We start from the raw sequence: 53,829 nt of genomic DNA on the forward strand, positions 1-53,829 counted from the left end.
GCACCCGCGCGCTGGTCGCCGAGCGGCTGGGGTTCGAAAATTGGGAGGCGGCGGTTGCGGCGCACGATGCGGCGCGGCAGAACATCGCCGACTATTGGAAAGAGGTGCGCGATGCTCAAGCCGGGTGACAAGGCTCCCGTGATCAAGGTGACGACGGGGACGGGCGAGGTGATCGACCTGGCCGCCCCCGGGGGCAAGCTGGTGGTCTATTTCTACCCCAAGGACAATACGCCGGGCTGCACCAAGCAGGCGATCGCCTTCTCCGAGCAGCTCGACGCCTTCGCGGCGGCGGGGGCGCGGGTGATCGGCGTGTCGCGCGACCCGGTGGCGAGCCACGAGCGCTTCACCGCCAAGCACGACCTCACGGTGCCGCTGGTCGCCGACGAGGACGGCGCGATCTCGGACGCCTTCGGGACGTGGGGCGAGAAGAAGAATTACGGGCGCACCTACATGGGGATGATCCGCTCGACCTTCCTGATCGGCGCCGACGGCACGATCCTCGAGGCGTGGCCCAACGTGCGCGTGAAGGGGCATGTCGAGAAGGTGCTCGAGGCGGTCGAGGCCGCCTGACCGGGGGCGCGACCCGCGCGCACCGCGCCCGCCCTATCCGAGTTGTTTAATTCGTGTTAACCATGAGGTCGCTCGGGGGGCGGTGGGCGTTCCACCAGTCGACATCTCGTCCTTTCGAACCTGTTGGCGTCAACCGCGACCGCTCGCGGTGGAGGGGCGGCGCGCGACAAGGGAGACAGGACGATGAGGATCGCAACGATGATGATTGCCGCCACGATGCTGGCGGGGGGCGCCGTGCCGGCAATGGCGCAGGACAGGGCAGCCGACAAAAAGGCGGTGATGGAGGCGGCGCGCGCGCAGTGGCAGGCGGGCATCCAGCAGGCGCCGATGGCCGAGCAATATGCCACCGTCGCCGACGACTATACCGAGTTCAACGCCACCAGCCCGGCGCTCATCCGCGGCAAGCCGCGGGCGATGGCGCTGACGAGCGCCTACGACCAGGGCGGCGGCGCGACGCTGTTCGGCGACATGGAGAATGCGCATGTCCAGCTCTATGGCGACACCGCGATCCTGTCCTACAATTATGTCGGGGTGCAGCGCGACCGCGAGGGTAACGTGGAGCCGCAGAACGCCAAGTCGACCCGCGTCTACGTGAAGATGGATGGCGAGTGGAAGCTGGTTCACGCCAACTTCCAGCCCGCACCGATCATGGAGTAAGGCCGGGGCGGCGGGCGGGGCGGCCGCGCGCCTCCCCGCCCGTCGGCCGCGATGTCCGCCAAAAGCCTGTCTTGGCAGGGCGGGCGGGCTCGTGCTAGCGGGCCTTCCAACTGCTAGTTGAAGGACAAGTGTCGTGGCGGAATTTCGTCTTCCCAAGAACAGCCGTGTGCAGAAGGGCAAGGCCCATCCCGCGCAGGAGGGCGCGAACCTCAAGACGGTGAAAATCTACCGCTACGACCCCGAGACGGGCGAGAACCCGCGCTACGACACTTACGAGATCGACCTCGACAAGTGCGGGCCGATGGTCCTCGACGCGATCATCAAGATCAAGAACGAGATCGACCCCACGCTGACCTTCCGCCGCTCGTGCCGCGAGGGCATCTGCGGGTCGTGCGCGATGAACATGGACGGCAAGAACGGGCTCGCCTGCACCTCGGCGATCGAGGATTACAAGGGCACGCTGACGATCCACCCGCTGCCGCACATGGAAGTGGTCAAAGACCTCGTCGGCGACTTCACCCACTTCTACGCGCAATATGCCTCGATCCAGCCGTGGCTCAAGTCGGAGAGCCCCGAGCCCTCGGGCAAGGAGCGCGAGCAGGCCCCCGAGGACCGCGCCAAGCTCGACGGCCTCTACGAGTGCATCCTGTGCGCCTGCTGCTCGACCAGCTGCCCGAGCTACTGGTGGAACTCGGACCGCTTCCTCGGCCCCGCGATCCTGCTGCAGGCCTATCGCTGGATCGCCGACAGCCGCGATGAAGCCACCGGCGAGCGGCTCGACCAGCTCGAGGACCCCTACCGGCTCTATCGCTGCCACACGATCATGAACTGCGCCAACGCCTGCCCCAAGGGCTTGAACCCGGCTAAGGCGATCGCCGAGACCAAGAAGCTGATCGCCGAGCGCGCGGCTTGACGCTGCGCGCCCGCGCGGCCTAGCGCGGCGGGCATGACAAGCAAGCAAGCACCGCGCGCGCCCGAGATCGAGGAGCATCCCGACCATCCCGGCTGGTACTGGTGGGGCGGGTGGAAGAAGCCCGACAGCTTCGCCGCGCAGGTCGGGCTGATGCTGTTCAAGCAGGGTGACGAGCCCGGCACCGGAATCGTGCGCATGTTCCCCGAGGAACGCCACCTCAACCCCGGCGGGTCGGTGCATGGCGGCTGCGTCATGACCTTCATCGACATGGCGATGTTCGCGGGCGGGTTCGCGGCCGGGATGGAGCGCGCGCATTATGTCACGCTCGACTGCCACACGCGCTTCATGGACCGCGCGCGCGCGGGCAAGCCGCTCGACTGCCTCGTGCGGATCGAGCGCGCGACCCCCGGCGGGATCGTCTTCCTGTCGGGCATCGTGACGCAGGAAGGGCGCCCCTGCTATTCGTACAACGGGACCGCCAAGAAGGTGCGCGACCCGCGCAAGAAGGCCGATGACGAGCGCTGAGGGCCCCGTCGGCCACGCCTATCGCGCGCTGGTCGAGGCGGGCGAGCTGCGCGCCGACGCCGACCAGGCCCGCGCGGTCGCGGCGCTCGACAAGTTCGCCGCCGATCTCGGCAAGACGCGCCGCGGTTTCCTGTCGCGCATGTTCGGGCGCGAGACCCCCGCGCCCTGCGGGGTCTACATGTGGGGCGGGGTGGGGCGCGGCAAGTCGATGCTGATGGACCTCGCCTTCGAGAGCATCGCGATCGAGCGCAAGAAGCGCTCGCATTTCGCGCCCTTCATGCTCGGCGTGCACCAGCGGCTGCGGCGAAAGCGCGAGGCGGGGGTCGAGGACGCGCTGATCCGCGTCGCCGAGGATATCGCCGAGGAGGCGCGCTTCCTCGCCTTCGACGAGATGATGGTCACCAATTCGGCCGACGCGATGATCATGAGCCGGCTGTTCACCGCGCTGATCGAGCGCGGGGTGGGGGTGGTGACCACCTCCAACCGGCCGCCCTCGGACCTCTACAAGGACGGGTTGAACCGCGAGCTCTTCCTGCCCTTCATCGAACTGATCGAGCGCCAGATGCGCGTGGTGCCGCTGAACGGGCCGACCGACTATCGGATCGGGCGGATGAAGGGGATGCGGCTGTGGCACGCCCCGCTCGGCGATGCGACGACGAAGGCGGTGCAGGCGGCGTTTCGCGAGCTGACCGGGCATGACGATGCGGAAGCGCAGAACGTGCCCTCGATGGACCTCGACGTCGGCGGCGGGCGCAGCCTGCATGTCCCCAAGGCGCTCGGCGGGGTCGGGGTGTTCAGCTTCAAGCGCTTGTGCGGCGAGCCGCGCGGGAGCGCCGACTATCTCGCCATCGCGCGCGCCTTCCACACCGTGATCCTCGTCGGGGTGCCGGTGATGGGCCCCGAGATGCGCAACGAGGCGGCGCGCTTCGTCCAATTGATCGACGCGCTCTACGAACATGGGGTGAAGCTGATCGCGGCGGCGGCGGCGGCGCCCGAGGTGCTCTACCCGGCGGGCGATGGCAGCTTCGAATTCGAGCGCACGGTGAGCCGCCTCGAGGAGATGCGCAGCGCCGACTATCTCGAGGAAGGGCACCGCCCCGAGGGGCGCGAAGCCTGACAAGAAAAAGGGGAGCGCGATGGCTCCCCTTCCTCGTTCGATGGCGATTTCGATCAGATCAGGCTGGCGGCGGGTTCGGCCTTGTGCGCGGTCGCCAGCGCGACCCAGCCGATCGGCTGGATCGCGTAGCGGGTACCGTGGGTGACCGGGCTCTCGACCGCCTTGGCGAGCCCCGCCTCGACCATGTCGTCGAGCTTCTCGGTGACCTTGAAGCGCGGCATCTCGAGGTCGGCGGCCACCCCGGCGGCGGTGCGATAGTCGCGCGCCGTGAGCGCCTTGAGGATCGCCTGGTCGTCGCGGCCGAGCGACTGGACGAACAGCTGCTGCGCCTCCGACAGGTCGTTGGCGGCCTTCTTGTGCGCCTCGGCCTGCTTCTTGGCGGCGGCGCCCTTGGCCTCCGAGCGGGGAGCGGCGGCGCGGTCGTCGACATATTCGGCCAGCGCGCGGTTGGTCGCCTGCGCTTCCTTGAGCTGGCCGCGCATCGCGTCGACATCATCGACGATGCGGCGCGAGGAGCTTTCGACGAAGAAGCGGCTGGCATAGCTGGCGACGAGGCCGAGCCCGAACAGGATGACGAGGTTCTCGTAGATCTCGCCCCAGCTGGCGTCGAAGACGTTGGCGACGAGGTCCGAGCGCACGAGGCTCAGCAGCAGCGGGACCGCGCCGGCGGCGACGATGCCGACCATCACGTAGGTGGCGAGCCCGTAGCGGCGCGCGTTGCGGCGCCCGGTGCTGCCCATTTCGTGCCCCGCCGGATGACCCATGAGCCAGGCGGCCACGCTGCCGATCAGCGCGGCACCCAGGATGATGCCGGCAACGGCAATGACCTTATCCATGTTAGTTTTCCCCAATCCCCGGAATTTTCAGTGCCTTAACGCGAAGGCGGCGGGTCGACCGATTCCAAATCGAGCGCGCGGAGTCAAATGCGGCGCGGCCCGTGGGGGGCCGCGCCGCATCGCACGGTTAACCGCGTCGCGACGCCGCGCTAGAGGATGGCGCGGAGCACCTCGCGCACGATCAGCGTGGTCGGATCGACGCGATAGATATAGTTGTCGTCGTAGATATAGCGGCTGCGCGGGTCGAGGTCGTAGCGGTTGCGCAGCTCGTAGGGGATGCGATCGTAGGGGGTGTAGCCCGAGAAGGCGCGGTCGAAACGATAGCCGGTTTCGTAGCGCTTCTTGGCCTGACCCGGGGGCAGACAGCCGTTGCGCTTCTTGGCCAGCCCCGGGGGGCAGGCGGGCTGCGCGTGCATGGCCCCATGCGCGGCATGCTTGCCGCCGCCGGCGTGGGCGGGCGGCTGCGCGAGGGCCGGGGTGGCGACGAGGGCGGCGGTGCCAGCAAGGGCGATGAGCATCTTGTTCATGCGCAACAATATAGGCGAAATCGGCTGAATTACAGCTGACGGAAAGCGCGCTTTTCCGGGGTTCGCGGCGGATCGTCGCCCGCCAGCCACGGTTCGGCGTAAATCGCCCACGCGGGGCCGCGACGCGCCGCGGCGGCGGCGGCGAGGCGCGGTTCGGCGCGCCGGCGTGCACTTTGCCACGCGCGGGGTGTTGAACGGCGCCGCTTGGCGGGCTAGTGCGCGGGCGACCACGAGTCCGCTTGCCGCGGGCGCGACGCATGACATTCGAAAGGACCCCCATGGCTCGCAAGAAGATCGCCCTTATCGGTGCCGGCATGATCGGCGGCACGCTCGCCCATCTCGCCGCGATGAAGGAAATGGGGGACGTCGTCCTGTTCGACATCGCCGAGGGCATGCCCGCAGGCAAGGCCTTGGACCTCGCGCAGGCGGGTCCGGTCGAGGGCTATGATGCCGACCTCAAGGGCACCAACGACTATGCCGACATCGAGGGCGCCGACGTGTGCATCGTCACCGCCGGCGTGCCGCGCAAGCCCGGCATGAGCCGCGACGACCTGCTCGGCATCAACCTGAAGGTGATGAAGGCGGTCGGCGAGGGCATCGCCAAATATGCCCCCGACGCCTTCGTCATCTGCATCACCAACCCGCTCGACGCGATGGTCTGGGCGCTGCGCGAATTCTCGGGCCTCCCGCACGAGAAGGTCGTCGGCATGGCGGGCGTGCTCGACAGCGCGCGCTTCCGTCACTTCCTCGCCGAGGAATTCGACGTGTCGATGGAAGACGTCACCGCCTTCGTGCTCGGCGGGCATGGCGACACGATGGTGCCCGTGCTCGAATATTCGACCGTCGCGGGCATCCCCGTTCCCGACCTCATCAAGATGGGCTGGTCGACGCAGGAAAAGATGGACGCGATCGTGGCGCGCACCCGTTCGGGCGGCGGCGAGATCGTCAAGCTGCTCGGCAACGGCTCGGCCTATTACGCCCCCGCGACCAGCGCGATCCAGATGGCCGAGGCCTATCTGAAGGACAAGCGCCGCGTGCTGCCCGCCGCCGCGCACCTCACCGGCCAGTATGGGGTCAAGGACATGTATGTCGGCGTCCCCGTCGTGATCGGCGCGGGCGGCGTCGAGAAGATCGTCGAGATCGAATTGAACGACGAAGCCAAGCAGAATTTCCAGGTCAGCGTCGACGCCGTCGAAGAGCTGGTCGCCGCCTGCAAGGGCATGGACGAAACCCTCGCCTAAGGAACAGCGACACCATGAGCATTCTCGTCGACAAGAATACCAAGGTCATCACGCAGGGGATGACCGGCGATACCGGCACCTTCCATACCCAGCAGGCGATGGACTACGGCACCAACATGGTCGCCGGCGTCACCCCGGGCAAGGGCGGGATGACCCATCTCGGGCTGCCCGTCTTCGACACCGTGCGCGAGGCCAAGGAACAGACCGGCGCCGACGCCTCGGTCATCTACGTCCCGCCCCCCTTCGCGGCGGATTCGATCCTCGAGGCGATCGCCGCCGAGATCCCGCTGATCGTCGCCATCACCGAGGGCATCCCGGTGCTCGACATGGTCAAGGTGAAGCGCGCATTGGACGGCTCGAAGTCGCGCCTCATCGGCCCCAACTGCCCGGGCGTGCTGACGCCGGGCGAGTGTAAGATCGGCATCATGCCGGGCAAGATCTTCTCGAAGGGCTCGGTCGGCGTCGTCAGCCGCTCGGGCACGCTCACCTACGAAGCGGTGTTCCAGACCACCAACGAGGGCCTTGGGCAGACCACCGCGGTCGGGATCGGCGGCGACCCCGTCAACGGCACCAACTTCATCGACGTGCTCGAGCTGTTCCTCGCCGACGATGCCACCGAGAGCATCATCATGATCGGCGAGATCGGCGGTAGCGCCGAGGAAGAAGCCGCGCAGTTCCTCGCCGACGAGGCCAAGAAGGGCCGGGCCAAGCCGACCGTCGGCTTCATCGCCGGGCGCACCGCGCCGCCGGGACGCCGCATGGGCCATGCCGGGGCGATCGTCTCGGGCGGGCAGGGCGGCGCCGAGGACAAGATCGCGGCGATGGAAGCGGCGGGCATCACCGTCTCGCCCTCGCCCAGCGAACTGGGCACCACGCTCAAGCGGGTGCTGCAGGGCTGAACGAGCGCGCGGGCGGGGCCGAATGTCCCGCCCGCGAACCTTTTTGGCGGGGGCATCGGTTGGTGGGGGAATGGGGCCCCCGAATGCCGGGGGCGCGAAGGGTGACATGATGGACGCGATGAGCGTGGATGCCGAACGAGGGCCGAGCTGGGCCCGGGCCAACTGGCCGATCAGCGAACTCGACGATGCCAATCTCGGGCTCGACCCGGTCGAGGCCAATTATGTCGAGCAGGCGGTCGAGAAGGCCCGCGCGTCGGGGGTGACCGACGCCGCCGCGCTGCGCGCGGTCGCCGACAGCTCGAACCGCGCGATGATGCTGATCCGCACCTATCGCGTGCGCGGCCACCTCGCCGCGCGGCTCGACCCGCTGGGGCTGAGCCACCACGAATTCCCGCGCGAACTGGCCCCCGACTATCACGGGTTCGAGAGCCTCGAGGAAGAGGTCTGGCTGTGCGGCGCGCTGGGGTTCGAGAAGGCGACGATCGGGCAGATCGTCGGGGTGCTCCAGTCGAACTACTGCGGCACCGTCGGCGTCGAATATATGCACATCAACGACCTCGAGGAACGGCGCTTCATCCAGGACCGGGTCGAGGGCAAGAACGCCGAGATCCATTTCACCCCCGAGGGCAAGACCGCGATCCTCGACAAGGTGCTCGAGGGCGAGCAGTGGGAGAAGTTCCTCGCCCGCAAATATGTCGGCACCAAGCGCTTCGGGCTCGACGGCGGCGAGAGCATGATCCCCGCGCTCGAGGCGATCATCAAATATGGCGGCCACATGGGCGTCACCGAGATGACCATCGGCATGGCCCACCGCGGGCGCTTGAACGTGCTCGCCAACGTGATGGGCAAGCCCTATCGCGCGATCTTCCACGAATTCGCGGGCGGCGCGACCAACCCCGAGGACGTCGGCGGGTCGGGCGACGTCAAATATCATCTCGGCACCTCGAGCGATCGCAGCTTCGATGGCAACGAGGTGCATCTGAGCCTCGTCCCCAACCCCTCGCACCTCGAGGCGGTCGACCCGGTCGTGCTCGGCAAGAGCCGCGCGGTGATGACCATCCGCGGCGACCGCCACGGCAAGACCGTGCTCCCCATCCTGCTCCACGGCGATGCCGCCTTCGCGGGGCAGGGGGTGGTCGCCGAGTGCCTGATGATGAGCGGGCTGCCCGGCTATGGCACCGGGGGCACGATCCATTTCGTCATCAACAACCAGGTCGGCTTCACCACCAGCCCGCAGTTCGCGCGCTCCTCGCCCTATCCGTCCGACATCGCCAAGGCGATCCAGGCGCCAATCCTCCACGTCAACGGCGATGACCCCGAGGCGGTGACCTGGGCGTGCAAGGTGGCGATCGAGTTCCGCCAGACCTTCGGGCGCGACGTCGTCATCGACATGTGGTGCTATCGCCGCTTCGGGCACAACGAGGGCGACGAGCCGAGCTTCACCCAGCCGCTGATGTACGCCGAGATCCGCAAGCATCCGCCGATCAGCGAGATCTACGCGCAGCGGCTGGTCGAGGAAGGCGTGATCGAGGACGGCTGGGTCGAGGGCAAGGTGGCCGAGTTCACCCGCCACCTCGAGACCGAGTTTGCCGCGGGCGATGCCTATGAGCCGACCAAGGCCGACTGGTTCGGCGGGCGCTGGAAGGGGCTGCACATCCCCGAGGAGGGCGTGCTCGGGCGGCGCAACGTCGATACCGCGATCGCCCCCGAGGCGTTCGACAAGCTGACCGACGTCCTGACCCACGTTCCCGCCGACCTCGACGTGCACAAGACGCTCGGGCGCATCCTCAAGGCCAAGGAGAAGACGCTGCGCGAGGGCGCGGGGATCGATTGGGCGACGGGCGAGGCGCTGGCCTTCGGCAGCCTCATCCTCGACGGCTACGGGGTGCGACTGTCGGGGCAGGATTCGGGGCGCGGCACCTTTTCGCAGCGGCACGCGGTGTGGGTCGACCAGAAGACCGGCGAGAAGTTCATCCCGCTGCGCGAGATGCGCACCGACGGCGGGCCGCGCTTCGAGGTGCGTGACAGCCCGCTCTCCGAATATGGCGTGCTCGGCTTCGAATATGGCTATTCGCTCGCCGACCCGATGACGCTGACGCTGTGGGAGGCGCAGTTCGGCGACTTCGTCAACGGCGCGCAGATCATGATCGACCAGTTCATCTCCTCGGGCGAGGCAAAGTGGCTGCGCGCCTCGGGGCTCGTGATGCTGCTGCCGCATGGCTACGAAGGGCAGGGGCCCGAGCATAGCTCGGCGCGTCCCGAGCGCTTCCTCCAGCTGTGCGCCGAGGACAATATGCAGATTTGCAACATCACCATGCCGGCGAACTATTTCCACGTCCTGCGGCGGCAGATGAAGCGCGATTTCCGCAAGCCGCTGGTGATCATGACCCCCAAGAGCCTGCTGCGCCACAAGCGCGCGCAGTCGACCCGCGAGGATTTCGTCGGCGAGGGGCACTTCTTCCGCATCCTGTCGGACCCCGACGGGGCGCCCTCGGAGACGGTGAAGAAGGTCGTGCTGTGCACCGGCAAGGTCGCCTTCGACCTGATGGACAAGCGCGACGAGGCGGGGATCGAGGACACGCAGATCATCCGCATCGAGCAGCTCTATCCCTTCCCCTCCGAGCCGCTGGTCAAGCGGCTCGCGGCGATGCCCAACCTCGAAGGCCTGACCTGGTGCCAGGAGGAGCCCAAGAACCAGGGCTACTGGTTCTTCGTGCGCGAGATCATCGACGACTGCCTCGCGCAGGCGGGCAAGGATTTGTCCACCCGCTATGCCGGGCGCGACCCCTCGGCCTCGCCCGCGACCGGGCTGGCCAAGCGGCACGCCAAGCAGCAGGCCGCCTTGATTGACGATGCGCTGGGGCTCTAAAGGCCTTTCACAGACGAGCTAGAGAAGAGAGAGACACACTCCATGGCGACCGACGTCACCGTCCCCACGCTGGGCGAATCGATCACCGAAGCCACCGTCGGCGAATGGCTCAAGCAGCCGGGCGATCCGGTCGAACAGGACGAGCCGATCGTCAGCCTCGAGACCGACAAGGTCTCGGTCGACGTGCCGAGCCCCGTCGCGGGGGTGCTCGAGGAGCATCTGTTCGGTGCCGGCGACACGGTCGAGGTCGGGCAGGTCATCGCCAAGGTGGGCGAGGGTAGCGGGGTGGTCGCCGACCAGCCCAAGCCCGCGCGCAAGGAGCAGGCGCCGGGCGAGGGCCCCGACGGCGCGCAGGAGAACAACGATGTGGTCGCGCAGGGCGAGGCCGACGAGCCCGCGCTGTCGAGCGACCTCACCTTGTCGCCCGCGGTGCGCCGCGCGGTGCTCGAACATGGGGTCGACCCTTCCAAGATCACCGGCACCGGCAAGGACGGGCGGATCACCAAGGACGACGTGATCGCCGCCGCCAAGGCCAAGGACAGCGAACCCGCCGCCAAGGCCGCCGCCGCGAGTGGCGGGCAGGCCTCGGCGCCGACCAACGTGACCGTCTCGGGCGAGCGCCGCGAGGAGCGGGTCAAGATGAGCCGGCTCCGGCAGACCATCGCCAAGCGGTTGAAGGACGCGCAGAACAGCGCCGCGCTGCTCACCACCTTCAACGACGTCGACATGTCGGCGGTGATGGACGCGCGCAACCGCTACAAGGAGCTGTTCGCCAAGAAGCACGGCATCCGCCTCGGCTTCATGAGCTTCTTCGTGAAGGCGGTCGCGCTGGCGGCCAAGGACGTGCCCGCGGTCAACGCGCGCATCGAGGGCGACGAGATCGTCTATCACGACTATCTCGACGTCTCGGTCGCGGTGTCGGCGCCCAAGGGCCTCGTCGTCCCCGTCATCCGCTCGGCCGACCGCATGAGCTTCGCCCAGATCGAGCAGGCGATCGCCGATTACGGCAAGCGCGCCAAGGAAGGCACGCTCGGCATGGAAGACATGGCGGGGGGCACCTTCACCATCTCCAACGGCGGGGTGTTCGGCTCGCTCCTGTCGACCCCGATCATCAACCCGCCGCAGTCGGCGGTGCTCGGGATGCACCGGATCGAGGAGCGCCCGGTCGCGGTGAACGGCGAAGTCGTCATCAAGCCGATGATGTATCTCGCGCTCTCCTACGACCACCGGCTGATCGACGGGCGCGAGGCGGTCACCTTCCTCGTACGCATCAAGGAAGCGCTCGAGGATCCGACCCGCCTGCTGATCGACCTCTAGGGGCGTCGCGCCAGGACAGCAAAGGGGTTCCGCGGCCGTGCCACGGGGCCCCTTTTTGTCATGGCCGCAGCCGCTTCAGGCGGCGAGCCGCGTCCCCCCTTGCGCCGCGCGCACCGCCATCAGCGCGGCGCCGCCCGAGAGCACGGCTTCCGATTGCGACATCGACCAGACCGGTACCTGCAGGAGCAGGCGCTGGAACTGGCGGCGCTTGGTGAAGGCGCCCTCGAAGGCGATCTTGGCCGAGCCGGTGGTGAGCTGCGCGGCGCGCGGGCCCGCCAGCATCACGCCGTTCCACGCGCCCTGCGCATGGACGAGGTTGGCGAGGAAGCGCCCGAACCATTCGCCGAGCATGCGGTCGCGTTCCAGCTCGCGCATCTCGGGGAAGGCGCCCCAGCATTCGTCGTTCCGCTCGGTGGTCAGCATGGCTTCCCAGCTGGTCTGCGAGAAGCTGCCGCGGCGCGCCTCGGCGAGTTTCAGTTCGCGCTCGCTCTGGGGGGCGAAGTCCATGTGGCCGATCTCGGTCTCCATGACGCGCTGATAGCCCTCGCGGTCGATGTCGATGATCGCGGCGCCGACCCCGCCGCCGACATAGACCATCGCCATGCGCCCGGGCGAGGTGAAGTCGGGCGCGGGCTTGGTACCGCGCACGAGGGCGGCGCGGCTAGTCGAATTGGTCGCCGCCCAGCCCATCGCCACGACATCGTTGATGATCCGCACCCGGGTGCCGAACAGGCTGGCGAGGCCCGCGCGGGTGATGGTCCAGTTGGAGCGGGTGAGGCTGATCATCTCGCCCGAGGCGGCGCCGGCGATGACGAGCAGCGGGTCGAGCTTGCCAAGGTCGCGGCCGGTTTCGCGCGCATAGGCCTGGAGGACGTCGGTGAAGGTCGGCTTGCCCTCGGGCGATACCGTGTGGACCGGCCCGAGGACCGGGCGGCTCGACGGCACGACCTCGCTGAAGCGAATACCCGCGGCGGCGCTGGTATCGATCACCAACCAGTTGCGCTGATCCATTCGATCACCCCTCGCTATGTCGATCCGGCCAACTCGCTATAGGGCGCCAAGGGTTAAGAGATGGCTCACGGGGCGGCGCGAGACGTCCTCGCGAGGCGCGGGTCGGTTGCGTTAGCGGGCGAAAGCCTTATGTGGGCGCAATCCGAATTTTAGACACGAGCAGGTTTCTCATGGCTGACTTTGATTATGACGTCCTCGTGATTGGCGCCGGCCCCGGCGGTTACGTGGCGGCGATCCGCGCCGCGCAGCTCGGGCTCAAGACGGCATGCGCGGAAAGCCGCGAGACGCTGGGCGGGACCTGCCTCAACGTCGGCTGCATCCCCTCCAAGGCGCTGCTCCATGCCTCCGAACTCTACGAGGAAGCGACCGCGGGGCACCTCGCGAAGTTCGGCATCGAGCTCGACGGCGCCAGGCTCAACCTCGAGCAGATGATGGCCGAGAAGTCGAAGGCGGTGGGCGAGCTCACCGGCGGGATCGAATTCCTGTTCAAGAAGAACAAGGTCGACTGGCTCAAGGGGCACGCCCGCTTCACCGGGCAGCATAGCGTCGAGGTCGGCGGCAAGACGGTCACCGCCAAGGACATCGTCATCGCCACCGGGTCGAGCGTGATGCCGCTGCCCGGGGTCGAGGTCGACAATGACAAGGGGATCGTGGTCGACTCGACCGGGGCATTGAAGCTGCCCAAGGTGCCCGGGAAGATGGTCGTCATCGGCGGCGGGGTGATCGGGCTCGAACTCGGCAGCGTGTGGCGCCGCCTCGGCGCCGAGGTCACGGTGGTCGAATATCTCCCGCAGATCCTGCCCGGGATGGACGAGGAAATCCGCAAGGAGGCCAACAAGGTCTTCAAGAAGCAGGGCTTCAAGTACAAGCTCGGCACCAAGGTCACCGGCTGCGAGGTCAAGGGCGACAAGGCGATCCTGTCGATGGAGCCCGCCAAGGGCGGCGAGACCGAGACGATGGAAGTCGACGCGGTCCTCGTCTCGATCGGGCGCAAGGCCAATACCGACGGGCTCGGGCTCGAGGCGATCGGGCTGGCGACCAACGAACGCGGCCAGATCGAGACCGACCACGACTTCGCCACCGGGGTCGAGGGCGTCTGGGCGATCGGCGACGTGGTGCCCGGGCCGATGCTCGCGCACAAGGCCGAGGACGAGGGCATCGCGGTGGCCGAGAATATCGCGGGCGAAGTGGGGATCGTGAACCACGACCTCATCCCCAGCGTCGTCTACACCATGCCCGAGATCGCGGGCGTCGGGCTGACCGAGGAGCAGGCCAAGGAAGCGGGCCACGAGGTCAAGGTCGGCAAGTTCCCCTTCATGGCCAACAGCCGCGCCAAGACCAACCGCGACACCGACGGGCTGGTCAAGGTCATCGCCGACGCCAAGAGCGACCGCGTGCTGGGGGTGTGGATGATCTCCTCGCTGGCGGGCACGATGATCGCGCAGGTCACGCAGGCGATGGAATTCGGCGCGACGAGCGAGGACATCGCCTACACCTGCCACGCCCACCCCACCCACAGCGAGGCGGTCAAGGAAGCGGCGATGGCGGTGCAGGGCAAGCCCATCCACATCTAGCCGGCGCGCCGCCTGCCACGTTGCAAATGACGCCGTCCCGGCTATGGCTGGGGCGGCGTCGTCGTGAAGGGCGCAGGCCGGGCGGGGAGAGAAGAGCAACATGCGGAAGACGTTGCGCAAATGGCACCTGTGGCTGGGCTGGCTGGTCGGGGTGCCGCTGCTGTTCTGGACGCTGTCGGGCTTCTTCATGGTCCTCAAGCCAATCGAGGAAGTGCGCGGCGAGCATCTGCTGAAGGCGCCCGCGCCGATCGCGCTGGCGGCACCGCCGCGGCTGCCCGCCGGGCTCGACGCCGCGCCGCTCGAGGCGGTCCGGCTCGAACCGCGCGCGCGCGGCCCCGTGTGGGTCGTCGACCTTGGCGAACGCACGCGGATCGCCGATGCGGCGACGGGTGAATGGCTCGCCCCTTATGGCGCCAACGATGCCGCCGCCGAGGTCGCCGCGCGCTACCGCGGCAGCGCCGCGCTCGACGGCGTGCGCGCGATCGACCCCGCCGACCCGCCGACCGACTGGCGTCGCCCCGTGCCCGCCTGGCAGGTGGCGATGGACGACGGCACGCGCTTCTACGTCGAGGCCGAGAGCGGGCGGATCGCGGCGACGCGGACCGGCTGGTGGCGCGCCTTCGACTGGATGTGGGGGCTGCACATCATGGACCTCGAGACCCGCGAGGACTTCAACAACAACTGGCTGCGGATCTTCGCCGCGCTGGCGATGCTCGCCACGCTGATGGCGCTGGTGCTGCTGCCGCTGGCCACCCGTCGAAAGAAACGCGCGCGGGGCTAGCGCTGCGCGCCGCGATGGTCTAGCTGTGTTATGAAAATAACACAGTGGAGTCCCTGCATGCGTTCGCGTCCCTTCCTGCTCGCCGCCACCGCCATCACCGCCGCCGCCGCGCTCGGCGGCTGCGTGGCCCCCGCCGTCGAGGCCGCGCGCGCGCCGGCCCCGCCGCCGGTTGCCGACGCGGCCCCCGCCGCGGTGACCGCGCGGCTCGCGGCGATCGCGGCGCAGCCCGAGGTGGGGGCGATCGGGCTGGCGCGGATCGAGGGCGGGCGGGTCGCGTGGACCGCCTATGCGGGCGCGCGCGCGCCCGGGGTGGCGGCCGACGACGCGACCTGGTTCAACGCCGCCTCGGTCGCCAAGACGGTGCTCGCCGAGACCGTGCTCCGGCTCGTCGCGGCGGGCCGGCTCGGGCTCGACGACCCGCTCGTCGACCATCACGTCCACCCCGACCTTGCCGACGATCCGCGCGCCGCGCTGCTGACCCCGCGCCGCGTGCTGTCGCACCAGTCGGGGCTGCGCAACTGGGCCTCGGACTATCCCGACGGCAAGCTGGCGTTCGTCGCGACCCCGGGCGACGGGCGCATCCGCTATTCGGGCGCCGCGATCGAGATGCTGCGCGCCTATCTCGAGGCGCGCTTCGGCGAGCCCTATCCGGCGCTGGTCGAGCGCTACCTGTTCGCCCCGCTCGGGGTCGAGGAGGTCGAGGTGGTGCGCGCGCCGCATGTCGCGCCGATGGCGCAGGGGGTCGATGCCACGGGCGGGTGGCTCCCCGCCTTCCTGCGTTACGAGGGCGGCGACATCATCGCCCCGGGCGAGGTGTCGGCCGCCGACAATCTCTACGCCACCGTCCCCGGCTACGCCAAGCTCCTCGCCGGGATCGGCGCGGGGACGGGGCTCGACCCCGCGCTGGTGGCGGCGCGCATGCGGCTGGCGGCGCGCGACGACACCCCGGGGTCAGGCTATGCCTGCGAGGTGGCCGACTGTCCCGACCCGCTCGGCTTCGGGCTCGGCTGGGCGCTGTTCGGGAGCGACACGCGCACCATCGTCCACCACAGCGGCAACGACGTGGCCGAACATGCGCAGGTCTGGTTCGAACCCGAGACCGGTGACGGGGTGGTGCTGTTCATGACCGGGCAGGCGCTGTTCGACGATGCCATCGCCATCCTGCGCACGGTCGATCCCGAGGCGCCGCTGGTCACCTATTACGACCAGATGTTCGCCAAATATTTCCCCTAGTCGGCGAGCCGCGCGAGCCAGCGCTCGCGCGCCGCCGCCGCTGCCCGCGGGGCGGGGGCGGTGGGGGGCACGCATTCGAGGCAGCGCGCCTGCAGGCTCGGCCCGGCGAGCAGTTCCTCGAGCGTGACGAGCGCGCGCACCAGCAGCGCGTCGGGGTGCCCCGCGAGCCGGGCGAACGCATCGGTCCTGCTCGGCTCGGGGGCCTCGGCGCCCAGCAGTTCGGCGAGCCGGGCGGCGACCCCGCGCTCGCGCTCGATCCAGTGGAGGCTGGGCTCGCCCTCGATCCCCGCGGCCTCGGCGGCGAGCGCGATGGCGGTATCGAGCCCCCCGAACCGGTCGACCAGCCCGAGCTGGCGCGCGGTGCCGCCGTCCCAGACGCGCCCCTCGGCGATCTGCGCGACGCGCTCGACCGGCAGCTCGCGCGAAGCGGCGACCAGCGCGAGGAAGCGCGCATAGGTGCTCTCGACCCCGGCCTGGAACAGCGCGTCGGCCGCCGCGGAGGGGCCCGCGAGCAGGTCGGGCTCGCCCGACAGCGGGGTGGTGCGCACCCCGTCGACCCCGACCCCGACCTTGTCGAGCGTGCCCTCGAAGCTGGGCAGCACCGCGAACACGCCGATCGACCCGGTCAGCGTGGCGGTGGGGGCGACGATCTCGTCGGCGGCGGTGGCGATCCAATAGCCGCCGCTCGCCGCGTAGGTGCCGAAGCTGGCGATGACCGGGATGTCCTTCTCGGCCTTGAGCTCCTCGAGCGCGACGCGGATGCGTTCTGAGGCGAGCGCCGAGCCCCCGGGGCTGTCGATCCGCACGACCAGCGCCGAAAGATCGCGCTTGTCCGCCGCCTCGATCGCCTTGACGAGGCTCTCGCCCGCGGCGGTGCCGGGGGCGGCGGTGCCGTCGACGATATTGCCCGCCACGGTGACGATGCCGATCTCGCCGCCCCGCTCGCGCGGGGTCTCGAGCGCGATATAGTCGGCCAGCTCGATGCGCGCGAAGCCGCCCGTCGCGTCCTCGTCCTCGCCCCCCAGCTCGGCGAGCCGCGCGTGCCACGCGGCGCGGCTCGAGAGCGTGTCGACGAGCCCCAGTTCGCGCGCGCGTTCGGCAAGGTCGGTCGAGCCCCCGAAGGCGGCGACCGGATCGTCGAGCGCGAGATCGATCTGCGCGGCGGGACGCGCGGCGCGCACATCGTCGCGCCATTGCTCGCCGAGGGTCTCGACCAGCGCGCGCATGTTCTCGCGCGCCTCGTCCGACATCGAGGAGCGGGTGAAGGGTTCGATCGCGGCCTTGTAGGTGCCGACGCGGTAGATGTTGGCGGTCACCCCGAGGCGGTCGAGCAGGTCGGCGAAATAGAGCTGGCTGCCGCCCGGGCCGGCGAGCCCGACCGCGCCGAGCGGGTTGAGGTGGATCTCGCTGGCGTGCGCGGCGAGCTGGTAGCTGTCGCCGACATAGCCGGTGGCGAAGGCGCTGACGGGCTTGCCCGCCGCCTCGAGCGCGGCGATCGCCTCGCCCAGCTCCTCCATCGCCGGCTGGCCGCCGCCGAGGAACCCGTCGAGGTCGAGCGCGACCGCGGCGACGCGGTCGTCGTCCTTGGCCGCCGCGAGCGCGGCGAGCAGGTCGGGCAGCGCCCATTCGCGCAGCACCGGCTGCCCGGTGAGCGTGGCGAAGGGGGCGGCGGGGGCGGCTTCCTCGACCACGATCCCGTCGAGGTCGACCACCAGCACGCCCTCGCCGAGCACCGGGTCGGGGGTCCCGCGCAGCGCGGCGTAGAGCAGCGCGAAGAACAGGAGCAGGAGCAGGAGCGCCAGCGCGTCCTTGATCCCGACCAGCAGCTTCCACAGGGCGCGGGCGAAACTCACGATCTTCTCTCCTCGACGGGGGTTCGCCGCCACCTTAGGCAGGCGCGCCGCGCGGCTCCACCCTTATTCGCTGGACGCACGCGCGGCGGGTGGCTAGCGGCGTTGGCCATGCGCGCCGCGGCCATCCCTCAAGTCCATCCCTGGCGAAACGAACTGCGCGCCACGCTGCGGCTCGCCTGGCCGCTCATCCTGTCGAACCTGACGATGGCCTCGATCAACGCGACCGACGTGTGGCTGATGGGCAAGGTCGGGCCGACCGCGATCGCCGGGGTGGCGCTGGCGGTGAACCTCTATTTCGCCTTCTCGCTGATCGCGCTCGGGCTGGTCACCGCGGCCTCGCCGATGATGGCGAGCGCGCTCGGGCGCAAGCTGCGCAGCGTCACCGACGTGCGGCGCAGCTTCCGCCAGTCGGTGTGGATGGTGATCACCTACGTCGTCCCCTTCTGGGCGGTCACCTGGCATGCCCGGCCGATCATCGTCGCGCTCGGGCAGGAGCCCGAACTGGCGGGCATCGCGCAGACCTTCCTGCGCGGCTACATGTGGTCGCTGCTTCCCTTCCTCTTCTTCCAGACGCTGCGCAATTTCGTCGCCGCGCTCGAGCGCCCGGGCTGGGTGCTGGTGATGAGCGTGCTCGGGGTCGGGCTCAACGCCTTCTTCGGCTACGGGCTGATCTTCGGCGCCTTCGGGCTGCCCGAGCTGGGGGTGTTCGGGGGCGGGCTGGCGGGGACCATCACCTGGACGATCCTCGCCGCGCTGCTCAGCCTCGTCGTCGCGCGCGACCGGCAGTTCCGCCGCTTCCACCTGTTCGGGCGCTTCTGGCGCCCCGACTGGCCGCGCTATCGCGAGATGTGGCGGCTCGGGCTGCCGATCGGGCTGGCGCTCGGGTTCGAGGGCGGGGTGTTCTCGGCCGCCGCCTACCTCATGGGGCTGATCGGCGAGGCCGAGCTGGCGGCGCATTCGGTCGCGCTCCAGATCGCGGCGCTCTCGTTCATGGTGCCGTGGGGGATCAGCCAGGCGGCGACGGTGCGCGTGGGCATCATGTACGGGCGGCAGGACCATGCGGGGATCGGGCGCGCGGGCTGGACCGGCTGGGCGCTGGCGGTCGGGTTCATGGCGGTGATGGCGGTGGTGATGCTCACCTTCCCGCGCGCGCTCATCACCATCTTCCTCGAGGACACCGCCGAGAATGCGGCGGTGATCGCGCTCGGGGTGACCTATCTCGGGGTGGCGGCGATCTTCCAGCTGGTCGACGGCGCGCAGGTCGCCGGCGCGGGCGCGCTGCGCGGCATCCACGACACCAAGGTGCCGATGATCTTCACCTTCGTCGGTTACTGGCTGATCGGCATCGGCGTCGGCGTCTGGCTCGCCTTCGCGCAGGGCTGGGACGGGGTCGGCATCTGGTCGGGGCTCGCGATCGGGCTGGCGATCGTGGCGGTGCTGATGGCGGGGCGCTGGAGCCGGCGCGAGCGGCTCGGGCTGACGGTCGCGCGCGCGGCCTAGCCGGCGCCTCCCCCGGCGGGGCAAAAAAACTGCCGGGCCAGCGGTTGACTCGTTGCCGGGCGCATCCCAAATGCGCTGCCAGCGCTGGCACTCTCCGCGCGAGAGTGCCAGTCGTCGAGCCAAGAGTTCAACAACTGAGAAAGCAGAGGAAACCATGGGTTTCAAACCGCTTCATGACCGTGTCCTCGTCCGCCGTGTCGAGGCCGACGAGAAGACCGCCGGGGGGATCATCATCCCCGACAGCGCCAAGGAAAAGCCGCAGGAAGGCGAAGTCGTCGCCGTCGGCTCGGGGGCCAAGGCCGAGGACGGCAAGGTGACCCCGCTCGACGTCAAGGCCGGTGACAAGATCCTGTTCGGCAAATGGTCGGGCACCGAAGTCAAGATCGACGGCGAAGACCTGATCATCATGAAGGAAAGCGACATCCTCGGCATCGTCAGCTGAGCCGACCGCTTTCCCCTCTGAGTATTCCAGACCAAGAGAAAGGCAATCCACCATGGCTGCCAAGGAAGTGAAATTCGGGCGGGACGCCCGCGAACGCGTGCTGAAGGGCGTCGACATCCTCGCCGATGCCGTCAAGGTCACGCTCGGCCCCAAGGGGCGCAACGTCGTCATCGAGAAGAGCTTCGGCGCGCCGCGCATCACCAAGGACGGTGTCAGCGTCGCCAAGGAAATCGAGCTCAAGGACAAGTTCGAGAACATGGGCGCGCAGATGCTGCGCGAAGTGGCCTCGAAGACCAACGACATCGCCGGTGACGGCACCACCACCGCGACCGTGCTGGCGCAGTCGATCGTGCGCGAGGGCATGAAGTCGGTCGCCGCGGGCATGAACCCGATGGATCTGAAGCGCGGTATCGACCTCGCCGTCACCAAGGTGGTCGAGGACCTCAAGAACCGCTCCAAGCCGGTCGCGGGGTCGGACGAAGTCGCGCAGGTCGGCATCATCTCGGCCAACGGCGACCGCGAGGTCGGCGAGAAGATCGCCGAGGCGATGGACAAGGTCGGCAAGGAAGGCGTCATCACCGTCGAGGAGGCCAAGGGGCTCGAGTTCGAACTCGACGTCGTCGAGGGCATGCAGTTCGACCGCGGCTACCTCTCGCCCTACTTCATCACCGATCCGGAAAAGATGCTGGTCGAACTCAACGACCCCTATATCCTGATCCACGAGAAGAAGCTGTCGAACCTGCAGGCTATGCTCCCGATCCTCGAGAGCGTCGTCCAGTCGGGTCGCCCGCTGCTGATCATCGCCGAGGACATCGAGGGCGAGGCGCTCGCCACGCTGGTCGTCAACAAGCTGCGCGGCGGCCTCAAGGTCGCGGCGGTCAAGGCGCCGGGCTTCGGCGATCGTCGCAAGGCGATGCTCGAGGACATCGCCATCCTGACCGGCGGCGAGATGGTCTCCGAGGATCTCGGCATCAAGCTCGAGAATGTGAACCTCAACATGCTCGGCACCGCCAAGCGCGTCAGCATCGACAAGGACAACACGACCATCGTCGACGGCGCGGGTGCCAAGGACGCGATCGAGGCGCGCACCGCCGCGATCCGCCAGCAGATCGAGAACACCAGCTCGGACTATGACCGCGAGAAGCTGCAGGAACGGCTCGCCAAGCTGGCCGGCGGCGTCGCCGTGATCAAGGTCGGCGGGGCCACCGAGGTCGAGGTGAAGGAACGCAAGGACCGCGTCGACGACGCGCTCCACGCCACCCGCGCCGCGGTCGAGGAAGGCATCGTCCCGGGCGGCGGTACCGCGCTGCTCTATGCCACCAAGTCGCTCGACGGGCTGTCGGGCGAGAACGAGGACCAGACCCGCGGCATCGACATCGTGCGCCGCGCGCTGCAGGCGCCGGTGCGCCAGATTGCCTCGAACGCCGGGTTCGACGGCGCGGTGGTCGCGGGCAAGCTGATCGACGGCAACGACGAGACGCTGGGCTTCAACGCCGCCAACGACACCTACGAGAACCTCGTCTCGGCGGGCGTCGTCGACCCGACCAAGGTCGTGCGCACCGCGCTGCAGGACGCGGCCTCGGTCGCCGGGCTGCTCATCACCACCGAAGCCACGGTGGCCGAGCTGCCGAGCGACGACAAGGCCGGTGCCGGCGGCATGCCCGGTGGCATGGGCGGCATGGGCGGCATGGGCGGCATGGACTTCTAAGTCTTACCGCCGACTGCTCAGTCGGAAGAAAGGGGGTCGGGCACTGCGGTGTCCGGCCCTTTTTCTTGTGCCTCGCGCGGCGGCGCGGGGTCGGCCGCCTCGGCAGCATCGAGTCGCGCCTCGATCGAGGCCAGACGCTCGCTCGCCGCGGCGTCGGGGCGCGGCGGCGGATCGGGCTCGCGCGCGCAGGCGGCGAGCGCAATGGCGGGGATCAAGAGGAGCGCGCGACTCATGCGCGCGATCCTAGCGCAGCTTGCCGCGCAAAAGAAAAGGGCCGCCCGGCGAACCGGACGACCCTGATCTCACCCGAAGGTGGAAGGCAGCCAGTTAGTCGGCAGCGGCTTCCGTTTCGGTTTCGCCTTCGACGGCAGCTTCGACGTCGGTCGCAGCTTCGTCCATCTCGGCGATGGCTTCTTCGGCTTCGCCTTCGACGGCTTCGCCAGCGGCTTCAGCGTCCGCTTCCATGGCTTCACCGGTTTCTTCGATGTTGGTTTCGACGGTTTCGTCGGTCTGGGCTTCGCAAGCCGCGAGGCCGAGGGCCAGGACGGCAGCAGTCAGAGCAACCTTCTTCATAATGTATTCCATTCCTTGTTAGCGTGCCCGCTCAACGCGCGCACAAGGCACGACCCGCTCCTATCGCTAGGGGCGGGCCTGCGCACTGATTTAGTCCACTGGCATCGGTGGCGCAATGATCTTTTCACATCGGCCGTCCACGGGCGCCGGTGAAATTCTCACTTGCGAGACATAAAGATTTCCTTATGCCTTTAAGCGATGGCCGACGAGATTGATCTCTTGGCGCTTTTCCAGGCGCTCGCGGATGAAAGCCGGTTGCGGATCTGTTTCCTGCTGACCGAGATGGAGCTGACCGTGGGCGAGATCGCGCAGGCGCTCGGCCAGTCGCAACCGCGCGTCTCGCGCCACTTGCGAATCCTCGACGAGGCGGGAATCGTGACGCGCCGCAAGGAAGGCGCGTGGACCTTCGTGACGCTCGACCTGCCCGAAGGCTCGCCGGTGCGTGCGCTGATGGCGGCGGCGGGGGGCGCGACCGCGCGCGCGGTCGCCGCCGATGCGCGGCGGCTCGAGGCGATCCGCATCGAGCGCGCCGAGACCGCGAGCCGCTGGTTCAACGCGCGCAGCGAGCAGTGGGAGCTGCTGCGCGCGCTGCATGCGCCCGAGGAAGAGGTCGAGGCGGCGATTGTCGCCGCGCTCGCGGGGCGCCCGCTGGGGCGGCTGGTCGATGTCGGGACCGGCACCGGGCGGATGCTCGAACTGTTCGCCCCCGGCGCCAGCGAGGCGGTCGGGATCGACCGGTCGCCCGACATGCTGCGGATCGCGCGGGTACGGCTGGAGGCGGCGGGGGAGGCGGTGCGCGCGAGCCTGCGGCAGGGTGACATGTTCGCGCTGCCGCTGCCCGACGGCCATGCCGACACGGTGATCCTCCACCAGGTGCTGCATTTCGCGCACCAGCCGCGCGCCGCGATCGACGAGGCGGCGCGCATCCTCGGCCCCGGCGGGCGGCTGGTGCTGGTCGATTTCGAGGCGCACGGCCGCGAGGAGCTGCGCCGCGACCACGGCCACCAGCGGCTCGGCTTCGCCGACGAGGCGATCGAGCAGCTGATCAAGCTGGCGGGGCTGGCGCCGCGCCCGCCCGCGAAGGTCGCGGGGGGCGAGCTGACCGTGGCGGTGTGGACCGCCGATCGTCCGGGCAAGGCGAAGCGGAGAGCGGCATGACCGATACCACCGCCGACGCGCCGCCGCCGCTATTCGCGCGCCCCGACGGCGATATCGACGTCAGCTTCGAATTCTTTCCGCCCAAGAGCGAGCAGATGAACGCGAAGCTGTGGTCCTCGATCGAGCGACTGGCACCGCTTGGGCCCCGCTTCGTGTCGGTGACCTATGGCGCGGGCGGCTCGACGCGCGCGCGCACCCACGCGACGGTCAAGCGGATCGTCGAGGAGACCAGCCTCACCCCCGCGGCGCACCTGACCTGCGTCGGCGCGAGCCGCGACGAGGTGCAGGCCATCGCGCGCGACTATTGGGACGCGGGCGTGCGCCATATCGTCGCGCTGCGCGGCGATCCGCCCGAGGGCGAGCCCTTCGCGCCCCACCCCCAGGGCTATGCCAATGCCGCCGAGCTGGTCGCGGGGCTGCGGCAAGTCGCCGACTTCGACATTTCGGTCGCCGCCTATCCCGAATGCCATCCCGAGGCGCTCAGCTTCGAGGCCGATCTCGACCACCTCTTGCGCAAGATCGACGCGGGCGCGAGCCGCGCGATCAGCCAGTTCTTCTTCAACCCCGCGCCCTTCTTCCGCCTGCGTGACGCGCTGGCCGCGCGCGGGCGCGACATCGAGCTGGTGCCGGGCATCCTGCCCGTCTCGAACGTGGCGCAGACGCGCAAGTTCGCAGGGCTGTGCGGCACCCAGATCCCCGCGTGGATGGAAGCACGCTTCGAGGGGCTCGACGACAATCCGGCGGCGCGCGAACTTGTCGCGGCGACGATCGCGGCCGAATTGTGCGGGCAGCTCTATGCCGGCGGGGTGCGGCATTTCCACTTCTACACCCTGAACCGCGCCAACCTGTCCTATGCCATCTGCCGCCTGCTCGGGGTGCAGCCGGGGGTGATCGCATGAGCAAGGCCGCGGAACTGCGCGCGCTCGCGAAGGAGCGGGTGCTGGTCAAGGACGGCGCCTATGGCACCGCGATCCAGCGGCTCGGGCTGGGCGAGGCGCAGTTTCGCGGGGCGGTCGCGCTGACACGCGAGCAGCGCGGCAACAACGACCTCCTCAACCTGACCCAGCCGGACGCGGTCGAGGCGATCTGCGCCGCTTATGCCGAGGCAGGGGCGCACGTCCTGGCGACCAACAGCTTCAACGCCAATGCGATCAGCCAGGCCGACTATGGCGCCGAGGCGCTGGTTCACGACATCAACGTCGAAGGCGCGGCGATCGTGCGCCGCGTCGCCGATCGCTTCGCCGCGGACGGCATGCCGCGCTTCGTCGCGGGCGCGGTGGGGCCGACCAACAAGACGCTGTCGCTCTCGCCCGACGTCGCCGATCCCGGCTACCGCGAGGTCGGGTTCGAGGAGGTGGTGCGGGTCTATGAGGAACAGGTGCGCAGCCTCGCCGAGGGCGGGGTCGATTTCATCCTGATCGAGACGATCTTCGACACGCTGAACGCTAAGGCGGGGATCATGGCGGTCCGGAACGTCGAGCGCGCGCTGGGCCGCGAGTTGCCGATCATGCTGTCGATGACGCTGACCGACCTGTCGGGGCGCAACCTGTCGGGGCATACGGTCGAGGCCCTCTGGGCGAGCGTGCGCCATGCCGCGCCGCTGACGATCGGGCTCAACTGCTCGTTCGGTGCCGAGGCGCTGCGCCCGCATTTGAAGGTGCTGAGCGCCCGCGCCGATACGCTGGTGATGGCCTATCCCAATGCCGGGCTGCCCAACGATCTCGGCGACTATGACGAAGGCCCGGGCGAGACGCGCGCGCAGGTCGACGACTGGCTTGCCGAGGGGCTGGTCAACATCGTCGGCGGCTGCTGCGGGACGACGCCCGAGCATATCGCCGCGATCGCAAAGGCGGTCGAGGGGGTGGCGCCGCGCCGCCTCGCCGATCCGCCCGAGGCGATGCTGCTGGCGGGGCTCGAACCGCTCGAGGTGCGCGCATGACCCTCGATGCCAGCCGCTTCGTGATGATCGGCGAGCGGACCAACGTCACCGGGTCGGCACGCTTCAAGAAGCTCATCCTGAAGGGCGATTACGAGGCCGCGGTCGAGGTCGCGCGCCAGCAGGTCGAAAATGGCGCGATGGTGATCGACGTCAACATGGACGAGGCGCTCTTGGACGGCGCCGAGGCGATGGCGACCTTCCTCAAGCGCATCGCCGCCGAACCCGATATCGCCCGCGTGCCGGTGATGGTCGACAGCTCCAAGTGGGCGGTGATCGAGGCGGGACTGCGCTGCGTGCCGGGCAAGCCGATCGTCAATTCGATCAGCCTGAAGGAGGGCGAGGAGGATTTCCTCCGGCTCGCCGCCCGGGTGCGCGACTATGGCGCGGCGGTGGTGGTGATGGCCTTCGACGAGGAAGGCCAGGCCGACAGCAAGGATCGCAAGGTCGCGATCTGCAAGCGCGCCTACGACCTGCTCGTCGCCAACGGCTTTCCCGCGCACGACATCATCTTCGACCCCAACATCTTCGCGGTGGCGACGGGGATCGACGAACATCGCCGCTACGGCGTGGATTTCATCGAGGCGGTGAAGGAGATCAAGGCGCGATGCCCGGGCGTTCAGATCTCGGGCGGGCTGTCCAACCTCAGCTTCTCGTTCCGCGGCAACGAGACGGTGCGCCGTGCGCTGCACAGCGTCTTCCTCTACCACGCCATCCCCGCCGGCCTGTCGATGGCGATCGTCAATGCGGGGCAGCTCGACGTCTATGACGAGATCGACCCCGAATTGCGCGACGCCTGCGAGGACGTCTTGTTCGACCGGCACGACGGGGCCACCGACCGGCTGATCGAGCTGGCGCAGCGCTACCAGGGGCAGGGCGCCAGGGCCTCGGCGCGCGACGACAACTGGCGCGCACTGGGGGTCGAGAAGCGGCTCGAACATGCGCTGGTGAAGGGGCTCGACGCGCATATCGAGGCCGATGTCGAGGAAGCGCGGCAGGGCGCGGACCGCGCGCTCGACGTCATCGAGGGCCCGCTGATGGACGGCATGAACCGCGTCGGCGACCTGTTCGGCGCGGGCAAGATGTTCCTGCCGCAGGTGGTCAAGTCGGCGCGGGTGATGAAGAAGGCGGTGGCGGTGCTGCTGCCCCATATCGAGGCCGAGAATGCGGGCGAAAAGCGCGCCGCCAAGGGCAGGATCCTGCTCGCCACCGTGAAGGGCGACGTCCACGATATCGGCAAGAATATCGTCGGCGTCGTGCTCCAGTGCAACGGCTACGAGATCGTCGATCTCGGCGTGATGGTCGGCTGGAGCGACATCCTCGCGGCGGCGCGGCACCACGAGGTCGACATCATCGGCCTGTCGGGGCTGATCACCCCGAGCCTCGATGAAATGGTGCACAATGCGAGCGAGATGGAGCGCGAGGGGCTGAGCCTGCCGCTGCTCATCGGCGGGGCGACGACCAGCCGGGTGCATAGCGCGCTGAAGATCGCGCCCGCCTTTTCGGGCCCGGTCATCCACGTCAACGACGCCAGCCGCGCGGTCGGGGTGGCGGCCAGGCTGATGGGCGAGGAGCGCGCGGCCTACACCGCCGAGGTGGCGGCGGACTATGCGCGGATCCGCGCGGGCCGCGCGGGCAAGGGCAAGCGCGCGCTGGCGAGCTACGCCGAGGCCTTGGAGAATGGCTTCACGCTCGACCCCGACGGCATCGCGCCGCCACCGCAAAGCCTCGCGCGGCACGAATGGGACGGCTGGGACCTCGCCGACCTGCGCGCGGCGATCGACTGGACCCCCTTCTTTCGCGCGTGGGAGCTGCACGGCACCTATCCCGCGATCCTCGAGGACGAGGTCGTCGGCGCGGCGGCGCGCGCGCTGTTCGCCGACGCGCAGGCGATGCTCGACGAGATCGTCGCGGAAAATTGGCTGACCGCGCGCGGGGTGGCGCAGGTGTGGGAGGCGCGGCGCGAGGGCGATGACCTGATGGTCAATGGCGGCACGCGGCTGCCGATGCTGCGCCAGCAGGTGAAGAAGCGCGCGGGCCGCGCCAACATGAGCCTCGCCGATTTCGTCGCGGCGGACGGCGATCATGTCGGCGGCTTCGCGGTGGCGATCCACGGCGCCGAGGAGCGCGCCAGCGCGTTCGAGGCGGCGGGGGACGATTATCGCGCGATCCTGCTGAAGGCGCTCGCCGACCGCCTCGCCGAGGCCTTCGCCGAGCGGCTCCACCAGCATGTCCGCACCACTCAATGGGGCTATGCCGCCGACGAGGCGCTGACCAACGAGGAGCTGATCGCCGAAGCCTATCGCGGCATCCGCCCCGCGCCCGGCTACCCGGCCTGTCCCGACCATGGGCTGAAGCCGATCCTGTTCGAGCTGCTCGGCGGCAACCCGGCGGGGATCACGCTTACCGAGAATCACGCCATGTGGCCCGCGAGCGCGGTTTCGGGCTTTTATTTCGCGCATCGCGACGCGGCCTATTTCGGGGTCGCGCGGGTCGGGGTCGACCAGCTCGAGGACTATGCGCGGCGCGCCGGGCTCGACATGGCTACCGCCAAAAAGCGGTTGTCGCCCAATCTCGACGAGGAGGCGGCGGCAGGCTAGGGCAGGGGCCGTGATCCAGCGCCTGTTCCTCGCCTTCGCCATGCTCTGCGCCGCGCTGCCCGCGCACGCGCAGCCTTCGACCCATCTCACTCCGCGGCTCGAGGTCGACGGGGCGCTCCATGACGGCAAGGTCGAGGCGGCGATCGTGTTCGAGGCCGAACCCGGCTGGCACGGCTATTGGAAGAACCCGGGCGATGCGGGGCTGCCGCTCGCTGTCGAGTGGGACGTGCCCGAGGGGGTCGAGGTGGGCGAGATCCGCTTCCCCACGCCGATGCGCTACGAGGCGGCGGGGCTGGTCAGCTACGTCTATCGCGGCGAGCATGCGATGCTGACCGAGATTCGCGCCGATGCCGATGCGCCCGACAGTTTCACCGTGCGCGGCCGCGCGACCTGGCTGGCGTGCACCGACAAGGTCTGCGTGCCCGAGCGCGGCAGCTTCGCCACCGTGGTCGAGCGCGGCGCGCCGCAGGGCGCGACCGACGCGGATTTCGCGCGCTGGCGCGCCGCGCTGCCGCGCCCGCTGGCGGGCGACGCGCACTATGCGACCAGCCGCGAGCGGCTCGGCATCGCGGTGCCCATCCCCGCCGACCTCGCGCTCGGCAAGCCCGACCTGTTCATCGCGCAGAACCGCGTCATCGACACCGCGGTCGAGCCCGTCTTCCGCCGCGACGGCGACCGGTTGATCGCCGAACTGGCGCTGCACCCGCGCGCCGATCCCGCCGATTTGCCTGCCGAGATTGGTGGCATCGTCAAGCTGGGGACGGGGCAGGGGCTCGAATTCACCGCGACGCGCGGGCCGGTGCCGACGGGGGGCACCCCGCTCGCTGATACCCGCCCCGCGGCAATCCTCGCCGCGCTGTTCGGGGCGCTGATCGGCGGGCTCATCCTCAACCTGATGCCCTGCGTCTTCCCGGTGCTGACGATGAAGGCGCTCCACCTCGCGAGTAGCGGCACCGACGAGGCGCGCGCGCGGCGCGATGCGATCGGCTACACGCTGGGCGCGGTGGGGGGCACGGCGTTGCTCGGGGTAGTGTTGCTGTTCCTGCGCGCGGGCGGCGATGCGGTCGGCTGGGCCTTCCAGCTGCAGGACCCGCGCACGATCTTCGTCCTGCTCCTGCTCGCCACCGCGATCACGCTGAACCTCATCGGGCTGTTCGAATTGCCGGTCGTCGGCGGGCGGATCGAGGCACGCTCCTCGATCGGCACGGGGGCGCTCGCCGCCTTCGTCGCCACGCCTTGCGCGGGGCCCTTCCTCGGCACCGCGCTCGGGACCGCGCTGATCCTGCCCGAGGCCGCCGCGATCGGCATCTTCGCGATGCTCGGGCTGGGGCTGGCATTGCCCTTCCTCGCGATCGGCTTCGTGCCCGCGCTGCGCAACCGGCTGCCCTGCCCGGGGCCGTGGATGGCGCGGCTCAAGCGCTACCTGGCGATTCCGATGGGGGCGACGGTGCTCGCCTGCCTGTGGCTCCTGTGGCGGCTCGCCGGGCCGATCGGGCTGACCAGCGGGCTGGTCGCGCTGGGGCTGCTGGTCGGCATGTTCGGGCTGCTCGGGCGGCGGCTCGGGCTGCTGCGCTACGCGGTCGCGGGCAGCGTGCTGGTCGCGGTCCTCGGGCTGGTCGTCCTGCCGCCCGAGCCGATCCAGCGCACGCAGGCGGTGGCGGGCGCGCAGACCTGGTTGCCCGAGCGGGTCGCGGCGGCGAGCGCGGCGGGGCGCCCGGTGTTCGTCTATTTCACCGCCGACTGGTGCCTCACCTGCAAGGCCAACGAGAAGATCGCGATCGACCGCGAGGAGGTGCGCGACGCGTTCGAGGCGGCCGATGTCGCGGTCTTCGTCGCCGACTGGACCGACGGCAACGACCGCATCACCCGTTTCCTCGAGGAGCGCGGGCGCGCGGCGGTGCCGGTCTATCTGTGGTATCCGCCGGGCGAGGGCAAGCCCGAGGAACTGCCGCAGATCCTCACCCCCTCGATGCTGGTCCAGCGGGCGCAGGCGGCGCGCGCGCCTTAAGCGCTTCTTTACCATGCGGGCCTAGCCTCGGGGCCGGTATTTTCACGGTCCGGGACCCCTTGCATGTTTCCTCGCTGGCTGCCCCTGGCGCTGCTGTGCACCTTGCCCTCGCTGGCCATCGCGTGGGATTATTTCCACGTCCGCGCGCTGCTCCTGTGGGTCGTTTGCGCCGGCGTCACGGTCGGCCTGTTCGCGATCCTCCAGCTGGCGCGCGGCAAGGGGCTGCGCGAGGTGCCCGGGACGCTGCTGCTGGCGCTCGCCGCCGGGGTGGGCATGGCGGGCTATTCCTCGATGAAGATGTGGCTCAACCAGTTCGGGCTGACCGCCGATTCATGGCTCGCCGACCTGGATGCGCTGCTCTTCTTCGGCGATCCGTGGCGCTATCTCGCCTGGCTCAAGGGCGGGCACCTGATGGTGGTCTACCACTGGAGCTGGGCGCTGTTCATCGCCGTCTCGCTCGTCCGGGCGCGGCGCGACCATGCCTTCATCGGCGGCTGGTTCATCCTGTGGGGGATCTTCGCGCCGCTGGTGCAGTGGCTGGTGCCCGCGGGCGGGCCGGTCTTCTACGAGCGGCTTGGCCTCGGCGACCGCTTCGCGGGCATCGACCCGGCGACGGCGGGGATGTTCGTCGACTATCTGTGGAACGCCTACCTCGCCAACGACACCGAGATCGGCGGCGGCATCAGCGCCATGCCCTCGATGCATGTCGCCTCGGTGGTGTGGGGCGCGCTGCTGTGGCGCAGCCCCGCGGCGGCGGCCTATGCGGCGATCATCTTCCTGCTCAGCATCGCCTCGGGCTGGCACTATGCGCTCGACGGGATCGTCGGCGGGCTGCTCGCCTGGGGGGCGGTGGCGCTGGCGCGGCGGCTGCGCTTCCTGAAGGCGCGGGCCGAGGACGAGGCGGCGCCAGTCGAACCGGCGCCCGCCCCCGCCGCCTAGTCGGCGCTCCAGACCTTCTCGCCCCCGACATAGGTGGCGAGCACCTTCGTGTCGGCGATGGCGCGCGGGTCGCCCGCCGAAATGTCGCGATCGACGATGATGAAGTCTGCGTGACGCCCGGGGGCGAGCGCGCCGAAGCGCTCGTTGGCCTCGCCCGCATAGGCGGCCCACTGTGTGAAGCCCGCGAGCGCCTGCCCGAGGCTCAGCACCTCGTGCGCGCGCCAGCCCCCGCGCGGGGCGCCATTGGCGTCCTCGCGGGTGACCGCGACCTTGAGCCCGACGAAGGGGTTGGGATGCTCGACCGGGAAATCGGAGCCGAAGGCGAGGCGGGTGCCCGCCTCGTGCAGGCTCTTCCACGCATAGGCGCCGCCGAGCCGGTCGGGCCCGAGCCGCTTCTCGGCCATCTGCCAGTCCGACGTCTGGTGCACCGGCTGCATCGAGGCGATGATGCCCGCCTCGGCAAGCCGCCCGAGGTCGGCGGGATCGAGGATCTGGACATGCTCGATGCGGTGCCGCTCGGCGGGGGCATCGAGCTCCTCGAGGATCGCGATCACCTCGGCGTTGGCGGCATCGCCGATCGCGTGGATGGCGAGCTGGAAATCGTGGTCGGCGGCCCAGTCGGCCGCCGCGCGCAGTTCGGCGGGCGACATGACGGGCAGCCCGCGATGCCCATGCTGGTCGGCGTAATCGGCCTTCAGGAGCGCCCCGCGCGAGCCCAATGCGCCGTCCGAATAGAGCTTCACCCCGCCCATCCGCAGCCGGTCGCCGTAGAGCCACGGGGTCGGCGCGGTGCCCGCGATCGCCTGCGCCGGGCCGACATTGGCCGAATAGCTCATGATCCGCACGTCGAGTTCGCCCGCATCGCCAGCGCGGCGCATCGCGTGCCAGTCCTCGACGCTCGTCCCCATGTCGGCCACCGCGGTGAGCCCGTTCGCGAGCATGAAGCGCTCGGCGGCCTCGAGCGCGCGGTCGAACAGGGCGGCGTCGGGGGCGGGAATATGCTGGTTCACCAGCGCCTCGGCGGTATCGATGAAGACCCCGGCGGGGCTGCCGTCGGCGAGCCGCTCGATCGCGCCGCCCTCGGGGTCGGGGGTGGCGGCGGTGATCCCCGCGATGGCGAGCGCGCGGCTGTTGCCCACCGCGGCATGCCCGTCGACGCGGCCAAGCCAGACCGGACGGTCGGCGACCACCGCGTCGAGGTCGGCAGCGGTGGGAAAGCGCCCCTCGGCGAACAGTTCCTGGTTCCAGCCGCGCCCGACGATCCACGGCAGGTCGGGGTTGGCGGCGGCATAGGCCGCGACACGGCGCTGCAGTTCCTCGATCGAGGCGGTCCCGCCAAGGTCGAGCTGGAGCAGCGCGAGCCCCAGCCCCATGACATGGCCATGCGCGTCGATCAGCCCGGGCAGGACATGCGCCCCGCCAAGGTCGACCCGCTCGTCGGCCGCGGGATCGAGGGCTTCGCCGGGGGCGTAGAGCCGCACGATCCGGCCGCGCTCGTCCACCCGCATCGCGGCGAAGCGCTCGAGCGTCCCCTCGGCGGTGGCGTGGAGCCCGTCGGCATTGACGTAGAGCGTGTCGGCCTGCGTCGGGGCGGCACCGAGGACGATGGGGGCGAGCGCGGCGCTGGCCGCGAGCAGGAGCTTTCTGGTCATGCCCTCGCATAGCATTGTCTACCGCCAACGAAAGGGCTAGGCGGCTGGGCATGGAGAGGGAAATCACTGTCGAGGACGTCCGCGCCGCCGCCGCGCGGATCGAGGGCCATGTCGTCAAGACGCCGATGGCCAAGTCGCGTACGCTGAGCGAGCTCATCGGGGCCGAGGTCTGGCTCAAGTTCGAGAACTACCAGTTCACCGCCGCATACAAGGAGCGCGGCGCGCTCAACAAGCTGTGCCAGCTCACCGAGGAAGAGAAGAAACGCGGGGTCATCGCGGCCTCGGCGGGCAACCATGCGCAGGCGGTGGCCTATCACGGCGCGCGGCTCGGCATCCCGGTGACCATCGTGATGCCGACCGCGACCCCGACCATCAAGGTCGAGCAGACCGAGGGGCATGGCGCCACCGTGGTGCTCGAGGGCAAGGTGTTCGACGATGCCTATGCGCATGCGCAGGCGCTCGCGGACGAGAAGGGCTATGTCTTCGTCCATCCCTTCGACGACCCCGACGTGATCGCCGGGCAGGGCACGGTCGGGCTCGAGATGCTCGCCAAGGTGCCCGATCTCGACGTGCTCGTGGTGCCGATCGGCGGCGGCGGGCTGATGAGCGGCATCGCCATCGCCGCGCGCGCGGCCAACCCCGACATCGAGATCGTCGGCGTCGAGGCGGCGATGTTCCCGGCGATGAAGAACATCCTCGAGGGCAAGACGAGCGTGATGGGGGGCGACACGCTGGCCGAGGGGATCGCGGTCAAGGAGCCGGGGCGGATCACCCGCGCGATCATCGGCAAACTGGTCGACCGGATCGAACTGGTCGAGGAAGCCGCGATCGAACATGCCGTCGCGCTGCTCGTCGGGATCGAGAAGACGGTGGTCGAGGGCGCGGGCGCGGCGGGGCTCGCGCATCTTCTCGCGGATCCGCAAGCCTATGCGGGCAAGAAGGTCGGCACCGTCCTGTGCGGGGGCAATATCGACCCGCACCTGTTGTCCAACGTGCTGGTGCGCGAGCTGGTGCGCGCGGGCCGGATCGCGCGGCTGAAGATCGAGGCCGAGGACCGCCCCGGCGCGCTCGCCGCGATCACCGCCAAGTTCCAAGAATGCCGGGTCAACATCATCGAGACCAACCACCACCGCGTGTTCACCGCGCTGCCCGCCAAGGACACGCTGATCGAGGTCGAGTGCGAGGCGCGCGACGCGGCCGCGATCGACGGGCTGATCGAGGCGCTCGAGGGGTGCGGGTTCAAGGTGCGGCGCGAGGCGATCGTCTAGGGCGCCGCCCCGCGGGCGCGCCGCGGCACCCGATTAACCAGATTGCGTCTCAAGCCGGCACAGACTGACTCAGAACCGGGCACCGGGCGAGGTGCAAAAACGTTGCAGACCTGTTAACTTCCTTCCACATCAAGTCGGTAAGGATTGAACGCAGGAGGTCCGGGTGAGCGCCCCATTTCGCTTCCCCAAGTTTTTCGTCACCAACCCGGCACCCTGCCCCTATCTGCCGGGCAAGGTGGAGCGCAAGGTGTTCACCGAGCTGTCGGGCCGCAACGCCGCCGAGTTGAACGAGGCGCTGGGGCGGATCGGCTTCCGGCGTTCGCAGTCGGTCGCCTATCGCCCGAGCTGCACCGACTGTTCGGCCTGCGTGTCGGTGCGCGTGCGCGCCAAGGACTTCGCGCCGAGCCGGACCCAGCGCCGGCTGCTGCGCGCCAACGCCGACCTCGACGTCACCGCGTGCAAGCCGTGGACCACCGCCGAGCAATATGAGCTCCTCTCGCGCTACCTGGCCGAGCGCCATCCCGGCGGCGGCATGGCCGAGATGGACGAACAGGATTTCGCCGACATGGTCGAGCAGACCCCGGTGCGCACCTACCTGATCGAATATCGCGAGCCCGCCGATGCCGCCGGGCGCCCGGGCAAGCTGGTCGGCGCCTGCCTGTCCGACCAGCAGGGCGACGGGCTGAGCATGATCTACAGCTTCTTCGATACCGGCCCCGAGGCGCGCAAGGGGCTCGGCACCTATATCATCCTCGACCATATCATCCGCGCGCAGCGCGCCGGGCTGCCCTATGTCTATCTCGGCTATTGGGTCGAGGGGTCGGACCGGATGGCCTACAAGACGCGCTTCAAGCCGATGGAGCGCCTCGGGCGCGACGGCTGGCGACCGATGGAGGAAAGCCTCACGGTCGACTATGCCGACCGCTCCAAGCCGCTGCCCCAGCGCAGCCGCCCCGCCAAGGTGGTGCCGGTCAAGTAGCGCCGATCGACGGGGCCGATTCGGCGGGTAAAAGAAAAGGGCGGCGGTGCCTCGCGCACCGCCGCCCTTTTCGCTTGCCCCACGCGCTCGGCGTCGCGGGCGGACGGGTCAGGCCGCGGCCTCGCCCGTCGCCTTGTCCTCTTCGGGATCGCGCAGCACGTAGCCGCGGCCCCACACGGTCTCGATGTAATTCTCGCCGCCGCAGGCGAGGCTGAGCTTCTTCCTGAGCTTGCAGATGAAGACGTCGATGATCTTGAGTTCGGGCTCGTCCATCCCGCCATAGAGGTGGTTGAGGAACATTTCCTTGGTCAGCGTGGTGCCCTTGCGAAGCGAGAGCAGCTCGAGCATCGCATATTCCTTGCCGGTCAGGTGGACGCGGTTGCCGTCGACCTCGACCGTCTTGGCGTCGAGGTTGACCGCCAGCTTGCCGGTGCGGATGACCGACTGCGAATGCCCCTTCGAACGGCGCACGATGGCATGGATGCGCGCGACCAGCTCGTCGCGGTGGAAGGGCTTGGTGACATAGTCGTCGGCGCCGAAGCCCAGCGCGCGGACCTTCGAGTCCATCTCGCCGATCCCCGACAGGATCAGCACCGGCGTCTGCACCTTGGCGGTGCGCAGCTTCTTCAGGACGTCATAGCCGTGCATGTCGGGCAGGTTGAGGTCGAGAAGGATGATGTCGTAATCGTAGAGCTTGCCAAGATCGAGGCCCTCTTCGCCCAGATCGGTGACATAGGTGTTGAAGCCCTCGGTCGAGAGCATCATCTCGATGCTCTTGGCGATGGTGGCGTCGTCCTCGATCAGCAGTACACGCATAAAAAATCCCCCGATTAGTCCGGAATTAAGGGCGTTACCGTAAACCACAAGTAACTGGCGCTTAACGCCGTCTAAGCGTCCATTAACCATTACCTATCTGACGCCCAAAAGTTAACAAAGTCATAAAGGTTAACGGAAGCCTTTTTCGGTCCGCCCTGTGACCGAAAGGACTCAATGTGGAGGCAAGCGGGGGCCTTTCCCTCGGGCGCGCGGGTCGGTACGGGGGCGCCATGGACCTCGAGACCCGCATCATCTTCATCGACGCCGCCGTGGTGGCCATCGACAAACCCGCCGGTTTGCCCGTCGACACCCCGCGCCGCGGGGGCGATTCGGTCGAAGCCCGGCTGCCCCAGCTGCAGCAGGGCTACAAGCGGCTCCCCGCGATCATGCACCGGCTCGACCAGGACACCTCGGGATGCCTGCTGCTCGCGCGCAACCCGCCCGCGCGCAAATGGGTGCAGGCCGCGTTCGAGCGCCACGAGGTGCGCAAGCGCTACGTCGCGCTGCTCGGCGGCCCGGTCGAGGGCGATGCCGGCGTCATCGACCTGCCGCTTGCCAAGGTGTCGAGCGAGCAGGCGGGCTGGCGGATGGTCGCCGACCCTGCGGGCAAGCCCGCGGTGACCAACTGGAAGAAGCTCCACGAGGCGGACGGGCGCACGCTGGTCGAGTTCGTCCCCGAGACCGGGCGCACGCACCAGATCCGCGTGCACGCGCGCGAGGGGCTGGGCGTGGGGATCGTCGGCGACCGCGTCTATGGCTTCCCGGGCGGCCCGATGCTGCTCCACGCGCACCGGCTCGAGGTGCCGCGCCCCAAGGGCCGGACGATCAAGCTCGAAGCGCCGCTGCCCGAACATTTCGGCGAATGGGCGGCGTTCGCGGGGGTGTCCTCCTGATGAAGCCCGAGGACGTCGCGCTGCCCGAAGAGGCGCTGGAGGAAAGCTATCTCGCTGCCTCGGGTCCCGGCGGGCAGCATGCCAACACCACCGAGACGGGGGTCCAGCTGCGCGTCGACCTGATGGCGCTGGGGCTGAGCGGGCGGGTGCTCAACCGGCTGCGCCACCTCGGCGGCTCGAAGGTCACCAAGGATCGCGCCGCGATGGTGATCACCGCCAAGGGCTCGCGCAGCCGCGAGGACAATCGCCGCGAGGCGCGCGCGCGGCTTGCCGAGATGATCGCCAAGGCCCATGTGGTGCCGAGGAAGCGCCGCAAGACCAAGCCGAGCCGCGCCGCCAAGGCGCGGCGCACCGACGCCAAGGTGCAGCGCGGCAAGGTCAAGAAGATGCGCGGGAAAGTGGACTACTGATGTACGACTTCAAGATCGAGGCCGGCGACAAGCCCGCCTTCTACGACGAACTCGCCAAGGCGCTGGCCAGCCTCGTCGCGGGCGAGCCCGATGCGGTCGCCAACATGGCCAATGCGAGCGCGCTCATCATGGAGCAGCTGCCCGACCTCAACTGGGCGGGTTTCTACCGCCACGTCGGGGGCGAGCTGGTGCTCGGCCCCTTCCAGGGGCGCGCGGCGTGCATCCGCATCCCGCTGGGCAAGGGGGTGTGCGGGGCGGCGGCCGCGACGCGCGAGACGCAGCTGGTCGAGGACGTGCATGCCTTCCCCGGCCATATCGCGTGCGACGCGGCGAGCCGGTCCGAACTGGTGGTGCCGATCCTCAAGGACGGCGCGCTGTTCGGGGTGCTCGACCTCGACAGCCCGATCCCGGCGCGCTTCGACGAAGAGGACCGCGCGGGGTGCGAGCGGCTGGTGAAGGTGCTCGAGGCGGCGCTCTAGGCGAGCAGGTCGATCCGCTCGTCGTCGAGACCGCCGGGGACGAGCAGCACGGGGCAGGGCAGGTCGCCCGCGCCCTCGCCGGTGAAATGCTTGACGATCGGCCCCGGGTTCTTGCCCGGCGCGGCGCCCAGCACCAGCGCGGCGAGGTCGTCGCGCCCGTGGATGATCTCCTTGATCACCTTGACCGGGTCGCCCTGGCGGATGGTGATGGTCGGCTTGATCCCGCTCGTCTCGACGATCTCGCCCACGGTCGCGGCGATCGCCGCCTCGACGCGGTGGAAATCCTCCTCCTCGATCGCCGCCTGCACCCCGCCCCACGAGACGAATTCCTGCGGCTCGACGATGGCGAGCACCTCGACCCCGCGGTCGGTCTTCTGCGCCCGCCTCGCGGCGAATTGGAGCGAGACTTTCGCCTCCTCGCTCTCGTTGACGATGACGAGATAGTGCTGGTCCATTCACCCCTCCGTCCCGAGTGCTGCGGCAAAAGCGCGCGCCATGCAAGGCTTGACGGGGCGGGGGCATTTGGGGTTGAGCGCTTCACGAACAAGGAGACTTTCATGCCGACCGAACTGAAGATGCCCGCGCTGTCGCCGACCATGGAGGAAGGCACGCTGGCCAAATGGCTGGTCAAGGAAGGCGATGCGATCAGTTCGGGCGACATCCTCGCCGAGATCGAGACCGACAAGGCGACGATGGAATTCGAGGCGGTCGACGAGGGCACGCTGCTCAAGATCCTCGTCGACGAGGGCACCGACGGGGTCGCGGTCGGCACCGTCATCGCGATGATCGGCGAGGAGGGCGAGGAAGTGGGCGAGGTCGAGGCTGCCGAACCCGAAGCGAAGAGCGCACCCGAGGCCGCACCCACCCCCGACAAGGGCTATGGCCGCGACAGCGCGCCCGAACCCGCGACCAAGGAAGTCCCCGCCGCGCCGCCTGCGCCGAAGAAGGATGGCGAACGGATCAAGGCGAGCCCGCTCGCGCGTCGGCTCGCCGAGGCGCAGGGCATCGACCTTGCCGCGCTGACCGGTTCGGGCCCGGGCGGCCGCATCGTGCGCGCCGACGTCGATGCCGCCGCGGGCAAGGCGCCCGCCAGCGCCGAGGCCGCCGCGCCCGCCGCCAGCGCGCCCGCACCGAGCGCCGCGCCCGCCGAGGTCGAACCGCTCGACATCCCGCACGCGGTCGAGAAGCTGTCGAACATGCGCAAGACGATCGCGCGCCGCCTGACCGAGGCCAAGCAGCAGATCCCGCACATCTACCTCACCGTCGATGTCCAGCTCGACGCGCTCTTGAAGCTGCGCAGCCAGCTCAACAAGAGCCTCGAGGATCGCGGCATCAAGCTCAGCGTCAACGACATGCTGATCAAGGCGCAGGCGCTCGCGCTCATCGAGGTGCCCGAGTGCAACGTGTCCTTCGCGGGCTCCAACCTCATCAAGTACGAGCGCGCCGACATCTCGGTCGCGGTGTCGATCGACGGCGGGCTCATCACCCCGATCATCGAGAACGCCAACGAGCGCTCGCTGTCGTCGATCTCGACGGGCATGAAGGAACTCGCCGGGCTCGCCAAGGAGGGCAAGCTGCAGCCGCACCAGTATCAGGGCGGCACCGCGAGCATCTCCAACATGGGGATGTTCGGGATCAAGGCGTTCGACGCGGTGATCAACCCGCCGCAGGCGATGATCCTCGCGGTCGGCGCGGGCGAGAAGCGTCCGCACATCATCGACGACAGCGTCCAGATCGCCACCATCATGAGCGCCACCGGCAGCTTCGACCACCGCGCCATCGACGGCGCCGACGGCGCCAAGTTCATGCAGGCGTTCAAGCGGCTGGTCGAGAATCCGATGGGGCTGGTGGCGTAAAGGATGCCAGAGGCCGCTTCTCGGCTGAGGTCTGCGAGAATCAAAGCGGGTTTCCAGTCGGCGAAGGACGCTGCATCGGCGGCGGGCGTGCCTCCGCCCACTTACTTTGGACATGAAAACGGAACGAGGGGCATCTCGGCCGAGAAGGCAGCCATTTACGCCGAACTTTTTGGGGTAACACCTCAATGGATCATGTTCGGTGAGGGGGGTGAAGTCCCCCTCATCCGCGTCACCGCCATGCCGGCGGACACCAACCCCTATGGCGGGATCTTCGGCGGCTGGCTGATGAGCCAGATGGCGCTCGCGGCGGGGTCGCTCGCCTCGCGGCACTCGAAGGGCAAGGCGGTGGTGGTGGCTGCCAACGAGCTGTCGTTCCCCGGCGCGATGGAGGTGGGGGACGAGCTCTCCGTCTATGCCGAGCTTCTCCAGGAAGGCACCACCTCGATGACCATCCGCGCCACCGCCAAGGGGCGCGAGCGCGACGGGGAGCGCGAGTTCGACGTCGCCAGCGGCACCTTCACCTTCGTCGCCACCACACCCGACAACCGCAAGCGCCCGGTCCGCGGCTGACGCACGCGCCGCGGCGGGCTTGATCGGACGACCGATCGTGCCATGGTGGCCGCGCTCCCGGGGGGCGGAGCGCGGGGGAGTGGCGTGATGGGGCTGACATTGGCGCGGGTGGTGGTGAGCTTCGGCCTCTTCTGCGCCCCCTTCCTGCTCTACCTCGCGGCGAGCAGCACCCCCGAGGATGCGATGATCCTCATCTTCCCCTTCATCGGGGCGATCCCCGCGGTCGTCGGGGCGCTTGTCCTGTTCGTGCCCGCCGAGATGCTGCTCGACCGGCTGGGCCTGCCGGCGCTCAAGAACCTCGTCGTGCCGCTGATCGGGGCGAGCCTGTCGATCATCAGCGTCCTTGTCATCGGCGCCTGGACCGACAGCCTGGGGACGCTGGCGCGCAACGTGGCCCAGCACGGCGCGATGTTCTGGGGAGCGCTGGGCGTGTGGGCGGTGCTCGGCGCGTTCTGGGGGCTGGTCTGGCGCAGCACCGAGTGGCTCGCGCGCAAGGCGGGGCTGGTCGCCAGGTGAGCGGGCTCGAGATGGGCGAGATCGTCCCGCAGATCGCGGGCAGCGCGCTGGCAAGCGTGATCGTCGCCTACATGCTCGTCTATGGCATCGGCGGGCTGGTCGGGAAAAAGGCTTTCTCGATGAACAGCGTGCACGAGGCGCTGCTGGGCACGACCATCCTGATCGGCATTCCCGCCAGCCTCGCCGCCTTCGCCTCGCTCTTCTTCCTCCCGGTGCTGCTCGCCATCCCGCTGCCCTTGTCGGGGTGGGCGATCGGCGCGGCGGTCGGGCTCGCCTGGTCGATCCTCGCCTTTCGCCACTCGGACGGGGGGATGGATGGCTGCACCAAGCTCTTCATGACGGGCGCATCGGGCTATCTCACCGCCATGGCCTGCTGGGCGATCGCGCTCGCCGACCCGCCCGCGGGCGATGTCGGCATGTTCATCAAGCCGATCCTGCTCGCCACCCCCTTCGCGGCGCTGGGGGCGCAGGGGAGGAAGGGCAATGGCGCGCGGGCCTTCCTGTTCGGCAGCTTCATGGCCTTCTTCCTCGCGCTCGGCTTCGTGCCGATCGAGATGGGGTTCGCCGATGCGATCCTGCCCGACAGCGCGTGGCTCAAGTTCCCGATCGGCGGGATGGTCGCCATGACCATCTGGATGATCGTGCCGCGCGCGCTGCTGACCGTCTGGGCGCTCGTCTTCAAGGTGAAGATGGACGAGTGGCGCGAATTCTTCTGGATCATCGGCCTCCTCGGGGTGACCGGGCTATTCTTCGGGCTGCTCTATGCGGCGCTGACGGTGCTCGGCCTCTAGGGGACTTGTCGCTCCACGGCTGGGCAGCTAGTCGGCACCTCAAGCAAATTTCGAAGGAGCAGCCCGCCGTGTCCAACGCTTACGATCTCATCGTCCTCGGCTCCGGCCCCGGCGGCTATGTCGCGGCGATCCGGGCGAGCCAGCTGGGGCTCAAGACCGCGATCGTCGAGCGCGAGAAGCTGGGCGGCATCTGCCTCAACTGGGGGTGCATCCCGACCAAGGCGCTGCTGCGCTCGGGCGAGATCTTCCACCACATGAAGCATGCGGAGAGCTTCGGGCTCAAGGCCGAGGGCGTGAGCATGGACCTCGACAAGGTGGTGGCGCGCAGCCGCGCGGTGGCCAAGCAATTGAACCAGGGCGTCACCGGGCTGATGAAGAAGAACAAGATCGACGTGCACATGGGCAACGGGTCGATCGATGCGCCCGGCAAGCTGACCGTCGAGAAGGACGGCAAGACAACGCAGCTCACCGCCAAGCATATTATCGTCGCCACCGGCGCGCGCGCGCGCGACCTGCCCTTCGCGCCTGCCGACGGCGACAAGATCTGGACCTATCGCACCGCCATGACCCCGCCCGCGATGCCCCAGGACCTGCTGGTCATCGGCTCGGGCGCGATCGGTATCGAGTTCGCGAGCTTCTACAACGACATGGGCGCCAACGTCACCGTGGTCGAGATGCTCGACCGCATCGTGCCGGTCGAGGACGCCGACATCTCGGCCGAACTGCACAAGCAGCTCAAGAAACAGGGCATGACGATCATGCCCAAGGCGGGGGTGCAGAGCCTCAAGGCCGACAAGAACGGCGTCACCGCCGAGATCAAGGACGACAAGGGCAAGGTCGAGAAGAAGCAGTTCTCGCACTGCATCGTCGCCATCGGCATCGTCCCCAACACCGAGAAGATCGGGCTCGAAAAGCTCAAGGTGAAGACCACCAAGGGGCATATCGACACCGACGAGATGTGCCGCACCAACGTGAAGGGCATCTGGGCGATCGGCGATGTCACCGCGCCGCCGTGGCTCGCGCACAAGGCCAGCCACGAGGGCATCATCGCGGTCGAGGCGATCGTCAGGGAAATGGGCAACAAGGAGGTCCACCCGCACGCGATGGACGTGCGCAATATCCCGGGCTGCACCTATTGCCACCCGCAGGTCGCCAGCGTCGGCCTGACCGAGGCCAAGGCCAAGGAAGCGGGGCACAAGGTCAAGGTCGGCAAGTTCCCCTTCATCGGCAACGGCAAGGCGATCGCGCTGGGCGAGACGCAGGGCTTCATCAAGACCGTGTTCGACGCCGAGACGGGCGAATTGCTCGGCGCGCACATGATCGGCGCCGAGGTCACCGAGCTCATCCAGGGCTATACCATCGGCAAGACCGCCGAGCTGGTCGAGACCGACTTCATCAACACCGTCTTCGCGCATCCGACGCTGTCCGAGATGATGCACGAGGCGGTGCTGTCGGCCGAGGGACGCGTCCTCCATATCTGATCGGGAACGGGGCGCCGCGCTGGTTCGTAGGGGGTAGGTCTGCCCGCTAGCCAAGGCCCCTCATGCCCTTTCTCGGCCGCTCCCACCTCCTCGCCCCGCTCGTCGCCATCTTCGCGGCCGCCGACGAGGTGCAAGAGCTCGAGGAGGAGGTCGACGAGGAGATCGGCGAGGTGATCGACGAGATCGAGCGCTTCCTCGCCGACGACCTCGAGGTGTCCGACGCGCTGATCGACGCGATCCAGCAGGAGGAGGGCAAGGTGCTCGTCGTCTATCGCGACATCACCGGCCTGCCCACGGTCGGCGCGGGGCACCTCGTGCGGCCCGAGGACAATCTGCGGGTGGGCGACCGCATCACCGAGGCGCAGATGCGCGAGTTTCTCAGGAACGACCTGCGCGAGGCCGAGGACGCGGTGCGCAAGATCGCCAAGGCGACCCCCTTGAGCCAGAACGAATTCGATGCGCTGGTCGACCTCGTCTACAATGTCGGCCCCGGCAACGTGTCGCCGACCAAGAGCCCGCGCCTCAACGAGGCGCTCCAGAAGCGCGACTACAAGGCGGCGGCCGAACAACTCCATTACAGCAAGGCGCGCGACGGGCGCCGCGCGGGCGGGCTGGTCAACCGCTCCGAGCGACGCCGCCGCATCTTTGAGAAAGGCGACTATGGTGATCCGCGTGAAGGCTGAACTGTTCGCCCTGGCCGGCCTCCTGTCGCTGGCGGCCTGCCAGGAGGCGCAGGACCCGGCGATGCAGGCGCTCGACGAGGCGCAGGTCGACGGCGCGAAGGTCGCGCCGGGCAGCACGGCGGCGGAGGACTGCCTGCTCGTCATCTGGGAGGTGCGCGAGCAGGCGGGCGATTTCGGCGGCGATGCCGAGCGCGACTACGACCGCAGCCACGACGAGGCCGCGGGCGGGGCGATCAGCTGCGCCACCGCGACCAGCGCCTCGCAGTTCGAGAAGACGCTGAAGGCGCTGCGCGATGCCGCCTCGAGCGGCGACCGCGCGGCCACCCTCGCCGAGGCGGGCATCCCGCTCCTCTTCATCGACGAGGACGGCACCAGCCGCGAACTGACCGAAGTGCGCGCGCTCGAGGAGGCGTTCGACGAGGTCTTCACGCAAAAGACGCTCGAGCGGATGCGCAGCCTCGCGCTCGAACAGATGACGGTGATCCCCGACAAGGGCGCCTTCTTCGACCTCGGCGCGCTGTGGCTGGTGGTGCCGGAGACGGGCGCGCGCCCCAAGCTGGTGACGGTCAACAGCCAGGCCGCCGCCGAGGCCGCCGCGGCCGCCGCGCGCGAGGCCGCCGCGGCGCCTGCCGACTGACCCCGCGCGCCGCCGCGCGTGGTGGCGGCGCCGATTTCATGATATAAAGCAGCGGCTTGCGGCGCGCGCCCGGCGGCGGCGCGCCGCGCTGGAGGAGCTTTTGAAATGACAAGAGCGGTGGTCTTGGGCGCCGCGGTGGCGGCACTGGGGCTCGCCGCCTGCGCGCCGGTCGAAGGGCAGCGGGTGGCCGCGGCGTCGGACCGCGCGCGGCCGGCCAGCCCCTATTATCCCGAGGTGGCGACGGTCGCCTACAGCAACGACCCGCTCCCGCGCGGCGCGCAGGAGCTGCCCTGAGCCCGCGGCGCGCGGCGCGCCGGGGGCGCGGCACTCGAACGTGGGCCGACCCGCGGGATGGTCGGCGAGCGGGCAGCAGCACAAGGCAGGCAGGGCGTCATCGCTCGTGTCGACGCCTCGGCTGGTCGAGCGCTCGCGCCGCGCGCCATTGACGCCGCGCCGCGCCTCCTCTAAAGGCGCGCTCGTCCCTGTCGATCCGGCGATTCCCATCGTCCCTTGGCGCGGACAGAGCTGAACATTGCTCTCATCGGGACGCGGAGGCCTCCCCGACCAATCGGGGTGGGCGCTTCGCTTATGCTCGTTGGGGCAAAGTAACCGCCGGGGGTTGCCCGGCACGATGAAAGGTGAAGGCTTCATGCCCACGATTAACCAGTTGATCCGCAAGGGTCGCACCATCCAGAAGGCCAAGTCGAAGGTCCCTGCGATGGAACAGAACCCGCAGAAGCGCGGGGTCTGCACCCGCGTCTACACGACGACCCCGAAGAAGCCGAACTCGGCGCTGCGCAAGGTCGCCAAGGTCCGCCTGACCAACAGCCGCGAAGTCATCTCGTACATCCCGGGCGAAGGCCACAACCTGCAGGAGCACAGCGTCGTGCTGATCCGCGGCGGCCGTGTGCGCGACCTTCCGGGCGTGCGCTACCACGTGCTGCGCGGGGTGCTCGACACGCAGGGCGTCAAGGACCGTCGCCAGAGCCGTTCGAAGTACGGCGCCAAGCGGCCCAAGTAAGCGCTGTCGTTCCGGTTGGCTGCCAGCCGGATCCAGGTTGATCGTTCCCCGCTCGCCATCGCTGCCCGGCTGGAAGCTTGGGCCGGCGAGCCGAGGGAAAAGAAAAGGAATTTCCTATGTCCCGTCGTCGTCGCCCTGAGAAGCGCGTCATCCTTCCCGATCCCAAGTTCGGGGATCTGGTGCTGTCCAAATTCATGAACTCGGTCATGCTCGACGGCAAGAAGTCGGTCGCCGAGAGCATCGTCTACGGTGCGCTCGACAATGTCGAGGCGCGCATGAAGAAGGACCCGCTGGGTGTCTTCCACGAAGCGCTCAACAACGTGAAGCCCGCGGTCGAGGTGCGTTCGCGCCGCGTCGGCGGTGCGACCTACCAGGTGCCCGTCGAGGTCCGCCCCGACCGCGCCCAGGCGCTCGCCATCCGCTGGATGATCGCGGCCGCCCGCGGCCGTCCCGAAAAGACCATGGCCGCGCGCATGGCGGGCGAACTGATGGACGCCAGCCAGAACCGCGGCAACGCGGTCAAGAAGCGCGAGGACGCGCACCGCATGGCCGAGGCGAACCGCGCCTTCAGCCATTATCGCTGGTAGTTCGCATACCATTTTAACGGGGGGCCGCCCGCGGGCGGCCCACCCACTGATCTTCGGAGACTGATCCCATGGCCCGCAGCCATCCCATCGAGCGCTACCGCAACATCGGTATCATGGCGCACATCGACGCCGGCAAGACCACCACGACCGAGCGCATCCTCTATTACACCGGCAAGTCCTACAAGATCGGCGAAGTCCACGACGGCGCCGCGACCATGGACTGGATGGAGCAGGAGCAGGAGCGCGGGATCACGATCACGTCGGCTGCCACCACCACCTTCTGGAAGGTCGACGGCGGCGAAGAGCATCGCATCAACATCATCGACACCCCCGGGCACGTCGACTTCACGATCGAGGTCGAGCGTTCGCTGCGCGTGCTCGACGGCGCGGTCGCGGTGTTCGACGGCGTCGCCGGCGTCGAGCCGCAGTCGGAAACCGTGTGGCGCCAGGCGGACAAGTACAAGGTCCCGCGGATGTGCTTCATCAACAAGCTCGACCGCACCGGTGCCGACTTCTATTATTGCGTCAACTCGATCGTCGAGCGCCTCGGCGCGACCCCGCTCGTCCTCGCGCTGCCGATCGGCGCCGAAGACCAGCTCAAGGGCATCGTCGACCTCGTCGAGATGCGCGGCATCGTCTGGGCCGATGAAAGCCTCGGCGCCAAGTTCGAATATACCGACATCCCCGAGGACATGGTCGAGAAGGCCAACGAGTATCGCGAGAAGCTCGTCGAGCTCGCCGTCGAACAGGACGACGACGCGATGATGGCCTATCTCGAGGGCGAACAGCCCGACACCGCGACGCTCAAGCAGCTCATCCGCAAGGGCACGCTGGCGCGCGCCTTCGTACCCGTGCTGTGCGGCTCGGCGTTCAAGAACAAGGGCGTGCAGCCGCTGCTCGACGCGGTGGTCGAATACATGCCCTCGCCGATCGACGTGCCGCCGATCGAAGGCGTCATCCCCGACACCGACAAGACCGCCACGCGTCCCTCGAGCGATGACGAGCCCTTCGCGGCGCTCGCCTTCAAGATCATGAACGACCCGTTCGTCGGCTCGCTCACCTTCGCCCGCATCTACTCGGGCAAGCTGTCCAAGGGCTCGGTGCTCAACACCGTCAAGGACAAGAAGGAAAAGATCGGGCGCATGCTGCTCATGCACTCGAACAACCGCGAGGACATCGAGGAAGCGTTCGCGGGCGACATCGTCGCCATCGCGGGCCTCAAGGACACCACCACCGGGGATACGCTGTGCGCCGAAAAGGCGCCGATCATCCTCGAGCGGATGGAATTCCCCGATCCCGTGATCGAGCTGTCGGTCGAACCCAAGACCAAGGCCGACCAGGAAAAGATGGGCATCGCGCTCAACCGCCTGGCCGCCGAGGATCCCTCGTTCCGCGTCTCGACCGACCATGAATCGGGCCAGACCATCATCAAGGGCATGGGCGAACTGCACCTCGACATCCTCGTCGACCGCATGAAGCGCGAGTTCAAGGTCGAGGCCAACGTCGGTGCGCCGCAGGTGGCCTATCGCGAATCGCTCAAGAAGGAAGTCGAACTCACCTACACCCACAAGAAGCAGTCGGGTGGTTCGGGTCAGTTCGGCGAGGTGAAGGTCAAGCTCACCCCGGGCGAGCGCGGCGCGGGCATCACCTTCACCGACAACGTCAAGGGCGGGAACATTCCCAAGGAATATATCCCCTCGGTCGAGAAGGGCATGCGCGAGACCGCCGAGACCGGGTCGCTGATCGGCTTCCCGATCATCGACTTCGACATCGAGTTGCTCGACGGTAAGTACCACGACGTCGACTCGAGCGCGCTGGCGTTCGAGATCACCGGTCGTGCGGCGATGCGCGAGGCCGCGCAGAAGGCCGGCATCAAGCTGCTCGAGCCGGTGATGAAGGTTGAAGTGGTCACCCCCGAGGATTATCTCGGCGACGTGATCGGCGACCTCAACAGCCGTCGCGGCCAGATCCAGGGCACCGACAGCCGCGGCAACGCGCAGGTCGTCTCGGCCCATGTGCCGCTGGCCAACATGTTCGGTTACATCAACGAGCTGCGCAGCTTCACCTCGGGCCGGGCCCAGTACAGCATGCAGTTCTCGCACTATGACGAAGTCCCGCAGAACGTTGCGGACGAACTCAAGGCGAAGCTCGCGTAACGGGACTAGCGTAACCGCGAAATAGGCGTTATGGGCGGCGCGTCTTTCGGGCGCCCGCCCGCAAAACTGAAGACATACGAACACTGAAAAGAGGCGTATAATGGCGAAGGCAAAATTCGAGCGGAACAAACCGCACGTCAACATCGGCACCATCGGTCACGTCGACCATGGCAAGACCTCGCTCACCGCGGCGATCACCAAGACGCTGGCGGAAGCGGGTACCTCGGAAGCGGTCGATTTCGCGAACATCGACAAGGCTCCGGAAGAGCGCGAGCGCGGCATCACCATCTCGACCGCGCACGTCGAGTATGAAACCGAGAAGCGCCACTATGCGCACGTCGACTGCCCGGGTCACGCCGACTATGTGAAGAACATGATCACCGGCGCCGCGCAGATGGACGGCGCGATCCTCGTCGTCTCGGCCGCCGACGGCCCGATGCCGCAGACCAAGGAGCACATCCTGCTCGCCAAGCAGGTCGGCGTGCCGACCATGGTCGTGTGGCTCAACAAGGTCGACCAGGTCGACGATCCCGAGCTGCTCGAACTCGTCGAGCTCGAAATCCGCGAAGAACTCTCGAAGCGCGACTTCGACGGCGACAACATTCCGATCATCGCCGGTTCGGCGCTGGCGGCGCTGGAAGACAGCAACCGCGAAATCGGCCAGGACGCGATCATGAAGCTCATGGACGCGGTCGACGAGTGGATCCCCGAGCCGGAACGTCCGCTCGACAAGGACTTCCTCATGCCGATCGAAGACGTGTTCTCGATCTCGGGCCGCGGCACCGTCGTGACCGGCCGTGTCGAAACCGGCATCGTCAACGTGGGTGACGAAGTCGAGATCGTCGGCATCAAGGACACCACCAAGACCACCGTCACCGGGGTCGAGATGTTCCGCAAGCTGCTCGACCAGGGGCAGGCCGGCGACAATATCGGCGCGCTGATCCGTGGCGTTGGCCGCGACGAGGTCGAGCGTGGCCAGGTCCTCGCCAAGCCGGGTTCGATCACCCCGCACACCGAGTTCGATGCCGAAGTCTACGTCCTGTCGAAGGACGAGGGCGGCCGTCACACGCCGTTCTTTGCGAACTACCGTCCGCAGTTCTACTTCCGCACCACCGACGTGACCGGTGAAATCACGCTGCCCGAGGGCACCGAGATGGTCATGCCGGGCGACAATGTGAAGCTGGGCGTCAAGCTCATCGCGCCGATCGCGATGGACCAGGGCCTGCGCTTCGCCATCCGTGAAGGCGGCCGGACCGTCGGCGCGGGGGTTGTCGGCTCGATCAAAGCCTAATATAGGCCCACACAGCCGCGGGGGTCGGTGATTCGTCATCGACCCCCGCGATTGTTTTGAGCCCCGGCCTCGTCGGTGCTCGAGTACAGGTTTCAGGCCCCGTTCAGATGGGTTGCGGTAGAAAACGCATCCAGAAGAACAGGGTCTTCGAGTTTTTGGTTTGAACATGTTCGGCCCCGACGGCAGCTGCCAGGGGGGCTTGGCTCTTTCGCATCGGTGAGTGGAAATGGAAACGCAGAATATTCGTATTCGTCTGAAGGCCTTCGACCACAGGGTCCTCGATCAGGCGACTGGTGATATCGCCGACACGGCGCGCCGCACGGGCGCTCTTATTCGCGGTCCGATTCCGCTGCCGACGCGCATCGAGAAGTTCACCGTGAACCGCGGTCCGCACATCGACAAGAAGTCGCGCGAGCAGTTCGAGGTGCGCACCTACAAGCGCCTCCTCGACATCGTGCAGCCCACGCCGCAGACGGTCGACGCGCTGATGAAGCTCGACCTCGCCGCAGGGGTGGACGTGGAGATCAAACTGGCCTAAGGGGCGCGCAGACCTTCCCCGAGGGAAGCGTTTGTGAGTCGCCCGGCGCGTGCCGGGCGCCAGCCTTTTCAAGGACTTGCAGCCCTCAAAGCTGCATCTCAAGGGCCCCGGCCGCGCGCCGGGGCGTTCGAGGCACCGGGATACCGCACGGCACGGCCGTGGTCATGCGTCCCCCGCCTCCTGCCCCATCGGCAGGAACGACCCAAGCGGGGGTTCGCACATAGCAACGGGTCGCACGCCCTCTCCGGAATCAACCGGGGCGGGCCTCTGATGGGAGCATAGGATCATGCGCACTGGCGTGATCGCGAAGAAAATGGGGATGACCCGCCTGTTCGAGGCGGACGGTCGGCACGTGCCGGTTACCGTCCTGCACCTCGACGGCGTCCAGGTCGTCGGTCGTCGCGAAAAAGACAAAGACGGTTACACCGCCGTGGCGCTCGGCGCCGGCAAGGCCAAGGCGAAGAACGTCAACAAGCCGCAGCGCGAAGCGTTCGGCAAGGCCGAAGTCGAGCCCAAGATGCAGGTCGCGGAATTCCGCGTCGACGAGGACGCGCTCCTCGACATCGGCGCCGAGATCTCGGCCGAGCATTTCGTCCCCGGCCAGAAGGTCGACATCCAGGGCGTGACGCAGGGCAAGGGCTTCGCGGGCGCCATGAAGCGCTGGGGCTTCGGCGGTCTGCGCGCCACCCACGGCGTCTCGATCTCGCACCGTTCGCACGGGTCGACGGGTAACCGCCAGGACCCGGGCCGCGTCTTCAAGAACAAGAAGATGGCCGGTCACATGGGCGCGCGTACCCGCACCCAGCAGAATCTCGAAGTCGTCCGCACCGATGCCGAGCGCGGCCTCCTCTTCGTCAAGGGCTCGGTGCCCGGCTCGAAGGGTGGCTGGCTGATGGTTTCGGACGCGGTCAAGCTGCCGCGGCATGCCGACGCGCCCTATCCGGCCGCGCTCAAGTCGGACGCCAAGGCGGACACCAACAATGAAGCTGGCGCCGACCAGACTGCCGATGCGGCGGTCGCGGCCGACGAAAGCAAGGAAGGCTAAGCGATGAAGGTCAAGGTTCAGACCCTCGATGCGAAAGCAGGCGGCGACGTGCAGCTCGACGATGCCATTTTTGGCGTCGAGCCGCGCGAGGACATCCTGCACCGCGTCGTCACCTGGCAGCTCGTCAACCGCCGCGCCCCGGCGCGTGCGACCCGCGAGCGCAGCGATGTCGCGCGCACCGGCAAGAAGTGGGGTCGCCAGAAGGGTGGCGGCACCGCCCGTCACGGCGATCGCAAGGCGCCGATCTTCATCGGCGGCGGCAAGGCCCACGGCGCCCGTGCCCGCACGTTCAGCTCGAGCCTCAACAAGAAGGTTCGCGCGCTCGGGCTCAAGATGGCGCTCTCGGCCAAGGCCATGAACGGCAAGCTGATCGTGCTCGACAACCTCGACATGGGCGGCGAAGCGAAGACCAAGGCGCTCTCGGCCAAGCTCGACAAGCTCGGGCTCGGCAAGACCAGCCTGTTCATCGACGGCGAAGCGCTCAACGTCGGGTTCGCGCAGGCGAGCGCCAACCTGAAGGGCGTCAACCTGCTGCCGGCGGTGGGCGCGAATGTCTACGACATCCTTCGTCACGACACGCTGGTCCTGACCAAGGCCGGCATTGAAAAGCTGGAGGCCCGGTTCAATGGCTAAGGCAGAGAAGAAAGCGGTCGAGAACCGTCATTATGACGTGATCCTCGCCCCCCACATCACCGAGAAGGCGACTCTGGCCGCCGAGCATAATGCGGTGGTGTTCAAGGTGGCGGGCGATGCGACCAAGCCGCAGATCAAGCAAGCGGTCGAAGCGCTTTACGGGGTGGAGGTCACCAAGGTGAACACCATCAACGTCAAGGGCAAGACCAAGCGCTGGAAGGGCAAGCCCTACAAGCGTTCGGACGAGAAGAAGGCGATCATCACCCTCAAGGAGGGCCAGATGATCGACTATACGAGCGGGGTGTAAGGACCAATGGCACTCAAGGCATATAAACCGACCAGCCCCGCCCGCCGCGGGCTGATCCTCGTCGACCGCTCGGGTCTGCACAAGGGCAAGCCCGTCAAGGCGCTGACCGAAGGCAAGACCAAGACCGGCGGCCGCAACAACAAGGGTCACGTGACCTCGCGCGGCATCGGTGGCGGTCACAAGCAGAAGTATCGCATCATCGACTTCAAGCGCCGCACCGCGGGCGAAGCGACGGTCGAGCGGCTGGAATATGATCCCAACCGTTCGGCGTTCATCGCGCTGATCACCTATGCGGACGGCACCCAGAGCTACATCCTTGCCCCCCAGCGCCTCGCGCCGGGTGACAAGGTGGTCGCGGGCGACAAGGTCGACGTGAAGCCGGGCAACGCGATGAAGATCGGCCAGATGCCGGTCGGCACCATCGTCCACAACATCGAGCTCAAGCCCGGCAAGGGTGGTCAGATCGCGCGTGCCGCGGGGACCTACTGCCAGGTCGTCGGGCGCGACAAGGGGATGGTCATCGTCCGCATGAACTCGGGCGAGCAGCGCTACATCCGCTCGGACTGCATGGCTTCGGTCGGCGCGGTCTCGAACCCGGACAACTCGAACCAGACGCTGGCCAAGGCGGGTCGTACCCGCTGGATGGGCAAGCGTCCGCTCACCCGCGGTGTCGCGAAGAACCCGGTCGACCACCCGCACGGCGGTGGTGAAGGCCGCACCTCGGGCGGCCGTCACCCGGTCACCCCGTGGGGCAAGCCGACCAAGGGCGCGCGGACCCGCAAGAACAAGCAGACGGATAAGTTCATCATCCGTTCGCGTCACGCCAAGAAGAAGGGCTAAACGAACATGGCTCGTTCCATCTGGAAAGGTCCCTTTGTCGAACTGTCGCTTCTGAAGAAGGCGGAAGCGGCGCAGGAACAGTCGAACGCCAAGCCGATCAAGACCTGGTCGCGCCGCTCGACGATCCTGCCGCAGTTCGTGGGGCTCACGTTCAACGTCTACAACGGCAAGAAATTCGTGCCGGTCGCCGTCTCCGAAGAGATGGTCGGCATGAAGCTTGGCGAGTTCGCGCCGACGCGCAGCTTCCCGGGCCACGCCGCCGACAAGAAGGGTAAGCGCTAATGTCGAAGCCCAAGTCTCCCCGCAAGGTCGCCGATAACGAGGCGCTCGCGGTCGGCTCCATGATCCGTGGGTCGGCGCGCAAGCTCAACCTCGTCGCGGGCCTGATCCGCGGCCGCAAGGTCGAGGACGCGCTCAACATCCTCAAGTTCTCGAACAAGGGGATGGCCGAGGACGCCTACAAGGTGCTCGCCAGCGCGATCGCCAACGCGGAAAACAACCACAACCTCGACGTGGACTCGCTGGTCGTCGCCGAAGCCTCGGTCGGCAAGTCGCTCACCATGAAGCGTTTCGCGACCCGTGCGCGCGGCCGTTCGACCCGGATCGAAAAGCCGTTCAGCCGTCTGCGTGTCGTCGTTCGCGAGCAGGAAGAAGCCTAATGGGTCACAAAAGCTCCCCCATCGGCCTGCGCCTCCAGATCAACCGGACCTGGGACTCGCGTTGGTTCGCTGAAGGCCAGGACTATGGCCAGCAGCTCCTCGAGGATCTCAAGATCCGTCGGTTCATCATGGAAGAGCTGCCGCAGGCGGCGATTTCCAAGGTCGTCATCGAGCGTCCGGCCAAGCTGTGCCGCATCTCGATCTACGCCGCCCGTCCCGGTGTCATCATCGGCAAGAAGGGCGCGGACATCGAGAAGCTCAAGCAGAAGCTGGCGAAGATGACCGACAGCGAGGTCAGCCTCAACATCGTCGAGATCCGCAAGCCGGAAATCGATGCGCGCCTCGTGGCGCAGGGTGTGGCCGACCAGCTTGAGCGTCGCGTCGCCTTCCGCCGCGCCATGAAGCGCGCGGTGCAGTCGGCGCTGCGGCTCGGGGCCGAGGGCATCCGCATCACCTGCTCGGGTCGTCTGGGCGGCGCCGAAATCGCACGTACCGAATGGTATCGCGAAGGCCGCGTCCCGCTGCACACGCTGCGCGGGAACGTCGACTATGCCGAAGCGCAGGCGCACACCGCTTACGGCGTGTGCGGCATCAAGTGCTGGGTCTTCAAGGGCGAGATTCTCGGCCACGACCCGCTGGCGCAGGAAAAGCTGATGATGGACGCGCAGACTTCGGGCGTGCGCCCGGCGCGCGACCGTCGATAGAGGAATTGTAAGATGCTGCAACCGAAGCGCACCAAATTCCGCAAGGCCTTCAAGGGCCGCATCCACGGCAAGGCCAAGGGTGGCACCGAACTCAACTTCGGCGCCTACGGCCTCAAGGCCCTCGAGCCGGAGCGCATCACCGCGCGCCAGATCGAAGCCGCCCGCCGTGCGATCACCCGCCACATGCGCCGCCAGGGTCGCCTCTGGATCCGCATCTTCCCGGACCTTCC

The 53,829-nt window shown here is 68.4% G+C and carries 57 protein-coding genes and 1 pseudogene (2 of these 58 cut by a window edge); 49 read left to right on the forward strand and 9 right to left on the reverse strand.

Annotated features, from left to right (window positions below; genetic code table 11):
* The 6 genes from glnE to zapE form a co-directional block, all read left to right on the forward strand.
* Positions 1–128 carry the final stretch of a bifunctional [glutamate--ammonia ligase]-adenylyl-L-tyrosine phosphorylase/[glutamate--ammonia-ligase] adenylyltransferase gene (gene glnE, locus L8951_RS07585; protein ID WP_244382383.1) on the forward strand. It extends 2,560 nt beyond the left edge of the window, so only the last 128 of its 2,688 coding nucleotides appear in the window; its start codon lies off the left edge, out of view; the stop codon is at positions 126–128.
* Positions 112–570 (forward strand): peroxiredoxin, encoded by a 459-nt coding sequence (locus tag L8951_RS07590; RefSeq protein WP_244382384.1) that lies wholly within the window; start codon positions 112–114, stop codon positions 568–570. Before glnE ends, L8951_RS07590 begins: the two co-directional genes overlap by 17 nt.
* Before the next feature lie 183 nt (positions 571–753).
* Positions 754–1,227 (forward strand): DUF4440 domain-containing protein, encoded by a 474-nt coding sequence (locus L8951_RS07595; protein ID WP_244382385.1) that lies wholly within the window; start codon positions 754–756, stop codon positions 1,225–1,227.
* A 133-nt stretch (positions 1,228–1,360) separates the two neighbouring features.
* Positions 1,361–2,140, forward strand: a complete 780-nt coding sequence (locus L8951_RS07600; RefSeq protein WP_244382386.1) for a succinate dehydrogenase iron-sulfur subunit — start codon at positions 1,361–1,363, stop codon at positions 2,138–2,140.
* A 33-nt stretch (positions 2,141–2,173) separates the two neighbouring features.
* Positions 2,174–2,665 (forward strand): PaaI family thioesterase, encoded by a 492-nt coding sequence (locus L8951_RS07605; RefSeq protein ID WP_244382387.1) that lies wholly within the window; start codon positions 2,174–2,176, stop codon positions 2,663–2,665.
* Positions 2,652–3,782 (forward strand): cell division protein ZapE, encoded by a 1,131-nt coding sequence (gene zapE, locus L8951_RS07610; RefSeq protein ID WP_244382388.1) that lies wholly within the window; start codon positions 2,652–2,654, stop codon positions 3,780–3,782. Before L8951_RS07605 ends, zapE begins: the two co-directional genes overlap by 14 nt.
* A gap of 53 nt (positions 3,783–3,835) precedes the next feature.
* Here zapE and L8951_RS07615 read toward each other — a convergent pair whose 3' ends face one another.
* Positions 3,836–4,618, reverse strand: coding sequence for a YEATS-associated helix-containing protein (locus tag L8951_RS07615; protein ID WP_244382389.1), 783 nt, complete (start codon positions 4,616–4,618; stop codon positions 3,836–3,838).
* Between the two features lie 149 nt (positions 4,619–4,767).
* Positions 4,768–5,145 (reverse strand): hypothetical protein, encoded by a 378-nt coding sequence (locus L8951_RS07620; protein WP_244382390.1) that lies wholly within the window; start codon positions 5,143–5,145, stop codon positions 4,768–4,770.
* 278 nt (positions 5,146–5,423) lie between these two features.
* Here L8951_RS07620 and mdh point away from each other — a divergent pair, with 278 nt between their 5' ends.
* The 4 genes from mdh to odhB all read left to right on the forward strand — a co-directional run bounded on the left by mdh (position 5,424) and on the right by odhB (position 11,471).
* Positions 5,424–6,386, forward strand: a complete 963-nt coding sequence (mdh, locus tag L8951_RS07625; protein ID WP_244382391.1) for a malate dehydrogenase — start codon at positions 5,424–5,426, stop codon at positions 6,384–6,386.
* A gap of 14 nt (positions 6,387–6,400) precedes the next feature.
* Positions 6,401–7,285 (forward strand): succinate--CoA ligase subunit alpha, encoded by an 885-nt coding sequence (gene sucD / locus L8951_RS07630; protein WP_244382392.1) that lies wholly within the window; start codon positions 6,401–6,403, stop codon positions 7,283–7,285.
* 106 nt (positions 7,286–7,391) lie between these two features.
* Positions 7,392–10,154: a 2-oxoglutarate dehydrogenase E1 component gene (locus L8951_RS07635; RefSeq protein ID WP_244382393.1), complete on the forward strand. Its 2,763-nt coding sequence runs from the start codon at positions 7,392–7,394 to the stop codon at positions 10,152–10,154.
* 42 nt (positions 10,155–10,196) lie between these two features.
* Positions 10,197–11,471, forward strand: coding sequence for a 2-oxoglutarate dehydrogenase complex dihydrolipoyllysine-residue succinyltransferase (odhB, locus tag L8951_RS07640; RefSeq protein ID WP_244382394.1), 1,275 nt, complete (start codon positions 10,197–10,199; stop codon positions 11,469–11,471).
* Positions 11,472–11,546: 75 nt separating this feature from the next.
* Here the strand turns inward: odhB and L8951_RS07645 are convergent, their stop codons facing one another.
* Positions 11,547–12,482 (reverse strand): glucokinase, encoded by a 936-nt coding sequence (locus L8951_RS07645; protein ID WP_244382395.1) that lies wholly within the window; start codon positions 12,480–12,482, stop codon positions 11,547–11,549.
* 170 nt (positions 12,483–12,652) lie between these two features.
* Here L8951_RS07645 and lpdA (L8951_RS07650) point away from each other — a divergent pair, with 170 nt between their 5' ends.
* The 3 genes from lpdA (L8951_RS07650) (at position 12,653) to L8951_RS07660 (ending at position 16,070) form a co-directional block, all read left to right on the forward strand.
* A complete protein-coding gene (gene lpdA / locus L8951_RS07650) occupies positions 12,653–14,056 on the forward strand; it encodes a dihydrolipoyl dehydrogenase (RefSeq protein ID WP_244382396.1) in 1,404 nt (467 codons plus the stop codon).
* 100 nt (positions 14,057–14,156) lie between these two features.
* Entirely contained in the window at positions 14,157–14,837 is a 681-nt protein-coding gene (locus L8951_RS07655) for a PepSY domain-containing protein (protein WP_244382397.1), read from the forward strand.
* Positions 14,838–14,894: 57 nt separating this feature from the next.
* A complete protein-coding gene (locus tag L8951_RS07660; protein WP_244382398.1) occupies positions 14,895–16,070 on the forward strand; it encodes a serine hydrolase domain-containing protein in 1,176 nt (391 codons plus the stop codon).
* Here L8951_RS07660 and sppA read toward each other — a convergent pair.
* Entirely contained in the window at positions 16,067–17,923 is a 1,857-nt protein-coding gene (gene sppA / locus L8951_RS07665) for a signal peptide peptidase SppA (protein ID WP_244382399.1), read from the reverse strand. The genes L8951_RS07660 and sppA overlap by 4 nt on opposite strands.
* A 108-nt stretch (positions 17,924–18,031) precedes the next feature.
* Between sppA and L8951_RS07670 the strand changes: the two genes are divergently transcribed.
* The 3 genes from L8951_RS07670 to groL all read left to right on the forward strand — a co-directional run bounded on the left by L8951_RS07670 (position 18,032) and on the right by groL (position 21,573).
* A complete protein-coding gene (locus L8951_RS07670; RefSeq protein WP_244382400.1) occupies positions 18,032–19,423 on the forward strand; it encodes an MATE family efflux transporter in 1,392 nt (463 codons plus the stop codon).
* Between the two features lie 154 nt (positions 19,424–19,577).
* Positions 19,578–19,865 (forward strand): co-chaperone GroES, encoded by a 288-nt coding sequence (gene groES, locus L8951_RS07675; RefSeq protein WP_244382401.1) that lies wholly within the window; start codon positions 19,578–19,580, stop codon positions 19,863–19,865.
* Between the two features lie 52 nt (positions 19,866–19,917).
* The gene (gene groL / locus L8951_RS07680) at positions 19,918–21,573 is read left to right on the forward strand and encodes a chaperonin GroEL (protein ID WP_244382402.1); all 1,656 of its coding nucleotides are present in this window, start codon (positions 19,918–19,920) and stop codon (positions 21,571–21,573) included.
* 17 nt (positions 21,574–21,590) lie between these two features.
* On the opposite strand, the gene L8951_RS07685 is transcribed toward groL, so the two are convergent.
* Both L8951_RS07685 and L8951_RS07690 read right to left on the reverse strand, forming a co-directional pair.
* Entirely contained in the window at positions 21,591–21,806 is a 216-nt protein-coding gene (locus tag L8951_RS07685; RefSeq protein WP_244382403.1) for a hypothetical protein, read from the reverse strand.
* A 94-nt stretch (positions 21,807–21,900) separates the two neighbouring features.
* Positions 21,901–22,146 carry a hypothetical protein gene (locus tag L8951_RS07690; RefSeq protein ID WP_244382404.1) on the reverse strand — a complete coding sequence of 82 codons (246 nt, stop codon included), beginning with the start codon at positions 22,144–22,146 and terminating at the stop codon, positions 21,901–21,903.
* Between the two features lie 198 nt (positions 22,147–22,344).
* Here L8951_RS07690 and L8951_RS07695 point away from each other — a divergent pair, with 198 nt between their 5' ends.
* The 6 genes from L8951_RS07695 (at position 22,345) to L8951_RS07720 (ending at position 30,787) form a co-directional block, all read left to right on the forward strand.
* Positions 22,345–23,304, forward strand: a complete 960-nt coding sequence (locus L8951_RS07695) for an ArsR/SmtB family transcription factor (protein WP_244382405.1) — start codon at positions 22,345–22,347, stop codon at positions 23,302–23,304.
* Positions 23,301–24,203, forward strand: a complete 903-nt coding sequence (gene metF / locus L8951_RS07700; protein WP_244382406.1) for a methylenetetrahydrofolate reductase [NAD(P)H] — start codon at positions 23,301–23,303, stop codon at positions 24,201–24,203. The genes L8951_RS07695 and metF overlap by 4 nt, the downstream gene beginning before the upstream one ends.
* Positions 24,200–25,243, forward strand: coding sequence for a homocysteine S-methyltransferase family protein (locus L8951_RS07705; protein ID WP_244382407.1), 1,044 nt, complete (start codon positions 24,200–24,202; stop codon positions 25,241–25,243). Before metF ends, L8951_RS07705 begins: the two co-directional genes overlap by 4 nt.
* Complete coding sequence (gene metH, locus L8951_RS07710) at positions 25,240–27,840, forward strand: methionine synthase (RefSeq protein ID WP_244382408.1); 2,601 nt, start codon at positions 25,240–25,242, stop codon at positions 27,838–27,840. The genes L8951_RS07705 and metH overlap by 4 nt, the downstream gene beginning before the upstream one ends.
* 10 nt (positions 27,841–27,850) lie before the next feature.
* The gene (locus L8951_RS07715; RefSeq protein ID WP_244382409.1) at positions 27,851–29,848 is read left to right on the forward strand and encodes a protein-disulfide reductase DsbD family protein; all 1,998 of its coding nucleotides are present in this window, start codon (positions 27,851–27,853) and stop codon (positions 29,846–29,848) included.
* 63 nt (positions 29,849–29,911) lie between these two features.
* A complete protein-coding gene (locus tag L8951_RS07720; RefSeq protein ID WP_244382410.1) occupies positions 29,912–30,787 on the forward strand; it encodes a phosphatase PAP2 family protein in 876 nt (291 codons plus the stop codon).
* On the opposite strand, the gene L8951_RS07725 is transcribed toward L8951_RS07720, so the two are convergent.
* Complete coding sequence (locus L8951_RS07725) at positions 30,784–32,439, reverse strand: amidohydrolase (protein ID WP_244382411.1); 1,656 nt, start codon at positions 32,437–32,439, stop codon at positions 30,784–30,786. The two genes, L8951_RS07720 and L8951_RS07725, sit on opposite strands and share 4 nt — an antisense overlap.
* 50 nt (positions 32,440–32,489) lie before the next feature.
* Between L8951_RS07725 and L8951_RS07730 the strand changes: the two genes are divergently transcribed.
* Entirely contained in the window at positions 32,490–33,707 is a 1,218-nt protein-coding gene (locus tag L8951_RS07730) for a threonine ammonia-lyase (RefSeq protein WP_244382412.1), read from the forward strand.
* A gap of 163 nt (positions 33,708–33,870) precedes the next feature.
* Positions 33,871–34,686, forward strand: a complete 816-nt coding sequence (locus L8951_RS07735; protein WP_244382413.1) for an arginyltransferase — start codon at positions 33,871–33,873, stop codon at positions 34,684–34,686.
* 108 nt (positions 34,687–34,794) lie between these two features.
* On the opposite strand, the gene ctrA is transcribed toward L8951_RS07735, so the two are convergent.
* The gene (ctrA, locus tag L8951_RS07740) at positions 34,795–35,502 is read right to left on the reverse strand and encodes a response regulator transcription factor CtrA (RefSeq protein WP_244382414.1); all 708 of its coding nucleotides are present in this window, start codon (positions 35,500–35,502) and stop codon (positions 34,795–34,797) included.
* A 230-nt stretch (positions 35,503–35,732) separates the two neighbouring features.
* Between ctrA and L8951_RS07745 the strand changes: the two genes are divergently transcribed.
* Genes L8951_RS07745 through L8951_RS07755 form a run of 3 tightly spaced genes read left to right on the forward strand, consistent with a single transcriptional unit; the run spans position 35,733 to position 37,284 of the window.
* The gene (locus L8951_RS07745; RefSeq protein ID WP_244382415.1) at positions 35,733–36,395 is read left to right on the forward strand and encodes an RluA family pseudouridine synthase; all 663 of its coding nucleotides are present in this window, start codon (positions 35,733–35,735) and stop codon (positions 36,393–36,395) included.
* Positions 36,395–36,805 carry an alternative ribosome rescue aminoacyl-tRNA hydrolase ArfB gene (gene arfB, locus L8951_RS07750; protein WP_244382416.1) on the forward strand — a complete coding sequence of 137 codons (411 nt, stop codon included), beginning with the start codon at positions 36,395–36,397 and terminating at the stop codon, positions 36,803–36,805. The genes L8951_RS07745 and arfB overlap by 1 nt, the downstream gene beginning before the upstream one ends.
* On the forward strand, positions 36,805–37,284 hold the full coding sequence (locus tag L8951_RS07755) for a GAF domain-containing protein (protein WP_244382417.1): 480 nt from the start codon (positions 36,805–36,807) through the stop codon (positions 37,282–37,284). The genes arfB and L8951_RS07755 overlap by 1 nt, the downstream gene beginning before the upstream one ends.
* Here L8951_RS07755 and L8951_RS07760 read toward each other — a convergent pair.
* Positions 37,281–37,739 (reverse strand): universal stress protein, encoded by a 459-nt coding sequence (locus tag L8951_RS07760; protein WP_244382418.1) that lies wholly within the window; start codon positions 37,737–37,739, stop codon positions 37,281–37,283. The genes L8951_RS07755 and L8951_RS07760 overlap by 4 nt on opposite strands.
* Positions 37,740–37,841: 102 nt before the next feature.
* Between L8951_RS07760 and L8951_RS07765 the strand changes: the two genes are divergently transcribed.
* From L8951_RS07765 to rplP, 22 genes and pseudogenes are all read left to right on the forward strand, one after another.
* Positions 37,842–39,140, forward strand: a complete 1,299-nt coding sequence (locus L8951_RS07765; protein ID WP_244382419.1) for a pyruvate dehydrogenase complex dihydrolipoamide acetyltransferase — start codon at positions 37,842–37,844, stop codon at positions 39,138–39,140.
* Positions 39,141–39,143: 3 nt separating this feature from the next.
* A pseudogene (locus tag L8951_RS11735) lies at positions 39,144–39,320 on the forward strand (helix-turn-helix domain-containing protein); the annotation flags it as partial.
* A gap of 12 nt (positions 39,321–39,332) precedes the next feature.
* Positions 39,333–39,710, forward strand: coding sequence for an acyl-CoA thioesterase (locus L8951_RS07770; protein ID WP_244382420.1), 378 nt, complete (start codon positions 39,333–39,335; stop codon positions 39,708–39,710).
* Positions 39,711–39,797: 87 nt separating this feature from the next.
* Entirely contained in the window at positions 39,798–40,226 is a 429-nt protein-coding gene (locus tag L8951_RS07775) for a hypothetical protein (protein WP_244382421.1), read from the forward strand.
* Positions 40,223–41,017 (forward strand): hypothetical protein, encoded by a 795-nt coding sequence (locus L8951_RS07780; protein ID WP_244382422.1) that lies wholly within the window; start codon positions 40,223–40,225, stop codon positions 41,015–41,017. The genes L8951_RS07775 and L8951_RS07780 overlap by 4 nt, the downstream gene beginning before the upstream one ends.
* 68 nt (positions 41,018–41,085) lie before the next feature.
* A complete protein-coding gene (gene lpdA / locus L8951_RS07785) occupies positions 41,086–42,498 on the forward strand; it encodes a dihydrolipoyl dehydrogenase (RefSeq protein WP_244382423.1) in 1,413 nt (470 codons plus the stop codon).
* A gap of 62 nt (positions 42,499–42,560) precedes the next feature.
* Positions 42,561–43,181 carry a lysozyme gene (locus L8951_RS07790; RefSeq protein WP_244382424.1) on the forward strand — a complete coding sequence of 207 codons (621 nt, stop codon included), beginning with the start codon at positions 42,561–42,563 and terminating at the stop codon, positions 43,179–43,181.
* The gene (locus L8951_RS07795) at positions 43,159–43,818 is read left to right on the forward strand and encodes a hypothetical protein (RefSeq protein WP_244382425.1); all 660 of its coding nucleotides are present in this window, start codon (positions 43,159–43,161) and stop codon (positions 43,816–43,818) included. The genes L8951_RS07790 and L8951_RS07795 overlap by 23 nt, the downstream gene beginning before the upstream one ends.
* 105 nt (positions 43,819–43,923) lie before the next feature.
* Entirely contained in the window at positions 43,924–44,112 is a 189-nt protein-coding gene (locus L8951_RS07800; RefSeq protein WP_244382426.1) for a hypothetical protein, read from the forward strand.
* A 355-nt stretch (positions 44,113–44,467) separates the two neighbouring features.
* A complete protein-coding gene (rpsL, locus tag L8951_RS07805; RefSeq protein WP_244382427.1) occupies positions 44,468–44,839 on the forward strand; it encodes a 30S ribosomal protein S12 in 372 nt (123 codons plus the stop codon).
* 116 nt (positions 44,840–44,955) lie between these two features.
* Positions 44,956–45,426 (forward strand): 30S ribosomal protein S7, encoded by a 471-nt coding sequence (rpsG, locus tag L8951_RS07810; RefSeq protein WP_244382428.1) that lies wholly within the window; start codon positions 44,956–44,958, stop codon positions 45,424–45,426.
* A gap of 68 nt (positions 45,427–45,494) precedes the next feature.
* Positions 45,495–47,582 carry an elongation factor G gene (fusA, locus tag L8951_RS07815; protein ID WP_244382429.1) on the forward strand — a complete coding sequence of 696 codons (2,088 nt, stop codon included), beginning with the start codon at positions 45,495–45,497 and terminating at the stop codon, positions 47,580–47,582.
* A gap of 100 nt (positions 47,583–47,682) precedes the next feature.
* Entirely contained in the window at positions 47,683–48,873 is a 1,191-nt protein-coding gene (gene tuf / locus L8951_RS07820) for an elongation factor Tu (RefSeq protein ID WP_244382430.1), read from the forward strand.
* A 226-nt stretch (positions 48,874–49,099) separates the two neighbouring features.
* A complete protein-coding gene (gene rpsJ, locus L8951_RS07825) occupies positions 49,100–49,411 on the forward strand; it encodes a 30S ribosomal protein S10 (RefSeq protein ID WP_011952197.1) in 312 nt (103 codons plus the stop codon).
* Positions 49,412–49,697: 286 nt separating this feature from the next.
* Positions 49,698–50,456: a 50S ribosomal protein L3 gene (rplC, locus tag L8951_RS07830; protein WP_244382431.1), complete on the forward strand. Its 759-nt coding sequence runs from the start codon at positions 49,698–49,700 to the stop codon at positions 50,454–50,456.
* A gap of 3 nt (positions 50,457–50,459) precedes the next feature.
* Entirely contained in the window at positions 50,460–51,089 is a 630-nt protein-coding gene (gene rplD / locus L8951_RS07835) for a 50S ribosomal protein L4 (protein WP_244382432.1), read from the forward strand.
* Complete coding sequence (locus L8951_RS07840) at positions 51,082–51,396, forward strand: 50S ribosomal protein L23 (protein ID WP_244382433.1); 315 nt, start codon at positions 51,082–51,084, stop codon at positions 51,394–51,396. Before rplD ends, L8951_RS07840 begins: the two co-directional genes overlap by 8 nt.
* Positions 51,397–51,402: 6 nt before the next feature.
* Positions 51,403–52,236 carry a 50S ribosomal protein L2 gene (gene rplB / locus L8951_RS07845; RefSeq protein WP_244382434.1) on the forward strand — a complete coding sequence of 278 codons (834 nt, stop codon included), beginning with the start codon at positions 51,403–51,405 and terminating at the stop codon, positions 52,234–52,236.
* 6 nt (positions 52,237–52,242) lie between these two features.
* Positions 52,243–52,518, forward strand: a complete 276-nt coding sequence (gene rpsS, locus L8951_RS07850; protein ID WP_244382435.1) for a 30S ribosomal protein S19 — start codon at positions 52,243–52,245, stop codon at positions 52,516–52,518.
* Positions 52,518–52,895 carry a 50S ribosomal protein L22 gene (gene rplV / locus L8951_RS07855; RefSeq protein WP_244382436.1) on the forward strand — a complete coding sequence of 126 codons (378 nt, stop codon included), beginning with the start codon at positions 52,518–52,520 and terminating at the stop codon, positions 52,893–52,895. Before rpsS ends, rplV begins: the two co-directional genes overlap by 1 nt.
* Positions 52,895–53,599, forward strand: coding sequence for a 30S ribosomal protein S3 (gene rpsC / locus L8951_RS07860; RefSeq protein WP_244382437.1), 705 nt, complete (start codon positions 52,895–52,897; stop codon positions 53,597–53,599). The genes rplV and rpsC overlap by 1 nt, the downstream gene beginning before the upstream one ends.
* Before the next feature lie 12 nt (positions 53,600–53,611).
* Positions 53,612–53,829, forward strand: the 5' portion of a protein-coding gene (rplP, locus tag L8951_RS07865) for a 50S ribosomal protein L16 (RefSeq protein ID WP_244382438.1). 217 nt of this gene lie beyond the right edge of the window; the window shows 218 of its 435 coding nt (coding positions 1–218); its start codon is at positions 53,612–53,614; its stop codon lies off the right edge, out of view.

Source organism: Sphingomicrobium astaxanthinifaciens (assembly GCF_022865105.1).
Taxonomy (GTDB): domain Bacteria; phylum Pseudomonadota; class Alphaproteobacteria; order Sphingomonadales; family Sphingomonadaceae; genus Sphingomicrobium; species Sphingomicrobium astaxanthinifaciens.

Coding starts and splice junctions, on each gene's coding strand:
- L8951_RS07590 (WP_244382384.1), top strand. CDS start 112: ATGCTCAAGCCGGGTGACAAGGCTCCCGTGATCAAGGTGACGACGGGG.
- L8951_RS07595 (WP_244382385.1), top strand. CDS start 754: ATGAGGATCGCAACGATGATGATTGCCGCCACGATGCTGGCGGGGGGC.
- L8951_RS07605 (WP_244382387.1), top strand. CDS start 2,174: ATGACAAGCAAGCAAGCACCGCGCGCGCCCGAGATCGAGGAGCATCCC.
- zapE (WP_244382388.1), top strand. CDS start 2,652: ATGACGAGCGCTGAGGGCCCCGTCGGCCACGCCTATCGCGCGCTGGTC.
- L8951_RS07615 (WP_244382389.1), bottom strand. CDS start 4,618: ATGGATAAGGTCATTGCCGTTGCCGGCATCATCCTGGGTGCCGCGCTG.
- L8951_RS07620 (WP_244382390.1), bottom strand. CDS start 5,145: ATGAACAAGATGCTCATCGCCCTTGCTGGCACCGCCGCCCTCGTCGCC.
- mdh (WP_244382391.1), top strand. CDS start 5,424: ATGGCTCGCAAGAAGATCGCCCTTATCGGTGCCGGCATGATCGGCGGC.
- sucD (WP_244382392.1), top strand. CDS start 6,401: ATGAGCATTCTCGTCGACAAGAATACCAAGGTCATCACGCAGGGGATG.
- L8951_RS07635 (WP_244382393.1), top strand. CDS start 7,392: ATGATGGACGCGATGAGCGTGGATGCCGAACGAGGGCCGAGCTGGGCC.
- odhB (WP_244382394.1), top strand. CDS start 10,197: ATGGCGACCGACGTCACCGTCCCCACGCTGGGCGAATCGATCACCGAA.
- L8951_RS07645 (WP_244382395.1), bottom strand. CDS start 12,482: ATGGATCAGCGCAACTGGTTGGTGATCGATACCAGCGCCGCCGCGGGT.
- lpdA (WP_244382396.1), top strand. CDS start 12,653: ATGGCTGACTTTGATTATGACGTCCTCGTGATTGGCGCCGGCCCCGGC.
- L8951_RS07655 (WP_244382397.1), top strand. CDS start 14,157: ATGCGGAAGACGTTGCGCAAATGGCACCTGTGGCTGGGCTGGCTGGTC.
- L8951_RS07660 (WP_244382398.1), top strand. CDS start 14,895: ATGCGTTCGCGTCCCTTCCTGCTCGCCGCCACCGCCATCACCGCCGCC.
- L8951_RS07670 (WP_244382400.1), top strand. CDS start 18,032: ATGCGCGCCGCGGCCATCCCTCAAGTCCATCCCTGGCGAAACGAACTG.
- groES (WP_244382401.1), top strand. CDS start 19,578: ATGGGTTTCAAACCGCTTCATGACCGTGTCCTCGTCCGCCGTGTCGAG.
- groL (WP_244382402.1), top strand. CDS start 19,918: ATGGCTGCCAAGGAAGTGAAATTCGGGCGGGACGCCCGCGAACGCGTG.
- L8951_RS07685 (WP_244382403.1), bottom strand. CDS start 21,806: ATGAGTCGCGCGCTCCTCTTGATCCCCGCCATTGCGCTCGCCGCCTGC.
- L8951_RS07690 (WP_244382404.1), bottom strand. CDS start 22,146: ATGAAGAAGGTTGCTCTGACTGCTGCCGTCCTGGCCCTCGGCCTCGCG.
- L8951_RS07695 (WP_244382405.1), top strand. CDS start 22,345: ATGGCCGACGAGATTGATCTCTTGGCGCTTTTCCAGGCGCTCGCGGAT.
- metF (WP_244382406.1), top strand. CDS start 23,301: ATGACCGATACCACCGCCGACGCGCCGCCGCCGCTATTCGCGCGCCCC.
- L8951_RS07705 (WP_244382407.1), top strand. CDS start 24,200: ATGAGCAAGGCCGCGGAACTGCGCGCGCTCGCGAAGGAGCGGGTGCTG.
- metH (WP_244382408.1), top strand. CDS start 25,240: ATGACCCTCGATGCCAGCCGCTTCGTGATGATCGGCGAGCGGACCAAC.
- L8951_RS07720 (WP_244382410.1), top strand. CDS start 29,912: ATGTTTCCTCGCTGGCTGCCCCTGGCGCTGCTGTGCACCTTGCCCTCG.
- L8951_RS07725 (WP_244382411.1), bottom strand. CDS start 32,439: ATGACCAGAAAGCTCCTGCTCGCGGCCAGCGCCGCGCTCGCCCCCATC.
- L8951_RS07730 (WP_244382412.1), top strand. CDS start 32,490: ATGGAGAGGGAAATCACTGTCGAGGACGTCCGCGCCGCCGCCGCGCGG.
- ctrA (WP_244382414.1), bottom strand. CDS start 35,502: ATGCGTGTACTGCTGATCGAGGACGACGCCACCATCGCCAAGAGCATC.
- L8951_RS07745 (WP_244382415.1), top strand. CDS start 35,733: ATGGACCTCGAGACCCGCATCATCTTCATCGACGCCGCCGTGGTGGCC.
- arfB (WP_244382416.1), top strand. CDS start 36,395: ATGAAGCCCGAGGACGTCGCGCTGCCCGAAGAGGCGCTGGAGGAAAGC.
- L8951_RS07755 (WP_244382417.1), top strand. CDS start 36,805: ATGTACGACTTCAAGATCGAGGCCGGCGACAAGCCCGCCTTCTACGAC.
- L8951_RS07760 (WP_244382418.1), bottom strand. CDS start 37,739: ATGGACCAGCACTATCTCGTCATCGTCAACGAGAGCGAGGAGGCGAAA.
- L8951_RS07765 (WP_244382419.1), top strand. CDS start 37,842: ATGCCGACCGAACTGAAGATGCCCGCGCTGTCGCCGACCATGGAGGAA.
- L8951_RS07770 (WP_244382420.1), top strand. CDS start 39,333: ATGTTCGGTGAGGGGGGTGAAGTCCCCCTCATCCGCGTCACCGCCATG.
- L8951_RS07775 (WP_244382421.1), top strand. CDS start 39,798: ATGGGGCTGACATTGGCGCGGGTGGTGGTGAGCTTCGGCCTCTTCTGC.
- L8951_RS07790 (WP_244382424.1), top strand. CDS start 42,561: ATGCCCTTTCTCGGCCGCTCCCACCTCCTCGCCCCGCTCGTCGCCATC.
- L8951_RS07795 (WP_244382425.1), top strand. CDS start 43,159: ATGGTGATCCGCGTGAAGGCTGAACTGTTCGCCCTGGCCGGCCTCCTG.
- L8951_RS07800 (WP_244382426.1), top strand. CDS start 43,924: ATGACAAGAGCGGTGGTCTTGGGCGCCGCGGTGGCGGCACTGGGGCTC.
- rpsL (WP_244382427.1), top strand. CDS start 44,468: ATGCCCACGATTAACCAGTTGATCCGCAAGGGTCGCACCATCCAGAAG.
- rpsG (WP_244382428.1), top strand. CDS start 44,956: ATGTCCCGTCGTCGTCGCCCTGAGAAGCGCGTCATCCTTCCCGATCCC.
- fusA (WP_244382429.1), top strand. CDS start 45,495: ATGGCCCGCAGCCATCCCATCGAGCGCTACCGCAACATCGGTATCATG.
- tuf (WP_244382430.1), top strand. CDS start 47,683: ATGGCGAAGGCAAAATTCGAGCGGAACAAACCGCACGTCAACATCGGC.
- rpsJ (WP_011952197.1), top strand. CDS start 49,100: ATGGAAACGCAGAATATTCGTATTCGTCTGAAGGCCTTCGACCACAGG.
- rplC (WP_244382431.1), top strand. CDS start 49,698: ATGCGCACTGGCGTGATCGCGAAGAAAATGGGGATGACCCGCCTGTTC.
- rplD (WP_244382432.1), top strand. CDS start 50,460: ATGAAGGTCAAGGTTCAGACCCTCGATGCGAAAGCAGGCGGCGACGTG.
- L8951_RS07840 (WP_244382433.1), top strand. CDS start 51,082: ATGGCTAAGGCAGAGAAGAAAGCGGTCGAGAACCGTCATTATGACGTG.
- rplB (WP_244382434.1), top strand. CDS start 51,403: ATGGCACTCAAGGCATATAAACCGACCAGCCCCGCCCGCCGCGGGCTG.
- rpsS (WP_244382435.1), top strand. CDS start 52,243: ATGGCTCGTTCCATCTGGAAAGGTCCCTTTGTCGAACTGTCGCTTCTG.
- rplV (WP_244382436.1), top strand. CDS start 52,518: ATGTCGAAGCCCAAGTCTCCCCGCAAGGTCGCCGATAACGAGGCGCTC.
- rpsC (WP_244382437.1), top strand. CDS start 52,895: ATGGGTCACAAAAGCTCCCCCATCGGCCTGCGCCTCCAGATCAACCGG.